The organism is Rhodococcus sp. SGAir0479 (genome assembly GCF_005484805.1).
Lineage (GTDB): Bacteria > Actinomycetota > Actinomycetes > Mycobacteriales > Mycobacteriaceae > Prescottella.
Genome location: NZ_CP039432.1, coordinates 2975823 through 3033493, shown reverse-complemented (window position 1 = coordinate 3033493; position 57671 = coordinate 2975823). Strand labels below are relative to the sequence as shown.

The window sequence follows — 57671 nt, the reverse complement described above, 5'->3', positions numbered from 1 at the left end:
CGACTTCACGGTGGAAGTCGAGCGCTCCCTCCGTGTTCTCGACGGTGCCGTCGCCGTCTTCGACGGCAAGGAGGGCGTCGAGCCCCAGTCCGAGCAGGTCTGGCGCCAGGCTGCCAAGTACGACGTTCCGCGCATCTGCTTCGTCAACAAGATGGACAAGATGGGCGCGGACTTCTACTTCACCGTGCAGACCATCATCGACCGCCTCGGCGCGAAGCCGCTGGTCCTGCAGCTGCCGATCGGCGCCGAGGATGCCTTCGACGGCGTCGTCGACCTGGTCGAGATGAAGGCCATCACCTGGCGCGGGGTCGTCCCCACCGGTGCCGAGCCGACCATCGAGGAGATCCCCGCGGATCTGGCCGACAAGGCCGCCGAGTACCGCGAGAAGCTGCTCGAGACCGTTGCCGAGTCCGACGAAGCTCTCATGGAGAAGTACTTCGGCGGCGAGGAGCTCACGGTCGAGGAGATCAAGGGCGCCATCCGCAAGATGACGGTCGCCTCCGAGCTGTACCCGGTGCTGTGTGGCTCCGCGTTCAAGAACAAGGGCGTTCAGCCCATGCTCGACGCGGTCATCGACTACCTGCCGAACCCGCTGGACATCGGCGAGGTCCACGGCCACGCCGTGAACAACGAGGAAGAGGAGCTGGTCCGCAAGCCCAGCAAGGAAGAGCCCTTCTCGGCTCTGGCCTTCAAGATTGCGGCGCACCCCTTCTTCGGCAAGCTCACCTTCGTGCGCGTCTACTCGGGTCGTGTCGAGCCGGGTGCCCAGGTGCTCAACGCCACCAAGGGCAAGAAGGAGCGCATCGGCAAGCTCTTCCAGATGCACGCCAACAAGGAGAACCCGGTCGACGAGGCCGTCGCCGGCCACATCTACGCGATGATCGGCCTGAAGGACACCACGACCGGTGACACCCTGTGCGATCAGGCGAACCCGATCGTCCTCGAGTCGATGACGTTCCCGGACCCGGTCATCCAGGTCTCGATCGAGCCCAAGACCAAGTCCGACCAGGAGAAGCTGGGCACCGCGATCCAGAAGCTGGCCGAAGAGGACCCGACCTTCTCGGTCGAGCTGGACGAGGAGACCGGCCAGACCGTCATCGGCGGCATGGGCGAGCTCCACCTCGACATCCTCGTCGACCGTATGCGTCGCGAGTTCAAGGTCGAGGCCAACGTCGGCAAGCCGCAGGTCGCGTACCGCGAGACCATCACCCGGCCGGTCGAGAAGCACGAGTTCACCCACAAGAAGCAGACGGGTGGCTCGGGCCAGTTCGCGAAGGTCATCATCGCCCTCGAGCCGTTCGTCGGCGAGGACGGCGCCAGCTACGAGTTCGAGAACAAGGTCTCCGGTGGCCGTGTTCCGCGCGAGTACATCCCGTCGGTCGACGCCGGTGCGCAGGACGCCATGCAGTACGGTGTTCTCGCCGGTTACCCGCTCGTGAACCTGAAGCTGACCCTGCTCGACGGCGCATACCACGACGTCGACTCCTCGGAAATGGCGTTCAAGGTCGCGGGTTCGCAGGCGCTCAAGGAAGCCGCCCGCAAGGCCGGCCCGGTCATTCTCGAGCCCCTCATGGCTGTCGAGGTCACCACGCCCGAGGACTACATGGGTGAAGTGATCGGCGACCTCAACTCCCGCCGTGGCCAGATCCAGGCCATGGAGGAACGCAGTGGTGCCCGTGTCGTGAAGGCGCTGGTTCCGCTCTCGGAGATGTTCGGTTACATCGGTGACCTGCGGTCGAAGACCCAGGGCCGAGCGAACTTCTCCATGGTGTTCGATTCCTACGCAGAGGTTCCCTCGAACGTCTCGAAGGAAATCATCGCCAAGGCGACCGGCGAGTAACCTCGGTTTCGTCGGCCGAAGCACGACCAACGTAATAACCAACCGCACTGCTGCATACCGCAAGCACAATCAGTCCAGGAGGACATCCAGTGGCGAAGGCGAAGTTCGAGCGGACCAAGCCGCACGTGAACATCGGCACCATCGGTCACGTCGACCACGGCAAGACCACCACCACGGCTGCTATCACCAAGGTGCTGGCCGACAAGTACCCGGATCTGAACGAGAGCTTCGCTTTCGACCAGATCGACAAGGCGCCGGAGGAGAAGGCTCGTGGTATCACGATCAACATCTCCCACGTCGAGTACCAGACGGAGAAGCGCCACTACGCGCACGTCGACGCTCCGGGTCACGCGGACTACATCAAGAACATGATCACCGGTGCCGCCCAGATGGACGGCGCGATCCTGGTCGTGGCCGCCACCGACGGCCCGATGCCGCAGACCCGTGAGCACGTGCTGCTCGCCCGCCAGGTCGGCGTGCCCTACATCCTCGTCGCGCTGAACAAGGCCGACATGGTCGACGACGAGGAAATCCTCGAGCTCGTCGAGATGGAGGTCCGCGAACTGCTGGCCGGCCAGGAGTTCGACGAGAACGCTCCGGTCATCCCGATCTCGGCGCTCAAGGCGCTCGAGGGTGACGAGAAGTGGGTTCAGTCGATCGTCGACCTCATGCAGGCCGTCGACGACTCCATCCCGGACCCGGTCCGTGAGACCGACAAGCCGTTCCTGATGCCCGTCGAGGACGTCTTCACGATCACCGGTCGTGGCACCGTCGTCACCGGTCGTATCGAGCGTGGCGTGATCAACGTCAACGAAGAGGTCGAGATCGTCGGCATCCGCCCGACGTCGACCAAGACCACGGTCACCGGCATCGAGATGTTCCGCAAGCTGCTCGACCAGGGCCAGGCCGGCGACAACGTCGGTCTGCTGGTTCGTGGCATCAAGCGCGAAGATGTCGAGCGCGGCCAGGTTGTCGTCAAGCCGGGCACCACGACTCCCCACACGGAGTTCGAGGGCCAGGCGTACATCCTGTCGAAGGACGAGGGCGGCCGCCACACCCCGTTCTTCAACAACTACCGTCCGCAGTTCTACTTCCGTACGACTGACGTGACGGGCGTTGTGACCCTGCCCGAGGGCACCGAGATGGTCATGCCCGGTGACAACACCGAGATGTCCGTCGTGCTGATCCAGCCGGTCGCCATGGACGAGGGCCTGCGCTTCGCGATCCGTGAGGGTGGCCGCACCGTCGGTGCCGGTCGCGTCACGAAGATCATCAAGTGAGCTAGTTCTCGCTGACGGCTGAAGCCCGTTCGGATGGCGCCCACTCTTCGGAGTGGGCGCCATTCGGCGTTTCCGGGGTAGCCCGCGTCAGTACGTCGACGGCCCGAACGCGCGACTCGCGTGCCCGAGCAGCTCGCGCAGCGCCGGGGACGGCGCCTGCTTCCAGACGAGCGCGAGCACCGCGGGGACGTCGGCGTCCTCGATGGCGACGCCCACCAGTCCCGGGTAAGCCGCCGCCATGGACTCGCTCAGGATCGCCACCCCCAGGCCACGCTGCGCGAGATCGGCGACCGCGTCCGGGGCCGAGGCCTGCATCGCGACGGCGCCGCTGACGGATGCCGCGGCGCAGTTGCGATCGAACGCTGTGCGGATACCGGTGCCCGTCGGCAGGCAGACGAGCGGATTGCGGACGACATCCGCCAGGCGCACCCGCGTGAGCGCCGTCAGCGGGTGCCCCGCCGGGACTGCGGCGACCACTCGTTCGGACACGATCGTCATGGAGTCGAGGTCGCTCGGGGGATGCGTGGCCACGCCGACGAGTGCCAGGTCGAGTGTGCCGGCGCGGACTCGCTCCACCAGCCGGTCGGAGGTGTCCTCGAAGAGGTCCACCGCGATTCCGGGATGCGCGCGCCGGCAGTCGGCCAGCGCGTCGAACAGCGGAGTCACGGTGCACGCGGTGACCATCCCGACGGCGAGCTGCCCGCGCACCAGCTGGTTCACGTCGTCGACGGCGCCGCGCACGGCGTCGGCCGCCGCGAGGGCGGCGCGGGCGTGGGGAAGCGCGGCCTGCCCCGAGGCGGTCAGCGTGGCGGTCCGCGACGACCGGTCGAAGAGCGCCGTGCCCAGTTCGTTCTCCAGTTGCCGGATCTGGGCGCTGACACCGGATTGACTGATGTGCACGCGCCGGGCCGCGCGGGTGAAGTTGGCCTCCTCGGCCACCGCCACGAAGTACTCGAGCTGACGCAGTTCCACAACTTCAGATTCTAGTTGTCAGCACAACTATCTGTTGGACTTCTTCTTCGATGGACTCGATGCTGGTGATACCGAAGTTCGTTCCATGACGAGGAGAAGCCATGACGCAGATCGAGACCGAGAAGGCCATGACTCCGGAGGATCTCACCCGCCTGTTCGTCGAGCGGTCCAATGCCGGTGATGCGGACGGCGTGGCGGCCCTCTACGAGGAGGACGCCGTCATGGCGTACCCGCCCGGGTCGGTGACCGTCGGCCGCGCCGCGATTCGCGAGCTGTGGGCGCAGGTTCTCGCCCACGCGCCCCGCTTCGAGCCCGAGCCGCCGCTGCCCACCCTGGTCAGTGGCGACCTGGCGCTGACGTCGACGCCGCCGCGGGACGGGGCGGGCGCCCGCGCCCAGGTGGTGCGGCGTCAACCCGACGGCAGGTGGCTGCGGGTGCTCGATCAGCCGGAATTCGTGCAGCCCGGTCAGTAACCCGACACGCGGAGCCCGTGCGCCGCAGCGAAACTCACCGCCTGGGTCAGTTCGATGCCGGCGCCGGTGAGCGTCGCGGACGTCCACAGCGAGGGATCGACGCGGGCGCCGTCGAGGACGGCGTCGTCGAGGCGCAGCCCCGCGGTGCGGGCCCCGGTGAGGTCGGCGTCCCGCAGAATCGCCTTTCGCAGGTCCGCGTTCACGAGATTGGCCTCGCGGAGGCGGCAACCCGAGAGATCGACGCCGCGGAGGTCGATTTCGCCCAGCGACGCGAGCGTGAAGTCCACCTCCTCGAGTGTGAGCGGGCGGATACGGGATTCGCGGACGGTCGACCCCAGAAAGCTCGAGTGCCGGAACGCGCTGTCCCACATGCGCGTGTACTCGAAACGGCAGTTGCGGAAGGCGGTCCCGTGGTGCCGGCTGCCGGTGAGGTCGGTGCCCGTGAAGTCGCAGTCGGTGAACGTGACGGATTCGGTCGTCAGGCCGGACAGATCGGCGTCGCGAAAGTGGCATCCGGTGTACGCGCGGCGGTGCCACGTCTCGTCCGCGAAGCGCGCGTCCGAGAAGTCCTCGTTCTCGAACTCGGTGTCGTCGGCGGACAGGTCGGGCCGGGTCTCGCTCACTCGGTCGATCTCCTTGCTTCGGGGGGCTCGGGATTGTCGGGCGCCGGGGTCGGTGGTAGCTGCGCTCGGTCGAGATGGAGCAGCACACGGACCGCCACGTCGGCGACCGCCGCGCCGCCGAGCGCCGCCGTCGTCGTCGCCGCCACGTGCTCCGCCTCGCGCACCAGTGCGGCGATGTCGCCGTGCGGGTCCGCGTCGAGGGTGACCTGGATCGTCGCGAGTCCCCGGTCCGAGATCGCCCGGCCCCGCGCGCGCCGGACGCCGCGCAGGCGCTCGAGTTCGGCGGCCACCCCGCCGGCGACCGGGCGCAGGTCGACCGCGACGGCGGTGTCGGTGGCCGTCTCGAGCATCGTGCTGGGCGCCGCCCGCCGCCGTACGAGGTCGACGACGAGCACCACCAGCCCCAGCAGCACGCACACCGCGATCGTGGCGCCCAGCGCCCAGTGCCACCAACTCTCGTCGGGGATGGTGGCGATGCGGTCGCGGTCGATGTGCCGGACGGCGTCGCGAACCGCCTGCACGTCACGCTCCCAGGCGAGGGCCGCCGCCCCGAGCGCGGCCGCGGCCAGTCCGACGACGAGCACGAGCAGACGGTTGAGTGCTGCGGCACCGCGTTTCACGTCTGCTCCTTCCCGCCGCGAATCTTCACCCGCAGCTTGAACTTCCGATCCAACAGTGCCAACGCCTCGTCGACGGCGGCCGTGACGGCGGTGCGGATGTCGTCGCCGGACGCGCCGGGTCTCGCGGTCACGTGCACGGTGGCGCGCCGACGGTCGACCGTGGTGTGGACGTCCGCCACGCCGGCGACGGCACTGGCCCGCGCGCTGCACATGCGTGCGATGTCGACCGGACGCAGCCACACCGACGGGGTGCCGGAGCCGGCGCGCGCGGCGACGTGCGTGCGGGTTCGGGGAGCGAGCGCCAGGAGGACGAACAGAATGCCCACCACGAGCGACGTCACGGCGACGGGCACCAGCCACTGGTCCCAGTGCAGCCGGGCCACCCACTCGAAGGCGTTGCGCACCCAGGGGGCGCTGACGATCTTGTCGTGCGCCACGAGGAGCTCGCGGGCCGCGACGACCGCGGTCGCGAGCAGCCCGACGGCGATCACGATCGCGGCCGGCACGGCGGCGGGCGACGCGGTGGGCGGGTGGGCGACGGTGAGCTCGGCGGCGGGCCGCGGCCCCGGGAGCGGTCCGTCGGCGGCGTCGTCGGTGTCCGTGCCGGCGACCAGTACTCCGAGTTGGTGCAGGGGCATGCCGGTGAGGTTCTCCACCTCGTCGCCCACCTCGCGGTGCACGCGCCGGGTCAGTTCGGCGACATCGCACGGCCAGTGCACGCCGAGGTAGAGGTTGAGTGCCACGGAGTGGGCACCGGTCGAGACGTCCGCCCGCGGCAGGTCCCGCCCGGTGAACCGGGTGAAGCCGCCGCCCTGGCGGACCACGCCGGGCACCCGCAACGCCGCGGTGGTCGCAATCTTCTCGAAGACCCGGTCCTTGATGATCAGGTCGCCCCGCGTCCCGGGGTCGTCGTCCACGTCCGGGACGGGGGTGCGTAGTTCGACGTCAGCCACGGCCGCGGGACCGGAGCAGCGCTCCGAGATCGAGGTGACCGTCGCGGTGGGCGCCTATCGCCAGGCCGACGGCACCCAACAGCACGGCGAAGACGAATCCGCTGAAGCCGCCGAGGATTCCGGCGAGTGCCAGGAGAAGTCCGGCGATCAGTCCGATACCAGTGCTGGTCATTGCTGCGGTCCTGTCCGGTCGGCTGTGAGGTCTTCGATCGTCACGTCCACGGGGGTGTCCACGATTGCGCGGACGGCGGTGCGGACGGCGTCGGCGACGGCGAACAGATCCGCCGGGTACCGCACAGTCACGTGGACCGAGCACCCGGAGTCGTCGATCCGGACGCCGGTTACGCGCCGTCCCGGCAGGTAGGTCGCGACGGTGCCGAACTCGCCGCCGTGCAGACCGGCGACGCCCGGCACGGACAGTGCTGCCGCGGCGGCCCGTTCGGCCGTCGAAAGGCTCTGCGCCGCAGCCTCGGTCACTGCACCCTCGGTTTGGCGTCCGGGTCCGTTCCCGGATCTGTCTCGTCGAGGAGGATGACGTCGTGGACGGTGATGTCGACCTCGGTGACCTCGAGGCCGGTCATGTTCTCGACCGCCGCGATCACGTTGCGCCGGATGCCCGCCGCGAGCTCGTGGAGCGCAACTCCGTACTCGGCGACGATGCCGATGTCGATCGCCGCCTGTTTCTCACCGACCTCGGCCGAGACGCCCTGGGCGTGGTCGACCCCCGCTCCGGGGATGCGGTCGCGCAGGGCGCCGACGACGCGGGCGGTGCCGCCCCCGAGGTCGTACACGCCGTTGATCTGACGCGTCGCGATGCCGGCGATCTTCGCGACCACCGCGTCCGCGATGATCGTCTTACCGTGCGAATCGCTCAGCTCGCGCGACGCGCTCGCCCCGAATCGAATTCGGTCGCCCCCGATGGTCGATGCACCGGCGGTCGGGTCTGTCGTCATACGTCGCTCCTCTTCCGGGACCGTTCCCGCGCCGGTCACCGGTTCGGGGTCAACTCTAATGACTCCCGGGCGAGGCTGCGGGGTTCCGCCCCGGCGTCGGCGTGGGTATCCGACTTCCGGCGAATTTGGTAGAACATGTTCCAATCGTGGCGAGCTCGGGCGAGCGGTGCACAGGCTCGTGTGACGAGGCGTGTGGGGTGACGGAGAGGTAGTAGGGATGTCCAGTGACGACAGTGCTGTCGGGGCCGTCGGGCCGATCGTGATCGTCGGCGGCGGGCTCGCCGCGGTGCGCACGGTGGAGGAGTTGCGGCAGGCGGGGTACGACGGCGACCTCGTCATCGTGGGCGACGAACCCCATCTGCCCTACGACCGCCCGCCGCTGTCGAAGGAGGTGGTCCGCGGGGAGAACGACGACACCACGCTGCGGCCGCGGGAGTTCTACGACGAGCAGCGCGTCGAGCTGCGCCTCGGAGTGGCCGCGAGCGGTCTCGATCGGGCCCGCCGGATGGTGCGCCTCGCCGACGGCGGCGAGGTCGCCTACGGCGAGGTGATCGTCGCGACCGGACTGGCGCCGCGCCGCATCCCCGGACTACCCGAGCTGGCCGGGGTCCACGTCCTGCGATCGGTGGACGACAGTCGTGCGCTGCGCACCGAGCTGCGCGAGGGCGCACGCGCGCTGGTCGTGGGGGCCGGCTTCATCGGGTGCGAGCTGGCCGCGAGCATGCGGGCGCTCGGGCTCGACGTGGTCCTCGTCGAGCCGCAGCCGGCGCCGCTGGCATCGGTGCTGGGGGCACGAGTGGGCGCCCTGGTGGGACGGCTGCACACCGCCGAGGGCGTCGACGTCCGGGCCGGGGTGGGGCTGACCGCCCTCACCGGCGACGGGCGGGTGCGCGGCGCGGTGCTGTCCGACGGCACGGAGCTCGAGGTGGACGTCGTCGCGATCGGCATCGGGTCGGTCCCGGTGACCGGCTGGCTCGAGGACGCGGGCGTCGCGCTGGACAACGGCGTGCTGTGCGACGAGGTCGGCCGTACCGACGACCCGCACGTGTGGGCCGTCGGGGACGTCGCGTCGTGGCGGCACGATTCCTGCGGGCACAAGCGCGTGGAGCACTGGAGCAACGCGGGGGACCAGGCGAAGATCCTCGCGGGGGCGCTCACCGGTACCGGGGACCCGAACGCGCCGGCGCAGGTTCCGTACTTCTGGAGCGACCAGTACGGCCTCAAGGTCCAGGCGCTGGGCACCGTGTCGGCCGACGACGACGTCCACGTGATCAAGGACGACGGCCGCAAGTTCGTCGTCTACTACTCGAACGGCGGGGCGTTGACGGCGGTCGTCGGCCTGGGTTCGGCGGGTGCGGTGATGAAGATGCGCGCGAAGATCGCGGCGGGGACGCCGATCGCGGACCTGCTGGAGTCGGCGCCCGCCTGAGCGCCCCGGCCACCGCGCGCGTCCCCCCGGACCCGGCAGGGCTAGATTTGTCGGGTGATCGTTGCGCTCATCGACTCGGGTCTGGGACTGCTCCCGACGTCTGCGTGGTTGCGCCGATTGCGTCCGGACCTGGACCTGATGCTCTCGCTCGACCCCGAGGGCGCCCCGTGGGGTCCGCGGGACGAGCAGTGGGTGATCGACCGGGTCGTGGGCACGGCGCGGCGCGCGGTCGATCGCGGCGCCGAGGTGGTGGTGCTGCCGTGCAACACCGCCAGCGTCACAGCGCTCGAGCACGTGCGGGCCGACCTGGGCCCCGAGATTCCCGTGATCGGCACGGTGCCGGCGATCAAACCGGCCGCGGCGATGTGTGACTCGGTGGCGATCTGGGCGACGGCGGCCACGACGGCCAGCGCCTACCAGGCGCGGCTGGTCGAGCAGTTCGCGAACGGCAGTTCGGTGGTGGGCGTGGCCTGCCACGGTCTCGCCGACGCCATCGACCGCGGCGACCTGGACGCGGTCGGGGACGCGATCACGTCGGCGGCCGCCCGTACTCCCGACGACGTCACCGGTGTGGTGCTGGGATGCACTCACTACCCGCTGGTGGCGGACGAGATCGCCGCCCGGCTGCCGGCCGGCGTCGTGCTGTTCGACAGTGCCGAGGCGGTCGCGGCCCAGACGTTGCGGCGCATCGACGCGTTGGGGCGCGAGTCCACCGGCGGCGGCACGGTCGAGGTCCTACTGAGTGGGACTCCGGGGGAGCTGCCGGTCAGCGCCGCGACCTTCGACGCCGGACGGCTGCTCCTGGCCGCACCGTCGCGGCGGTGACGCCGCCCCCGCGCGGCTAACCCAGCTGCACCATTCCGGCGGCCACCACCTGCGCGACCGTGCCGAGTTCGTCCCGGCGCAGCCGGGCGATGTCGTCGAGGTCGCGGAGCCGGTCGGTGCCCGCGGCCGAGAACATCGCGGCCACCCACGCGTTCGCGCACGCGCGCAGCGTGCCGGGCCGCACGGGGGAGACCGCGCTGGCCTGCAGGATCCGCACGGTCGCGTCGTGCAGGTGGGAGCGGAACCGGCGCAGGTAGCCGCGCGCGTTGGGGTGGGTTTCGGCCTCGCGCCAGATGATCGCCCGCATCAGTCGGTGCTCGCGCAGGTTCAGGGCCTCGTCCAGGTTCACCAGGCTCGTCGCCGGATCACCGGGCGCGACCAACGGCGCCAGGTCGGCCAGCGGCGCGGTCGGCAGGCGCTCGTCGAGCAGCGCGGTGAGGATGTCGGTCTTGGTGGGGAAGTAATAGAAGATCAGACCCTTGGGGACGCCCGCGGCCGCGGCGACCGCAGCGGTGGAGGTGGCGTCGAAGCCGCGTTCACCGATCAGCGTCTCGGCGGCATCGAGAATCGCCGCCCGGGCCTGGCCGTCCGTCCTGGCGGTGCGCCGACGATGCGGCATGCGGTCCTCCGCTCGGCGTCGGTGGGGCGGAGCCCCCGGGCCCCGTCCCACCTGTTCGGTGTCGTGTTCTCAGTGCGCAGCCAGGCCCCCGTGACCGTGCATGCGCTCGCTCATGGCGGGCATGCCGACCACCGAGACCGCCACGGTGAGCACGCCGACCACCCACGCCGTCCACGCCGCCGAGGTCATGGTGTGGAAGTTCATGACCCACGGGGAGATGAACAGCAGGACGCCGAGCACACCGATCGCGTAGTCCGCCGCGGCCATCCCGGGCCGCGTCATGTGGGCCAGACCGGCGAGGGCGATGAGCACGCCGAGCACGATCAACGACCACCGGGCGCCGGAGTTCGTCGACAGCCAGAGCGGCGACAGGGCCGCGAAAGCGCCGATGATGACGGCGGCGTAGTCCTGCCAACGAGTTGATGCCTTCATGACCTGCCTCCTCGAGGAAAGGATTGTGTCCTCGAGTCGAGTGTCACGCTGACTGACCGGTCGATCAATACTGTCCGGATTGCACTCCGATCACGGGTTCGTGCAGTTCGCGCCACGTTTCAGTGACCGAATGTCACATGCCCCCGGCGAAAAGCCGAGGGCCCGACCCGCCGGACGGCGGATCGGGCCCTCGCTACGAACGGGTGCCGAGCGTCAGAACTCGATCTTCAGGTGATCGCTCACCGGCTTGGCCTGGCAGCCCAGGATGTAGCCGTTGTCGATGTCCTCCTGATCCAGGACGCCGGCGTGCTCCATGGAGACCTCGCCCTCGAGGACGGTGCAGGCGCACGAGCCGCACTCGCCTTCCTGGCAGGAGTAGGGCACGTCCAGGCCCTTCGACAGCATCACGTCGACGAGCGTCTGCTTGCGCGGCCAGCTGAGGTTGTGCTTCTCGCCGTCCAGCTCGATCTCGACGGTCGCGGCCTCGGCGGCCTCCTCCTCCGTGACCTCCTCGAGTTCGACGTCCGCGAACGGGTCACCGCTCAGGGAGTTGAACACCTCGGCGTGGACCTGCGAGCGGGGCATCCCGGCCTGGGCCAGAGCCTCGTGAATGGTGTCCATGAACGGACCGGGGCCGCACATGAACGCCTCGTACGAGGTGTACGGAGCCAGCAGCGTGGCGAGCTGGGTCACGCTGGGCAACCCCTGGACCGTCTCGATCCAGTGGATGATCGACAGGCGGTCGGGGTACTTGGCCGCCAGCTCGCGCAGCTCGGCAGCGAAGATGACCGACTCGACATCGCGGTTGCCGTACAGGAGGACAACCTTGCCGCTGCCCTGGGTGAGCGCCGACTTGAGGATCGACATGACCGGCGTGATGCCGCTGCCGCCGCCGAACAGCAGGAAGTCGTGGTCGAGCGACTTCGGGGTGAAGACGCCGGCCGGGGGCAGCACCTCGAGCTGGTCGCCCACCTTCAGGTTGTCGCACAGCCAGTTCGAGCCGTAGCCGTCCGAGGTGCGCTTGACGGTGACCTTGGGGGCGTCGTCGGTGAACGGCGAGCTCGCCAGCGAGTAGCAACGGGCGACCGAGCCGGTCTGGTCGCTCGGAATGCGCAGGGTCAGGAACTGACCGGGCTTGTACTCGAACTTGCTCTTCATGTCCGCGGGGACGTCGAAGACCAACGACCGCGAATCGGGGGTCTCCTCGATCACCCCGGACACGGTGAGCACCGCGGATCGAGAGCTGTGCGGCACATCGATAGTGGTCATGCGAACTCTGGTCCTCTCGTGGATCAGTCCTAGAACCCTAGAACGTGTTCTAGTTTCAGCGTAGCAGCGTAGCGACGCTACCGGGGAGAGCGTAATTCTCCGCTTCCGGCTCCCGCTGATCGGGAGCATCTCGAGGGTCGGCCCCGGGCCTCGAGGGCGCCGGTCTCGAGTGCGCGTGCTCCGTGAGTTGCGGGGCTCAGGCGTCGACGACGAGCCAGCCGCCGTGGTGGTCGAAGACCTCGAACGGACGGCCGGTGGAAACGCCCAGGTCGTGCAGAGCGTCGGCATCGAACGTTCGCACGTGCCCGTGGCACGCGGTCGCGACGTCCTCGTACGGCACCGCGACGACGACCCGCTCACGGGCGATACGCAGGGCCTCGGCCAGTACCGCCGCGCCGGTGGCCGGGTCGACGTGCTCGAGAAGGTGGACGGCCGTGACGGTGTCGGCGCTGCCGTCGGGCACCGGCACGTTCGCGGCGTCGCACACGAGGGTGCCGAGCTCGAGGCCCAGGGTCGGCGCGACGGCCGCGAGCAGGGTCATCGTGCCCGGCAGGATATCGGTGGCGGTCACCTCGACCCCGGCCCGCGCGAGCCGCAGCGGCAGGAAGCCGAAACACGACCCGAGGTCGAGGACGCTGCCGCGCACGAGTTCGGCCGCCTTGTCGTGGATGGGCGCGAAGTCCGCGGTGCCGTCCAGCAGTTCGGCGAGCGAGTTGCGGTAGTACACGCGCCAGGACTCGAGGGCGTCCGGAACGGTCGAGCGCACCAGCCCGACCATCGTCAGCTCGAATTCCGTCTGACCGAAGTCGGCGTCGCCGATCGAGGCGGTCACCTCGGCCACCAGGCGTTCGCTGAGCGCCTCGGGGTGCAGGGAATGCCGGACGTGCAGTCCGGTGCCGGTGCGGGTGAGCGTGATCGGGCCGCTCGGGACGCGCTCGACGGTGACGTGGTCGTGCGTCCACCGGCCGGGGGCGCACGGGGCGAGCGAGTCAAGCGTCATGGGGAGCCCCGTTCAGGATCGGTGCGTCGATGTCGGACAGGCTGGTGTAGAGCAGACGGCTGCCCTGGCCGAGCAGGTCGAGAAGGTCGGACTCGTCGTCGGCCAGCCACGTCTCGTAGGCCGCCAGCGCGACGCCGAGCAGCAGGTAACCCACCGTCTTGGGGAGCTGGTCGGTGGGTCCGACGTGCAGCCGGCGGGCGACGTACTCGGCGATGACCCGGCGCCATCCGTCGTACATCACCACCGAGTACGCCTGCAAGGCCGGCACCTCGAAGATCAGCCGCATGCGTCGGCGGTGCCCGGCGGCCACCTCCGGGGGGAACGTGTTGAACGCCAACAGGGCCGAGGTCAGCCCGTCGAGCACGGGGATGTCGCCTGGAAGTTCGCTGAGCATCGTGCGCATCTCCGACAGGTGCGCGTCGAAGTCGCCCCACGGCACGGCGTTCTTGGACGGGAAGTACCGGAAGAACGTGCGGCGCGCGATCCCGGCGGCCTCGGCGATGTCGTCGACGCTGGTGTCGTCGAAGCCGCGCGTGGCGAACAGGTCGATACCCACCGCGGCGATCCGGTCGCGCGTGGTCGTCGGCCGACGACCGATGCGGGACGACGGGTTCCTACGGCTGCGCACTTCTGTGACCTCCTTCACTAGTCATTGTGCACCCAATGCCATTAGAGTGGTGAACCGAGTCACAGTGAACAGGTCACTCTGACCGCACGCTCCGTCGCCGGAGTCCGATATGGAGGAGGAATCGATGTCCGATCGCGAGACCGTCACCGAAAGCCAGCTGGTCGAGGAGTCCCTCGTCGAAGAGGTGTCCATCGACGGCATGTGCGGCGTGTACTGATCGTGTCCGAACAAGCCGTCGGCGGAGCCTCGCCGGCCGGCACGATCGATCTCGACGCGGCATGGAAGCTTCACCCGCAGGTGGCGCTGCGCCCCGAACCCTTCGGGGCGCTGCTCTACCACTTCGGAACACGCAAGCTCTCGTTCCTGAAGAACCGGACCATCGTCGCGATCGTCGAATCCCTGCCCCAGCACCCCAGCGTGCGGGCAGCGCTCCAGGCCAACGGTGTCGAGGAGGATGCGGCCCGGCCGTATCTGCGTGCCCTCGACACCCTGGCCGACTCGCACATGATCGTGCCGTCCTGACACCTGCCGCTCCTTCACGCTCTGTACCCAACCAGACGCCCTCGAATTCCAGGCAATTTCTGCCCGAGGATGCAGCCTGCTTCGAGTGTTTCCGTCAGATTCGAGGATTCCGCCATGACCTCAGTTCTCGAGCCGCCCACCACCGTCTCGCCCCCCGCGGCCCCCTCCACTCCCGCCGTCGGCCGGCTGGTCGACCAGTTCGAGCTCGGCCTGGACGCGCCGATCTGCCTGACGTGGGAACTCACCTACGCGTGCAACCTCTCGTGCGTCCACTGCCTGTCGTCCTCGGGGCGCCGGGACCCGCGTGAGCTGTCGACCGAGCAGTGCAAGGCGATCATCGACGAGCTGCAGCGCATGCAGGTCTTCTACGTCAACATCGGCGGCGGTGAGCCCACCGTGCGCTCGGACTTCTGGGAACTGGTCGACTACGCGACCGAACACCAGGTGGGCGTGAAGTTCTCCACCAACGGCGTCAAGATCGACAAGAAGGTGGCCGCGCGGCTGGCAGCCAGCGACTACGTCGACGTCCAGATCTCCCTCGACGGCGCGACCGCCGAGGTCAACGACGCCGTCCGCGGCCCGGGTTCGTTCGCGATGGCCGTGCGTGCGCTCGAGAACCTCGCGGAGGCCGGGTTCAGAGATGCCAAGATCTCCGTCGTCGTCACTCGCGAGAACGTCAGCCAGCTGGACGAGTTCAAGGCGCTCGCCGACCGGTTCGGTGCGACGCTGCGCATCACGCGTCTGCGCCCGTCGGGTCGCGGTGCCGACGTGTGGGACGAACTGCACCCCACGCAGCAGCAGCAGCGGGAGCTGTACGACTGGCTGGTCGCCAACGGCGAGGGCGTGCTGACGGGCGACTCGTTCTTCCACCTCTCCGCCTACGGCGATGCGCTGCCGGGACTGAACCTGTGCGGCGCCGGGCGCGTGGTGTGCCTGATCGACCCCATCGGCGACGTCTACGCGTGCCCGTTCGCGATCCACGACCAGTTCCTCGCGGGAAACATCGTGTCGGACGGCGGTTTCCAGCAGGTGTGGCAACACTCCGAGCTGTTCCAGGATCTGCGCTCGCCGCAGACGGGCGGCGCGTGCAGCAAGTGCAACCACTTCGACGCCTGCCGCGGCGGGTGCATGGCCGCGAAGTTCTTCACCGGCCTGCCGATGGACGGCCCCGACCCGGAATGCGTCCAGGGCTACGGCACGTCGGCGCTCGAGGGGGAGCGGACGGTGCCGAAGTCGAGCCAGGACCACTCCCGCACCGGCAAGCGTGCCGAGCGTCGCCGGCCGCAGGCGCCGGTTCCGCTGACCCTGTTGACCCGTCCGCCGGCCAAGATCTGCGACGAGAATCCGCTTGCCGGACTGGAACAGTAGTAACCCACCAGCAGTACGAGAGGTTGAGTGATGGCCAAGAACGCGTGGTTCGAGACGGTTGCCGAGGCGCAACGTCGCGCGAAGAAGCGCCTGCCCAAGTCGGTGTACGCCGCGCTGGTCGCGGGGTCCGAGAAGGGGCTGACCGTCGACGACAACATCGCGGCCTTCTCCGAGCTCGGGTTCGCACCGCACGTGGCCGGCCTGTCCGGCGAGCGTGATCTGTCGACCACCGTGATGGGGCAGCCCATCTCGATGCCGGTGATGATCTCGCCGACCGGTGTGCAGGCCGTGCATCCCGACGGTGAGGTCGCGGTCGCGCGTGCGGCGGCGGCGCGGGGGACCGCGATGGGGCTCAGCTCCTTCGCGAGCAAGTCCATCGAGGAGGTGACCGCGGCCAACCCGCAGACCTTCTTCCAGATGTACTGGGTGGGTGACCGCGACACGCTGCTGCAGCGCATGGAACGCGCCCGCAAGGCCGGTGCCACGGGTCTGATCATCACGCTCGACTGGTCGTTCTCCAACGGCCGCGACTGGGGCAGCCCGGCGATCCCCGAGAAGATGGACCTCAAGGCGATGTTCCAGTTCGCTCCCGAGGGCATCACGCGACCGAAGTGGTTGTGGGAGTTCGCCAAGACCGGCAAGGTGCCGGACCTGACCACCCCCAACCTCGCCGCACCCGGCCAGGACGCACCCACGTTCTTCGGGGCGTACGGCCAGTGGATGGGCACCCCGCTGCCCACGTGGGAGGACGTCGCGTGGCTGCGTGAGCAGTGGGGCGGACCGTTCATGCTCAAGGGCGTCATGCGCGTCGACGACGCCAAGCGCGCCGTGGACGCGGGCGTCTCCGCGATCTCGGTGTCGAACCACGGCGGCAACAACCTCGACGGCACGCCCGCACCGATCCGTGCGCTCCCGGCGATCGCCGAGGCCGTCGGCGACCAGATCGAGGTGGTGCTCGACGGCGGCATCCGCCGCGGCAGCGACGTGGTCAAGGCTCTCGCGCTGGGTGCGAGAGCCGTCATGATCGGCCGTGCCTACCTGTGGGGTCTTTCGGCCAACGGCCAGGCCGGTGTCGAGAACGTCCTCGACATCCTGCGCGGCGGCATCGACTCGGCGGTGCTCGGATTGGGCCACAAGTCGATTCACGACCTGAGCCCGAATGACCTCGTGGTTCCCGAGGGCTTCCGCCGCGATCTCGGCGTCGGCTAGATCACCGCGCGCAGAATGCGCGGCAGCCTCACCGAGCAGTTCACCCTGGCCGGGCGCATCGCCCCGGCCAGGGTGCTGTTCGGTCCGCACGAGACCAACCTCGGCGACGGCCGCGCCCTCTCGGCGCGGCACGTCGCGTACTACGAACGTCGGGCCCGCGGCGGCGCCGGCCTGATCGTCACCGAGACCGCATCGATCCATCCGGACGACTGGCCGTACGAGCGGGCCCCACTGGCGGCCGACTGCGCGGCGGGTTGGCGTGCGGTGGTGGACGCGTGCCGGCCGCACCGAACTCTCGTGCTGGCCGGCCTCGGGCACACCGGACTGCAGGGCTCGAGCGCATGGTCGCAGTCGGCGCTGTGGGCGCCGTCCCGATTTGCCGACCCGGTCTCGCGCGAACTCCCGATGGAGATGGAGCGCGCCGAGATCGCCGCGGTGATCGACGGCTTCCGCATCGCCGCGGCGGCCGCGGTCACTGCCGACGTCGACGGCGTCGAACTCGACGCCGGAGCGTTCTCCCTGCTGCGCCAGTTCCACTCCGGGCTCACCAACCGGCGCGCGGACGGCTACGGCGACGACCGTCTACGCCTCACCCGGGAGGTGATCGCCGCGGTCCGTCACGAGATCGGCCACGACCGGATCCTGGCGCTGCGGCTCAGCTGCGACGAGCAGGCGCCGTGGGCGGGGGTGACTCCGGACGAGGCCGCCGCACAGGTGGCCGCGTTGTCGGAGGCGCTGGACCTGCTCGTGGTGGTGCGGGGCGGACCGTACTCGACCGCGGCCTACCGGCCCGACGGCCACACCGAGCCCGGATTCAACGCCGCGCTGTGCCGCGACATGCGCGGAGCGGCGGCCGGTCGGGTGCCCGTGGTGGTGCAGGGCAGCGTCGTCGACGCCGCGCAGGCGCAGCGAATGCTGGACGACGGCGTCGCCGACGCCGTCGAGATGACCCGCGCGCAGATCGCCGACCCGGACCTGGTGACCCGGGTCCGGGCGGGCAGGACGCCTCGGCCGTGCGTGTTGTGCAATCAGACGTGCCTGGTGCGCGATCCCCGGAACCCGGTGGTGACGTGCATCGGCAACCCGTCGGCCGGCTTCGAGACGGTCGACGGCGACGTCGACGGTGATGCACCGCGGGGCGCCGGCGATCGCGGCCCGGCGGCGGTGGTCGGCGGCGGGCCGGGCGGACTCGAGGCGGCGCGGGTGCTGGCCCGGCAGGGCTTCCGGGTGACGCTGGCGGAGAGGACCGGGCGGCTGGGCGGGATGCTCCGCACGGCCGCCGCCGGCGCCGGACGATCCCGCCTCGCGCATCTGGCCGATTGGCTCGAGGACGAGTGCCGGCGCCTCGGTGTCGACGTACAACTCGGTGTCGACGTACAACTCGGTGTCGACGTGCGCCTCGGCCACGCCGTGCAGTTCGGTGACGACTGCGGTTCGAGCGAGGGCGCGCCTCGCGGGGGACCTGTCGTGGTCGCGACCGGCAGCCGTCCGCGTCCCGCGCCGTGCCCGGTCGATGCTGGCGTGCAGGCGGTTTCCGCGGCCGACGTCCTCTACGGGTCGGCGCTCGCGCCGGGACCGGTGGTGGTGTTCGACCCGGTGGGCGGCCCCGTCGCGGTGTCCGTGGCATCGTCGCTCGCCGTCCGGGGCCGCGACGTGGCCGTCGCGACACCGGACCAGACAGTCGGGTCGCGGCTCGGCCCGACGGGCGACCTGGTGGGCGCGAACGCGCGGCTGCGGCGCGCCGGTGTCGCGTCGCACCTCGCCGTCCGGCTGCTGTCGGCGGGCGCGGGAGAAGTGTTGCTGCAGAACCGCTTCACGGGTGTCCGTTTCGGAGTACCGTGCTCGGTGCTGGTGGACTGTTCGCACCCGTTGCCCAACGAACAGTTGACCTCCGTAGTGAGCGCGGCGAGGATCGGCGACTGTGTCGCGCCCCGGACCGTACTCGAAGCCGTCCGCGAGGGTCGCCTCGCGGCAATGTCCATGTCGCAGTACGAGGGTGTCAGCAGATAGGAGATCACGGTGGGTCAGTTCGACGGCAAGGTCGCCTTCATCACGGGCGCGGCGCGCGGCCAGGGTCGCACGCACGCGGTGCGGTTGGCGCGAGAGGGCGCGGCCATCATCGCGGTGGACGTCTGCAAGAGCGTCAGTAGTGACAACACGTACGACGCCGCGACGGCGGACGATCTCGCGGAGACCGTGCGTCTCGTCGAGGCGGAGGGTGCGAAGATCTACGCCCGCGAGGCCGACGTCCGCGACAGCGCGGCGCTGAAGGCTGTCGTCGACGGCGGCGTCGAGCAGTTCGGCCGCCTCGACATCGTCATCGCGAACGCCGGCATCTGTAACTGGAACCGCTTCTGGGAGATGTCCGACGAGCAGTGGGAGACGCTGATCGACATCAACCTCACCGGCGCCTTCAAGACGCTCAAGGCGGCGGTGCCGACGATGATCGAGGCCGGCCGCGGCGGGTCCGTCATCATCGTCAGCTCGGTCGCGGGATTGAAGGCACTGCCGGGCCAGGCGCATTACGGCGCCTCCAAGTTCGGACTGGTGGGGCTCACGCAGGCCGCCGCGAAGGAGCTGGGGGAGTACAACATCCGCGTCAACTCGATCCATCCGTACGGTGTGAACACGCACATGGGTACCGATCAGGGCAGCCTGGTCATCCTGCAGCGTCACCCGCAGTACGGCCCCAACTTCGCGCCCATCCTCACCGAGAAGCCCATCGCGGACACCGACGACATCTCCGACGCGGTGCTGTGGCTGGCGGGTGACGGCTCCAAGACCGTGACCGCGAGCCAGATCGCACTCGATCAGGGCAACACGAAGGTCTGACGTCCGTCTCCCATGCGTCACCCACGGCTGTTCTCCCCGCTCCGTCTCGGTCCACAGATGCTGCACAACCGGGTGGTGTTCACCGCGCACCTGACCAACAGCGCCCGCGACGGTCTGCCCACTGCCCAGCACACCGCGTACTACGCGGCGCGGGCCGCGGGCGGGGTGGGGATGATCATCACCGAGGAGCAGTGCGTCCATCCCTCGGACTGGCCGTACGAGAGGGTGATTCACGGGTATCGCCCCGAGGTCGTGGCGGGCTATCGCGAGATCACTCGCGCCGTTCACCGGCACGGGACGGTGATTCTGGCTCAGCTCAATCACAATGGTGGGCAGGGATCCGGCATGTACTCGCGTCGTCCCCTGTGGGCGCCGAGCCCGGTGCCGGACCCACTGTTCCGGGAGGTTCCCAAGGCGCTCGACGTCGCCGAGATCGCGGAACTGGTGGCCGGGTACGCCACCGTCGCGCGCCACTGCCGCGCCGGCGGATTCGACGGTGTCGAACTGCAGTGTTCGCAGTCGTCGTTGATCCGCGGATTCCTCGCGTCCGGAACCAATCTCCGCACCGACGGGTACGGCGGGCCGCTGGAGAATCGCGCCCGATTCCTGCTGCAGGTGATCGCGGCGGTCCGGGAAGCACTCGGTCCGGACCCGATCCTGGGCGTCCGGCTCGCGGGTGACGAACAGGTGGCCGGCGGCATCGTGCTGGACGAGGCGGTCGAAGTCGCTCGGATGGTCGAGGCGACGGGGAGCGTCGACTACGTCAACACCACGATGGGGATGGCCACCGAGACGCTGCATCTGGTGGAGCCGTCGATGGCGATGCCGCGTGGTTATGCGCTGCACGTCTCCGAGGCCATTCGCTCCGCGGTGCGGTTGCCCGTCGTCGGAGTGGGGCGGCTCAAGGAACCGGCCGAGGCCGAACGGGCGCTCGCGGACGGCCGCTGCGATCTGGTCGGTGTGGTGCGCGGGCAGATCGCGGACCCCGAGTTCGTGGCCAAGGCCGAGCGCGGCGCCGACGACGAGATCCGCACGTGCCTGTCCTGCAACCAGGAGTGCGTCGGACGCATGGGTCTGGGACGTTGGCTCGGTTGCGTCGAGAATCCGCGTGCGGGAAGGGAATCGATGCCGCTGCCGATGCCACGTGTGCGGGGCAGACGGGTAGTTGTCGTCGGGGGCGGGCCGGCAGGCCTCTCGGCCGCGGCGTCCGCGGCCGAACGCGGTCACGACGTGACCGTCTACGAGCGCGCGGATGTGCTGGGCGGCCAGATTCGGGTGGCGTCGACGGCTGCCGGCCGGGCTGAACTGGGCGAGCTGGTGCACAACCTCGAACGCGAGTGTGGCCGCCGGGGAGTGCGGATCGTCACGGGTGTCGAGGCCACGGTCGAATCGTTGCGAGTCGAGTCGCCCGACGTCGTGGTGGTGGCGACGGGGGCCCGCCCGGCGCTGCCCTGGTGGGCGGCGGAGTGCACGCGTGCCGTGCATGCGCGTGCGGTCCTCGAGGGGGCGCCCCCGGTTGCGGGGCGGGTTTTGGTGGTGGACGAGTTGGGATTCCAGCAGGGCCCGTCGGCAGCCGAGACGTTGGCAGGCCGTGGGTGTGCGGTCACGATCTGCACGCCCGCGATGATCGTCGGTCAGGATCTCGGGATCACCTTGGACATGGAGGGCTGGCAGCAGCGGGCGCACGTCGCCGGCATCGAGCAGTGGACCGATGTCGCGGTGAGTGCCGCCGCCGAGGACGGTGGCGGCGTGCGGGTCACGTTGGCGAACCACCTGACCGGCGGCGAGCACGTTGCGACGTTCGATTGGGTGGTGTGCGCGACCCACCAGGAGCCCGAGGACTCGCTGTGGAAGTCGCTGTCAGGCAACGATGCCCTTCCTTTCGAGGTCTACCGGGTCGGTGATGCGGTGACGCCGCGGCGCTCGCACGCCGCGGTCCTCGAAGGCCATCGCGTCGCGGTGTCGCTGTAGGTGCCTACGCCTACGCCTACGCCGCCTGCGGTCCCGCGCGGTTGTTCGAGGCCATGGGTTTCTTGTACGGGTCCACCAGCGATGGTGGGGTGAACCAGGGGTGCCGGTCGGTGCCGATGTTCACTTTCCAGTGGGAGTGGTGGAGCAGTCGGTGGTGGTAGCGGCACAGGAGGACCAGGTTGTCGAGGTCGGCGGTCCGCCGTCGGCCCAGTGGTGGATGTGGTGTCCTTCGCAGTGCGCGGGCGGGGCTCCGCAGCCGGGGAACGCGCAGCCGTGGTCGCGGGCGATCAGCGCCCGGCGTTGCTTCTTCGAGACGGTTCGGGTGGTGCGTCCGAGGTTGAGCGGGATTCCGTCGTCCATGAGGACCGGGGTGAGGTGGCAGTCGCACGCGAGCCGGCGGGCGGTGGCGATCGTCAGCGGCCCGAGGTGCGGGAGGCGGGCAACGTCCTTGTCGGCCGTCACACGGTGCCCGGTCCGGGACTCGCCAACCGGGCTCTCGCGGCCCGCGTTGTCGTCGGCAAGGTTTTCTCGAACCGAGTCGCCGTGAATGTCGTTGCCGTCGAACAGCTTCGACTGCCAATTCGGCCGCGCTGCTGCATGGTCGGCCTGGGCGCGGGCGAGGTCGCGGGCGTGCACGTGCAACGACAGGTGCGGCCGTTCCCCGCCCTCGATGGGTGCCTCTCCGGAGTCGAGGTAGCGGCGCAGGATTTCGGCGAATGCCTCCGCCCGCCGCTGCCCCGGCGTGCGCGTCGCGGCGGGGTCGTCGTTCGGGTTCCGCGGTTTCGTCAACGCGGACAGCGCCGTCAGCAACATCTCCCCGGTGACAGCATCCAAGTCACCCTTCACCGCGACCCGTCCGTTCAACGTCTTCGAGGCGTGAAACTCGTTGCGGTCCATGTCTTCACTGGGCGGCAACTCGTCGGATTCGAAGATCCGCTCGAGCCGCGAGATGCAGGTGCGCACACTCATCGTGGTCGCCGCCGGATTCGCCGCGCAATCCAGGAGCACCTGCCGGCACGACGGAAGGGCCTCAAAGGGCATCCCGCGCGGCGGCTGTTCGCAGAACTTGGTGATCAGGGCAGCATGCTCGCCGGAGATGGCCCCTGCGTTGAAAGCGTCAGCAACATCCGGTTCGCGCCGCAACGCCTTCCCCAACGCCAGAATCCGCGCCGCGGCAGGAACTTCCAGCAGCGTACTGGCCGCGAGCCACTGCTTCACGCTACGAAACCCCAACGTGTCGAACGAGACTGCGCGCTCGTCGATTTCGGCCACCGCCGTCACCCGCAGGGCTTCGAGCTGCTCGATCAGACGCGAGAGATCCACCGTCGTACGCACCAGGTCCAACTCGGCCAGCCCGCGCACGTCATCGTGACTGAGCGCCACGAGTGCAGCAGCTGTGGTGTTGAGTCCCCCCGGATTCATGACGCCACTCTAGTTCGAACTGGTGTTCGAGTCAAGTGATCGGTCCGGAGTCGGGGGGCGGGGCGAGCGGGCTGTCGAGGGACCTAGAGTGCTGGTTTTCCAGCGGTGCCGCCGATCCCGATCGAGCACGACAGCTGCCGGTGTGGTGACGGCGGTACCGATCACGATGGCCGGCCGGTCCGGTGATCCCAAAGACACCACCTACGATCGACCGATGCGCCTCGCCCACATGTCCTGGCCCGATGTGCCTCGGGACCAGCTCACGGTCGCGGTTCCGGTGGGATCGGTGGAGCAGCACGGTCCGCATCTGCCGCTCGACACCGACACCCGTATCGCGTCGGCCGTCGCCCGCGCCCTCTCCGGAGTGGTCTGCGCACCCGCGATCGAGTACGGCGCGAGCGGTGAGCACGAGGGTTTCGCGGGCACGATCTCGCTGGGAAGCGGCGCGCTCGAAATGCTGCTCGTGGAGTACGGCCGCTCGGCGTGCCGGTGGGCCCGCCGGGTGGTGTTCGTGAACGGGCACGGGGGTAACGGTCCGGCGCTGGTGAAGGCCGTCGAGCTGTTGCGTTACGAGGGCCGGGACGTGGCGTGGTTCCCGTGCGCGGTGCCGGGCGCGGATGCGCACGCCGGTCATACGGAAACATCCTTGCTGCTGCACCTTTCACCAGAGGTCGTCGCCATGGATCGCGCGCGGACCGGCAACACCGAGCCCGTCGCCGATCTGATGCCGCGCCTGCGGGCGGGCGGCATGCTCGCGGCCACCGCCAACGGGGTCCTCGGTGACCCGGTCGGGGCGAGCGCCGAGGAGGGTCGGAGACTGTTCGACGGGCTCGTCGAGCGCGCCCGGGCCGCGGTGTCCGCCTGGGCCCCGCGTGGCGACGGGAGACTCCTGTGACGGATGTGACATCGGCGTCAGGGTTTTCGCAACAAGTTCTGCCCGCCCTCCCGGCCACCTTTACCATCGTGTGATGCACGACGCTCGACTGCCCGACGGGTTCGGAATCCGCCTCGATCCCAAGGTGCGCGCCTACTCCGGCGGCCGGGTCCTGATCGGTGGATCGCCCATGCGGATGCTCAAACTCGCGCCCGCGGCCGCCGGCATGATCGGTGACGGCTATCTCGAGGTCGTCGATTCGCAGACTGCGGTCGTCGCCCGGCGGTTGCTCGACTCGGGGGTGGCGAACCCGCGGCCGATGAGCACGCCGTCCCCGAGCGACGTCACGGTGGTGGTCCCGATCCGCGACAACGTCGCCGGCATCGCCCGTCTCGTCCCGGCACTGCGTGGCCTCGAGGTCGTCGTGGTGGACGACGGCTCGGCGGTCCCGCTCGAGCTACCGGACCTGACGGGTTGCAGCGCCCGCGTCACGCTCCTGCGGCACGATCGGTCGCGCGGCCCCGCCGCGGCGCGCAACACCGGCCTGAGGCACGCGACCACCCCGTTCGTGGCCTTCCTGGACTCGGACGTCCTGCCGCAGACGGGCTGGCTGGAACGGATGCTCGGGCATTTCAGCGACCCCGCCGTCGCACTCGTGGCGCCCCGCATCGTCGCGCTCGAACCGGAGGGCTCCGCGCTCGCGCGGTACGAGCATGCGCGCTCGTCGCTCGACCTCGGCCGTAAGGAATCGGCGGTGCGCTCGGGCAGTCCGGTGTCGTACGTGCCGAGCGCCGCGATGCTGGCACGTCGGGACGTACTCACCGACATGGGCGGGTTCGACGAGGCGATGCACGTCGCCGAGGACGTCGACCTGTGCTGGCGGTTGCAGGAGACCGGGTGGCGGCTGCGCTACGAACCTGTCGCGCGCGTCGCCCACGACCATCGCGTCTCGTTCGGGAAGTGGTTCACCCGCAAGATGTTCTACGGCACCGGCGCCGCCCCGCTCGCGGCGCGGCACGAGGGCATGGTGCCGCCACTCGCGATGTCGAGGTGGACGTTGCTGTCGGTCCTGGCGGCCGCGTCGTGCACCCGGCTGGGCGCGCTGTCGAGTCTCGCGACGTTCCTGGTCACCGTGCTGCGCCTGCGGCGCACGTTCGCCGATCTGGATCAGCCGAACCGCATCGCCGTCGCCCTCGCCGCGCGCGGATTCGGGAACGGTGCCCGACAGGTCGCGTCGGCGATGTGCCGGTCGTACTGGCCGGTGACGCTCGTGGCCGGCGTCTTCTCGCGGCGGGTCCGGCGGTTGGTGGTGGTGGTCGCCGCCGTCGAGGGCGTGACGGACTGGGCGACCCATCGCGAACCCGGCGGCCTCGGACCGCTGCGCCACAGCGTCTTCAAGCGGCTCGACGACGTCGCGTACGGAACGGGCCTGTGGCGGGGCGCGATCCGGGCCCGGGACCCGCGGGCGCTCGCACCGCGCATCGGAAAGTGACGGTGGCAGCGGAGCCGGGCTTCCCCGAGGCGGCGGACGTCGTCGTCGTGGGCGGCGGCTCGTGCGGCAGTGTGGTGGCCGGGCGGTTGAGCGAGGATCCGGATCGGCAGGTCGTGCTGGTCGAATCGGGCCCGGGGCACGAGATCCCGGCCGAGTTCCCGCCGGAACTGGTCGACGCAGGGGTGCTGCCGGTCGGCCCGGACAGCCGTTGGATCTGGCCGTACCCGGTGGAGTTGACGAGCGCGCGCGGCGGCTGGATCGCGCGCGGACGGGTGCTCGGCGGCTCGGGGGCGGTCAACGGCGGCTACTTCGTCCGGGCGCGGGTCGAGGATTTCGACCGCTGGCCCGACTCGTGGTCCTACGACCGGGTGCTGCCCTACTTCAAGGCGATCGAGACCGACCTGGACTTCGACGGGCCGTGGCACGGAACGAGCGGCCCGATCCCGGTCCGCCGGGAACCGGTGGAGGCGTGGCATCCGATCAGTTCGGCGTTCGCGGAGGCCGCACGGGCCGCGGGGCACGCGGAGGATCCGGACAAGAACGCGCCCGGGTCGCACGGCGTGGGTCCGGTGCCGCTGAACATCCGCGACGGCGTGCGGGTGGGGCCGGCGTCCGCGTACCTGCTGCCCAACCTCGGTCGGCGCAACCTCGTCGTCCGGTCGGACACGACCGTCACTCGGATCCTGTTCTCGGGGACCCGGGTGACGGGCCTCGAAGTGTCGACCGACTCGCAGGTGCGGACCATCCGCACCTCGACCGTGGTCCTGACTGCCGGAGCCGTCGCGACCCCGCATCTGCTGATGCTCTCCGGCGTCGGCGACGCCGGGCACCTGTCCGGGCTGGGTATTCCGGTGGTGGCGGACCTGCCGGAAGTGGGCTCGCAGTTCAGTGACCATCCCGAAGTGGTGCTGCCGTATCGGTACCGTCGGCCGGTCCCGCGCACCAGCCGCACCCCGGCACTGCAAGTGACACTCAACACGGACGGCATCGAAATCCGTCCGTACACAGCCGCGTTCGGTGACCTCATCCCGGGCTCGGGGATCGGCAAGCCGTGCCTCGGAGTGGTCCTCATGCAGCCACTGAGCCGCGGCGAGATCCGCCTGGTGTCGGCCGACCCCGGGACCCCGCCGCGGGTGGCGTACCGCTATCTCGAGTCCGCGCAGGACCGGCAGTCGTTGCGGGAGGCGGTCTCCCACGCCGCCGACCTCGTACGTTCCGCCCCGCTGAGCAGGCTCGTCGAACCGGAGCCGATCGAGTTGTCCGACGGCTGGCTGGCCGACCGGCTGGGCACGTCGCTGCATCTGTCGGGCAGCTGCCGCATGGGCGTGGACGCCACCGATTCGGTGGTCGACGACCGCTGTCGCGTGCACGGGGTCGACGGATTGTTCGTCGTCGACACCTCGATTCTGCCGTCCGTGCCCAGTCGTGGACCGCACGCCACCGCGGTCATGGTGGCCGAACGTGCCAGTACCTACCTCTGAAGGCGCTACAGTTTGCGGGGCAGGCGGGTTGGTGCGAGACGGAGGCGCCGATGGCACAGCGTGAACCCGGACCGCGCAATCCGTGGATTGCAGTGCGGCCGGGCGACGATGTCGGCGTGCTCGCAGAACGCACGTCCTGGGCGCATCAGCGGTTCGTCGAGTCCGCGCAGGCGGACACCGAGACCGTCCGCGACGTCGTACGAGACTCGTGGCTGCGCAGCCGCGGCAACGGTGTCAGCCCCGACCTCGTCGACGACCAGGTGGTGCTCGACGGCTCCGCGCTCGAGGAACACCGCATCGCCCATCCGCTCGCGGGAATCCGTCCCGTGGTGCGCAAGTTGCTCGTCGAGGACACCGCCGGCACCGGTCTGCTGGTCGCGATGAGTGACGCGAACGGTCGTTTGTTGTGGATCGAGGGCGACTCGGCCGCGAAGGACCGCGCCCTCGACATCAACTTCGTCGAGGGGTCCGACTGGAGCGAGGAACGGGTGGGCACCAACGCGCCCGGCACGGCCCTCGCGCTCGACCACAGTGTGCAGATCTTCGCCGCGGAGCACTTCAACCGGGCGATGCACTCGTGGAGTTGTTCGGCTGCCCCGGTCCACGATCCGGCCACCGGCCGCATCCTGGGGGCGCTGGACATCACGGGCGGCCCCCGGGTGGCGGTGCCCGAGGCGCTGGCGCTCGTCCGCGCCACGGCGGCTGCGGCGGAGGGTGAGCTGCGGCTCCTCGAACTCGCGTCCCCGCGGCCGCTGTCCACCGCGGTGCCCCGCCTCGAGGTCCTCGGTGGCGGCCGTCCCGCACTGGTGGTGGAGGGGGAGCGGCACGAGTTGTCCCGCAGGCACGCCGAGATCCTGCTGCTGCTGTCCGAGCATCCCGAGGGGCTCGGCGCCGACCACCTCGCGGTCCTGCTCGACGAGTACGACCTGGACACCGTGACGGTGCGCGCGGAGATGTCGCGGCTGCGCAAGGTGTTCGGCGCGCACCGGCTCGGTTCACGGCCGTACCGGCTGCTGACCGAGCTCGACTCCGACGTCGCCCAAGTGCGTTCACTTCTCGACCGGGGCGAAGTCGCGGCAGCGCTGCAGCTCTACGACGGGCCGGTGCTGGCGGGATCGGATGCGCCCGGTGTGGTGGAGGTGCGTGAGGAGCTCTCGGCTCGGATCCGGGCGACGGTCCTGCGGGCCGGGGATGCGCGAGTGCTCGCGAAGTGGACCAATTCCGTCCACGGTCGCCAGGACGTGTCGGCGTGGATCGCCTACCTGTCGACCCTCGACCGCAACTCGCCGCTGCACGCGCAGGTCGAAGCGCACGTGCGGCTGCTGGATCGCCGGTTGGGTCCGGCGGCCCGGCACTGACGCCGCCCCCGGCCGCGGTCGACGGCCGGATGGTGCGGGCGCTCGCGTAGGTTCTCGGACGACACGATTTCGAGAACACGAGGAGTACACGATGGCCTTCGCGGGCAACGTCGACGAGCTGGCACTGTTGCAGACGATCCGCCTCAAGGGACGGGTGACGGCCGACGTCCTCGCCGCGCAGCTGGGAGTCGCCGTGGCCTCGGCGGAGGCGGCGCGCGACGCGCTGCTCGCGCAGGGCAAGGCCGAGGCGGCCGGGGACGGCACGTTCGCGCTGACGGCCGCCGGCCTGACCGAGCTCGGCGACCAGCTCGACGCCGAGCGGGTCTCGGTCGACGAGGACTCGATCGCCGAGATCCACGAGCGCTTCCTGGAACTCGACGGACCGCTGCGTGAGGCCACGGCTGCGGCGGACGTCACCGCCCTGGGCGTGCTGGACAAGCAGGCCCAGGACGTGTTGGACGACGTTTCGGCGTTCGTTCCTCGGCTGTCGCGCTACCAGGACCTGTTCGCCGAGGCGCTGCGGAAGGCGCAGGCGGGCGAGACGGTGTGGATCGCGGCGCCGGAGATCGCCTCCTACGCGACGGTGTGGCACGAGATCACCCGGGAACTGCGCGGCGCGTGCGGCCTCGACGAGGACGACACCGCCGCCTGACCCGCAGGTGGAGACGACCCGCTCGGCCCTGCCGAGCGGGTCGTCCGTCGGCGGTGCCCTCTCGTCGCGACGGCGCCCGCCGATTCCACCCCTTTCGGGGGTGGAGGTGGAGTGACGCGCATCACTATCCTTCGTGCAACACCATCCCGTGTGTCCGGACTCTGAACAGTTGTCGGCACTCCGGGTCGGTGAGTATGTCCTGGATCACAGTCGTGCGAGTACGTTGGGGATGCCGGCCCCGCCGGTTTCTCCCGTGGGCGCCGGTCGGCGCCCGGAGAGGAAACGCGATGACCACCACCGCTTCGCTGCACCGGTCGCTGCCGAGCTACGCCTCGGGGACGTGGGACGCACCCATGTTGGGCGACACCATCGGCGACAACTTCGATCGGACGGTCGCCGCACACGGCGATCGGGACGCGCTGATCGATCGAGGGACGGGACGGCGCTGGACCTACGGTGAGCTGGCGTCGGACGTCGATGCGATCGCCGCCGGCCTGCTCGAGGTGGGAATCGGCAAGGGGGACCGGGTCGGCATCTGGGCCCCCAACTGCGCGGAGTGGGCGATGGTCCAGTACGCGACGGCGAAGATCGGCGCGATCCTCGTCAACATCAACCCGGCGTATCGCACCCACGAACTGCAGTACGTACTGAACCAGGCCGGGGTCCGAATGCTGATCGCGGCGCCGTCGTTCAAGACTTCCGACTATGCGGCGATGATCGACGAGGTGCGCCCGGAGTGCACAGCGCTCGAGCATGTCCTGCTGCTCGGTTCGTCGTCGTGGCAGGCGCTGCTCACCGGCGGCGCGACAGCACTGGCCGCCGACCGCGTGCCGTTGGTCCGCGCCCAGGCGGCGCTGTCCGCCGACGACCCCATCAACATCCAGTACACCTCCGGGACAACAGGATTCCCCAAGGGGGCGACGCTCAGCCACCACAACATCCTCAACAACGGGTACTTCGTCGGAGAGTTGTGCGGGTACACCGAGCTCGACCGCGTGTGCATCCCGGTGCCCTTCTACCATTGCTTCGGAATGGTGATGGGCAATCTCGCGTGCACCAGCCACGGTGCCGCGATGGTGATTCCCGGTCCGGCGTTCGATCCCGGTGCCGCGTTGGCGGCGGTGCAGGCCGAGCAGTGCACGTCGCTGTACGGCGTGCCCACGATGTTCATCGCCGAACTGGCGGACCCGGACTTCGAGTCCTACGACCTGTCGAGCCTGCGCACCGGGATCATGGCCGGCTCGCCGTGCCCGGTCGAGGTGATGAAGCAGGTCATCGAACGGATGGGGATGGCGGAGGTGTCGATCTGCTACGGCATGACCGAGACGTCGCCGGTGTCGCTGCAGACCCGCCGCGACGACTCCATCGACCGACGCGTATCGACCGTCGGTCGGGTGGGCCCGCATCTGGAGGTGAAGATCGTCGACCCGGCGACCGGATCGACGGTGCCGCGCGGGGAGGCCGGAGAACTCTGCACCCGCGGCTATTCGGTGATGCTCGGCTACTGGAACAACCCCGACAAGACCGCCGAGGTGATCGATGCCGCCCGGTGGATGCACACCGGGGACATCGGCGTGATGGACGCCGACGGCTACGTCGCCGTCACGGGGCGCATCAAGGACATGGTGATCCGCGGCGGCGAGAACATCTACCCACGCGAGATCGAGGAATTCCTCTACACGCACCCGGACATCCTCGACGCCCAGGTGATCGGCGTCCCCGACGCGAAGTACGGGGAGGAGCTGATGGTGTGGATCCGGATGCGTGAGGGTGCGGAGCCGCTCGACGCCGACGGGATCCGCGAGTTCTGCACCGGCCGGCTCGCGCACTACAAGATCCCCCGGTACGTGCATCTGGTGGACGAGTTCCCGATGACGGTCACCGGCAAGATCCGCAAGGTCGAGATGCGGGAGATCTCGCTCGAACTCATCGATCGGGCCTGACCGGAAGGAGCGACGGTGCACGCGTTACGCCCGGAGATCGAACTGTCCTGGAAGCGTTCGCAGCTCAGCGGTATCGACCCGGCGCGTGTGCCCGAACCGACGTTGCTCGACCCGTCGGACGCGGCCGGGCGGCTGTTGCGGGCCGCACGGCCGGTGCTCGACGAACTGCGGGTCCAGCTGACGGGCACCGGCTGCGGGATTCTCCTGGTCGACCGCGACTGCTGCGTGGTGTCGCGGGTGTTCGACTCCGACGTCATGAAGGCGGCGATGGAGGGTGTCGGCGTCTTACCCGGAGTCGCGCTCTCCGAGGAGACGTACGGGACGAACGCGCTGGGGACTCCGCTCGAGGTGCGGCAGGGCCTCGTCATCCACGGTGACGAACACTTCCTCGAATCGTTCCGGCAGTTCAGTTGCTACGGGCACCCGATCGTGCATCCGGTCACGCGCAGGATCGAGGGCATCCTCGACATCACCGCGACCGAGAAGACGGCCAACCCGCTGTTCGTGCCGTTCCTGGCGCGCGCCGTCCGCGACATCGAGGCGCGTCTGCTGGAGGGTGCGCGAGAATCGGACCGGCGGGTGGTGGACGCGTTCCAGATCGCGGCCCGCCAGCGCGGCGTCGCGGTGGCCGCGATGGGGCAGGACATCATGCTCACCAACAAGGCCGCCGTCGAACTGCTCGAACCCGGCGACCACGTGGCGTTGCGCGCCCTCGCCGGTGACGTGCCCGCCGGCGAGTCGCGGACGGTGGAGTTCGCGTTGTCCGGCGGCGGGCGTACCGGACTGCGCATCGATCGGGTGGCCGGCGCCGAGAGCGGTGCCCTCTTCCTGCTCGACGTCGACGAGGCCCGACCGCCGGTGCGACGACGGGCGACACCACAGGACGCGACCTCCCGTCTGCGCGCCCGTCTGCACGAATTGCGCTCGAGTACAGGCGCACTGGCGATCGTCGGCGAGCCGGGCAGTGGACGCAGCTGGGCCGCGCGGGAGTTCGCGGACGGGCCCGTCGTGACGGTCGACGCCGCCCACGTCGTCGCGGAGGGTGAGCGCGACTGGTGTGCGCGCCTGCTCGGGCACGTCGAGGCCGGGCTCGAACACCTCCTGATCGAGCATGTCCACCTGGCACCCGACGCCGTCCTCGCCCTGCTGGCGTCGCTGGCCGCCCGTACCGACGGGCCGCGGCCGGTGTTCACCTCCGATCCGCTCGACACCGTGCGGCCCGCGGTGCGGGACCTGCTCGCCCGGTGCGGCGCGCAGGTGACGGTGCCGGCGCTGCGTCAACGAATTCGCGAGCTGGCCGCGCTCGTCTCCGCGTTGGCCGCCGAGGTCGGCCGTGCGGGTGTGCGGGTGGGCCCCAGCGCGCTGTCGGCGTTGTCCGAGCACACGTGGCCGGGCAATCTGGTCGAGTTGCGGGCCGTCGTCGCGGGTCTGCCCGCTCGCGGTGGGGCGGCGATTCGCGTCGAGGACCTGCCCGAGGAGTACCGCGCGCCCGGCCGGGTCGCGCGACTCGGCGGCCGTGAACGGGCCGAGCGTGACGCGATCATCGAGGCCCTCGAGGAGAGCCACGGCAACAAGGTGCACGCCGCGGCACGGCTCGGGATCAGCCGAACCACGCTCTACAGCCGGATCCGGGCGCTCGACATCACCGTTCGACCGATCGGTCCGGGCGCGGTGTCCAAAGCTTGAACAGTTCCGCCGCGCCACCCCGAAGCACGATGGATGTGTTCCGCATCACACACATCGTCTTCAGGAGGCTGTGGCATGACTGTCGTTGCCGAGCAGTCCGTTTCACCGCGAGTGCGCGAGTTCCTCGCCGGCACCAAGCAGCTGTACATCGGCGGTGAGTTCGTCGACGCCGCGTCCGGTCGCACGTTCGTCACGCACGATCCGGCCACCGGCGAGCGGCTCGCCGACGTCGCGCACGGGGAGGCCGCCGATGTCGACCGCGCCGTGCGGGCCGCCCGCCGCGCGTTCGACGAGGGGCCGTGGGCGTCGATGAAGCCCAACGAGCGCGAGCGGCTCATCTGGCGGGTCGGCGATCTGCTGAGCGAGCGCGCGGCCGAGTTCGGTCAGCTCGAGGCGCTCGACAACGGCAAGTCCGCCGCGATCGCCTCGGCTGTCGACACGGCGTGGGCCGCCGACGTCTTCCGCTACTACGCGGGCTGGGCCACGAAGATCGAGGGCAGCACCGTCAACGTGTCGATGCCATTCGTGCCGGGCGGTGAGTTCCACGCCTACACCCTTCGCGAACCGGTGGGAGTGTGTGGGCTGATCGTGCCGTGGAACTTCCCGCTGTTGATGGCGTCGTGGAAGCTCGCCCCCGCGTTGGCGGCCGGCAACACGGTGATCCTCAAGCCGGCCGAGCAGACGCCGCTCACCGCACTGATGCTCGCCGAGGTGTTCGAGGAGGCCGGCTTCCCGCCCGGTGTCGTCAACGTCGTGCCGGGCTTCGGCGACGCCGGCGCCGCCCTCTCGGCGCACGACGACGTCGACAAGATCGCCTTCACCGGGTCCACCGAGGTGGGCAAGAAGATCGTCGACGCGGCCAAGGGCAACCTCAAGAAGGTCACGCTCGAGCTCGGCGGCAAGAGCCCCAACATCGTGTTCGCGGACGCCGATTTCGATGCGGCGGTGCTGGGTTCGCTCAACGCCTGGCTGTTCAACCACGGGCAGTGCTGCGTCGCCGGCACGCGCCTGTACGTCGAGAACAGCATCTTCGAGCGGTTCACCGACGCCGTGGCGGAGGCCGCGAGCAACGTCAAGATCGGCCCGGGGCTCGACCCCGCGACGGAGCTCGGTCCCCTCGTGTCGCAGGAACAGCTCGACCGGGTGACCGGCTACCTGCGCGACGGGCTCGCCGACGGCGCGCGGGCACTCACGGGTGGCAAGCGCTGGGGCGAGACCGGCTATTTCGTCGAACCGACCGTCCTGGTGGACGTGCAGCCGGAGTTCAGCGTCGTCCGGGAGGAGATCTTCGGCCCGGTCGTCGCCGCGATGCCGTTCGACGCCGACGACGGCATCGTCACCGCCGCCAACGACTCGATCTACGGGCTCGCCGCAGGGATCTGGACCCGCGACATCTCGAAGGCGCACCGTACCGCCCGCCGGCTGAAAGCCGGTTCGGTGTGGATCAACCAGTACAACGGCTTCGACACCGCCATGCCGTTCGGTGGCTACAAGCAGTCGGGCTGGGGCCGCGAACTCGGTGCCTCCGCCATCGACCTCTACACCCAGACCAAGGCCGTCAACGTCGCGCTCTGACCTCGCGCATCCCACCCCCATCTCGAAGGAGAAGATCGATGAAGACCAAGGCCGCCGTGCTGCTCGAGGCCGGAAGACCGTTCGAGATCATGGAACTCGACCTCGACGGGCCCGGCCCGGGCGAGGTGCTCATCAAGTACACCGCTGCGGGACTGTGCCATTCGGACCTGCACCTCACCGACGGCGACCTGCCGCCCCGCTATCCCATCGTGGGCGGGCACGAGGGCTCGGGGATCATCGAGGAGGTCGGCCCTGGCGTCACCAAGGTCAAGCCCGGGGACCACGTGGTGTGCAGCTTCATCCCCAATTGCGGAACGTGCCGGTACTGCGCCACCGGGCGGCAGAACCTGTGCGACATGGGCGCGACGATCCTGGAGGGATCGATGCCCGACGGCAGCTTCCGGTTCCGCGGCGACGGCAAGGAGTTCGGCGCCATGTGCATGCTCGGCACGTTCTCCGAGCGGGCGACCATCTCGCAGCACTCGGTCGTCAAGGTGGACGACTGGCTGCCGCTCGAGACCGCGGTCCTCGTCGGCTGCGGCGTCCCGTCGGGGTGGGGGACCGCGGTGTATTCCGGCGGCGTCCGCGCCGGTGACATCGTCGTCATCTACGGCATCGGTGGTCTCGGGATCAACGCCGTACAGGGTGCGGTGCAGGCCGGTGCCAGGTACGTCGTCGTGGTCGACCCCCTCGCGTTCAAGCGTGAGACGGCTCTCAAGTTCGGGGCCACCCACGCCTTCGCGACAGCGGAGGAGGCCGCAGAGAAGGTGAACGAGCTCAGCTGGGGGCAGGGCGCCGACCAGGCTCTGATCCTGGTCGGCACGGTCGACGAGGAGGTGGTCGCGGCGGCGACGGCCGTCATCGGTAAGGGCGGTACCGTCGTCATCACCGGCCTCGCCGATCCGACGAAGCTGACCGTGCACGTCTCGGGCGCCGATCTGACGCTCAACGAGAAGACGATCAAGGGGACGCTGTTCGGCTCGGCCAACCCGCAGTACGACATCGTCCGCCTGCTGCGTATGTACGACCAGGGTGAGTTGAAGCTCGACGAACTGGTCACGACCCGGTATTCGCTCGAGGACGTCAACCAGGGGTACGAGGACTTGCGCAACGGCAAGAACATCCGCGGAGTCATCGTCCACGGGCGGTGACGGACTCACTCGTGCAACGATCTCGGTGATCGTCCGCCCTGGCCCGTCGGGGAACGTACCGTCGAGCCAGGGCGGGAGCGCGTTCCACCGCGTGGCGGGGGCGTAGGGAAGGAGCCCGTCATGGGCGAGATCATCGGCACGATCATCTTCGGCGCCGTCATCGGCGTGCTGGCGCGCCTGGTGGTACCCGGCAAGCAGGCGATGGGCTGGATCATCACCGTCGTCATCGGCATCGTCGGCGCCCTGATCGGCTACTGGATATGGGGTCTGATCAGCGACAAGGGCGACACGCCCGGGATCGACTGGTGGCGGTGGATCATCAGCATCGTGGTGGCCGCGGTGCTGACGCTGGCCTACACGTCGCTCACCGGTCGCCGAACCTGACCCGACGGTATCGGGTCACCCGATCGTGCCCGGCGGCAGCGCGGCCAGAGCCATCCGTCGCAGCACCGCGCGGGTCGGATCCTCGTCCGCTCTCCCCTCGGCGGACGAGGATGCCGCGCTGTACGGAGTCGAGTTGATGAGGCCGAACGTCGCGTGCGCGGCGATCCGGGCGCGGGACGCGTCCAGTCCGGGATCCATCCGGCAGAGCACGCCCACCCACAGTTCCACGTAGCGGCGCTGCATCTGCCGGACACGGTGTCGGGCGTCGTCGGGCAGCGAATGCAGATCGCGGTCCTGCACGCGGATGAGGTCCGGTTCGCCCAACGCGAAGTCCAGGTGGAACTCGACCAGCGCCTCGAGGGCCGCGGCGGGATCGGGGATCCGCCGCACCACGTCCTCGCCGCCGGCGAGCAGTCGCTCGCTGATGTCGGTGAGCAGTTCCACCAGCAGGGCGTCCTTGTTGGGAAAGTGCCGGTAGACCGCGGGACCGCTGATTCCGACCGCGGCCCCGAGGTCCTCGAGCCGCACTCCGGGGAACCCGCGCTCGGCGATGAGACGCGCGGCTGCGCGCAGCAGTTCCCGCCGGCGGTCGGCCTTCGCTCGGCTCCGGCGGTTCTCGGGGCGGGTGTCGACTCGCTGTTCGCCCTGTCGGGCATCGACATCGGTCATGGGTCACGTTCCCTGTGCAATGTGATCTGGACAACTCAGTTAATCACGGATAACCTACGTTCAGTTAGTCGGGATTAACTCACATCAGCGTATCGGGAACCTCCGGAAGGACGGTGCCGTGACCACCACCAGCACCCTCTCGTCCACACCGCCGCGATCCGTGCACCGGGATCAGCACCTCGCGCTCGTGGCCGAATTGCAGGAACGGCTCGCCACCGCGGCACGTGGCGGTAGTGAACGCTCGCGCGAGCGCCACGTCGCGCGGGGCAAGCTCCTGCCCCGCGAGCGCGTCGACGCGCTGCTCGACCCGGGGAGCCCGTTCCTCGAACTCGCGCCGCTCGCCGCGAACGGCATGTACGACGACCAGTGCCCGGGCGCCGGCGTGATCGGCGGCATCGGCCGGGTGTCGGGGCGGGAGTGCGTGATCGTCGCGAACGATGCCACCGTCAAGGGCGGCACGTACTACCCGATGACCGTCAAGAAGCACCTGCGGGCGCAGGAGATCGCGCTCCAGAACCACCTGCCGTGCCTCTACCTCGTGGACTCGGGCGGGGCCTTCCTGCCGATGCAGGACGAGGTGTTCCCGGACCGCGAGCACTTCGGCCGCATCTTCTACAACCAGGCGACCATGAGCGCCGCGGGCATTCCGCAGATCGCCGCGGTCCTGGGCTCGTGTACTGCGGGCGGCGCGTACGTGCCGGCGATGAGTGACGAGGCCGTGATCGTCCGCAACCAGGGCACCATCTTCCTCGGCGGGCCGCCGCTCGTGAAGGCCGCGACCGGCGAGGTCGTCACGGCCGAGGAACTCGGTGGCGGCGACCTGCACTCGAAGGTCTCCGGCGTCACCGACCATCTCGCGGAGGACGACCGCGACGCGCTGCGCATCGTCCGGAACATCGTGTCCACCTTCGGCCCGCGTGCCCCGCGGCCGTGGGACGTGGCCGAGACCGTCGAGCCCGTGGCGGACCAGCACGAGCTGTACGACGTCGTGCCGACCGACCCGCGCATCCCGTACGACGTGCGCGGGGTCATCACCCGCATGGTCGACGCGGGGCGCGTCGGCGGCGCCGACGGTTCGTCCTTCCAGGAGTTCAAGGCCGAGTACGGCAAGACCCTGGTCACCGGCTTCGCCCGCATCCACGGCCACCCGGTCGGCATCGTCGCCAACAACGGCGTCCTGTTCGCCGAGTCGGCGATGAAGGGCGCGCACTTCATCGAGCTGTGCGACAAGCGCAGCATCCCGTTGCTGTTCCTGCAGAACATCACCGGTTTCATGGTGGGCCGTGAGTACGAGGCCGGCGGCATCGCCAAGCACGGCGCCAAGATGGTCACCGCGGTCGCGTGCGCGCGGGTGCCCAAGCTCACCGTCGTCATCGGCGGCTCCTACGGCGCCGGCAACTACTCGATGTGCGGACGGGCGTACTCGCCCCGCTTCCTGTGGATGTGGCCCAACGCGCGGATCTCGGTGATGGGTGGTGAGCAGGCCGCGTCGGTTCTCGGGGCTGTCGGCTCCGGCAATGATTCGGGACGCGACCCCGACGCGATCCGGGCGCAGTACGAGGCGCAGGGAAATCCGTACTACTCGACCGCACGGCTGTGGGACGACGGAGTGATCGACCCGGCCGATACCAGAACGGTTGTGGGACTGGCGCTGTCGGCGTGTGCGAACGCGCCGCTCGAACCGGTCTCCTACGGCGTCTTCCGGATGTGAGGGCAGACATGACTACACAATTCGACACCGCCGGTACGTTCGACACCGTCCTCGTCGCCAATCGCGGCGAGATCGCGGTCCGCGTGATCCGCACCCTCCGTCGCATGGGGATCCGCTCGGTAGCGGTCTACAGCGAGGCGGACGCGGGGGCCCGGCACGTCCGCGAGGCCGACACGTCGGTCCTGATCGGGCCGGCCGCCGCGCGCGAGAGCTACCTCGACATCGACCGGGTGCTGGACGCCGCGAAGCGCACCGGTGCGCAAGCGATCCACCCCGGCTACGGGTTCCTCTCCGAGAACACCGCCTTCGCGGCGGCGTGCGAGGCCGCGGGGATCGTGTTCCTCGGCCCCTCGGCGCGGGCCATCGAGGTGATGGGCGACAAGATCACCGCCAAGAACGCGGTGGCGGCGTTCGACGTGCCGGTGGTGCCGGGCATCGCGAAGCCCGGTCTGTCGGACGCCGAGCTGGTCGCGGCCGCCGACGACATCGGCTACCCGGTGTTGGTCAAACCGTCGGCCGGCGGCGGCGGCAAGGGGATGCGTCTGGTCGAGGACGCCGCGGACCTGCCGGCCGCATTGGTCAGCGCGCGCCGGGAGGCGACTTCGGCGTTCGGCGACGACACGCTGTTCCTGGAGCGGTTCGTGTTGCGGCCCCGGCACATCGAGGTGCAGGTCGTTGCGGACCGCCACGGCAACGTCGTGCACCTCGGCGAGCGTGAGTGCAGCCTGCAGCGGCGGCACCAGAAGGTGATCGAGGAGGCGCCGTCGCCGTTGCTCGACGCCGAGACCCGTGCCCGGATAGGTGCCGCCGCGTGCGACACCGCCCGCAGCGTCGACTACACCGGCGCCGGGACGGTGGAGTTCATCGTGTCCGCCGACCGGCCCGACGAGTTCTTCTTCATGGAGATGAACACCCGCCTGCAGGTGGAACACCCGGTGACGGAGATGGTCACCGGACTCGACCTCGTCGAGTGGCAGGTGCGCGTCGCGGCGGGGGAGCCGCTCGGTTTCACGCAGGACGACGTCGAGCTCACCGGCCATGCGATCGAGGCCCGCGTGTACGCCGAGGATCCGGCTCGCGGCTTCCTGCCCACCGGCGGCACGGTACTGGGACTGACCGAACCGACCGGGGTGGGGGTGCGGGTCGATTCCGGCCTCCACGACGGCACCGTCGTCGGCAGTGACTACGACCCCATGCTTGCCAAGGTGATCGCCCACGGGGACGACCGCGGCGAAGCGCTCCGCCGCCTCGATCGGGCGCTCGCCGAGACCGCGATACCCGGCGTCGTCACCAACGTCGACTTCCTGCGATTCCTGCTGGCCGACCCGGATGTCGTCGCCGGCGACCTCGACACCGGTCTGCTCGATCGCCGGCTTGGTGACTTCCGCCCGCCGGCCGCCGACGACGACGTGCTCGTCGCCGCGGCCGCGTACCACTGGCTCGCCCGGTGGGCGGCGGGGTCCGGGCCCGGCGCCGATCCGTGGGACGCACCCACCGGTTGGCGCGTCGGGGGCACGCGGCCGATCTCGTACCGGCTGCGTGCGGGTGACCGGACGGAGCACGTGCTGATCACCGGTCATCCGGCCGCCGCGACGGCGCAGATCGAGGGCGGTGAGAGCCGAACGCTCACAGCGCGTTCGGACGGTGACGAGCTGACGGTCGTGATCGACGGCTACGGTCTCGGCTACCGGGTCGCTGACGGCGGCGGGTCTCTGTGGCTCTCCGGTGGCCGCGGCGGCACGTGGACCGTCTCGCAGTTGCGCGAGGCGAGTGTGCGCGGCGCCGACGCGCACGCCGGCGAGGCCGAACTGACCAGCCCCATGCCCGGCACCGTCATCGCGGTGGCCGCGGCGTCCGGTGACACCGTCGCCGCCGGAACCGCCGTCGTGGTCGTCGAGGCCATGAAGATGGAACACACCCTGTCCGCGCCGATCGGCGGCATCGTCGAGGTTCTCGTCGCCGTCGGCGACCAGGTCAAGGTCGACCAACCGCTCGCGCGGGTCGACCCCGCCGCCGAATCGCAACGCTCACCCGAACCCGCAATGGAGGATGCCGCGTCATGACCGATTACCTGTCCACCGGATCGCTGCCCGACGAGTATCAGCAGCTCGCGAAGACCGTTCGGGACTTCGCGCAAAATGTCGTGGCCCCGGTGTCCGCGGAGCACGACGCGAACCACACGTTTCCGTACGCGGTGGTCGACGGCATGGCCGACATGGGCCTGTTCGGTCTGCCGTTCCCCGAGGAGTACGGCGGCATGGGCGGCGACTACTTCGCGTTGTGCCTGGCGCTCGAGGAACTCGGCAAGGTCGACCAGTCCGTCGCGATCACCCTCGAGGCCGGTGTCTCGCTCGGCGCGATGCCGGTCTACCGCTTCGGCAACGAGGAACAGAAGCAGGAGTGGCTGCCGCAGCTCACCAGCGGCAAGGCGCTGGCTGCGTTCGGTCTCACCGAGCCCGGCGCCGGCAGTGACGCGGGCGGCACCCGCACCACTGCGAAACTGGAGGGCGAGCAGTGGATCATCAACGGCAACAAGCAGTTCATCACCAACTCCGGCACCGACATCACCAAGCTCGTCACCGTCACCGCGGTCACCGGAACCAAGGAGAACGGCCGCACTGCGCGGGATGGTCGCTCCGCGGGCTCCGCTCCGGAGATCTCGACCATTCTGGTCCCGACCTCCACACCCGGCTTCACCGCCGAACCGGCGTACGACAAGGTCGGCTGGAACGCCTCCGACACCCATCCGCTGACGTTCCAGGACGTGCGCGTCCCCGAGGAGAACCTCCTCGGCGAGCGCGGCCGCGGTTACGCGAACTTCCTGCGCATCCTCGACGAGGGGCGCATCGCGATCGCGGCCCTGTCGGTCGGCGCCGCGCAGGGCTGCGTCGACGAGTCCGTCCGGTACGCGAAGGAGCGGGAGGCGTTCGGACGGCCGATCGGCGCCAACCAGGCCATCGAGTTCAAGATCGCCCGGATGGAGGCGCGGGCCCACACCGCGCGCACCGCGTACTACGACGCGGCCGCACTCATGTTGTCGGGCAAGCCGTTCAAGAAGCAGGCGTCCATCGCGAAACTCGTCGCGAGCGAGGCCGCGATGGACAATGCCCGCGATGCCACCCAGATCTTCGGCGGATACGGTTTCATGAACGAGTACCCGGTGGCGCGGCACTACCGCGACAGCAAGATCCTCGAGATCGGCGAGGGCACCACCGAGGTCCAGTTGATGCTCATCGCACGGGAACTGGGGGTCTGACCGGTGACAGCGCGCAAGATCGTCCAGCGGGGGCTGTGGTTCGAGGAGTTCGAGTCGGGCGTCGTGTACGCACACCGTCCCGGGCGGACCGTCACCGAGGCCGACAACGTCCTGTTCACGACGCTCACGATGAACACGCAGGCGCTGCACCTCGACGCCGCCTTCGCCGCCGAGACGCAGTTCGGGGAGCGTTTGGTCAACTCGATGTTCACGCTGTCGACGCTCGTCGGCCTGTCGGTCGCGCAGCTGACCCAGGGCACGATCGTCGCGAACCTGGGGTTCTCGGACGTCGCGTTCCCCAAGCCGCTCTTCCACGGCGACACGCTGTACGCCGAGACCGTCGTCACCGACCTGCGCGAGTCCCGTAGCCGGCCGGGGGAGGGCATCGTGACGTTCGAGCACACCGGCCGCAATCAGCACGGCGACGTCGTCGCCACCGCGACCCGCAAGACACTCGTCCGGAAGAAGCCGACATGAGCCGCCCGGCGTCCCCCGAGAACCTCTGGGCCGCAGGTGCTCCCGGACCGGCGTGGTTGTTCTGCCCGGCCGACCGGCCGGAGCGGTACGCCAAGGCCGCGGCCGTCGCCGACGTCGTGATCCTCGACCTCGAGGACGGCGTGGCACCCGCGGATCGGGAGGCCGCACGCCGCGCGCTGGTCGACGTCCCGCTGGACCCGGACCGCACGGTGGTCCGCGTCAACGCCCACGGCACCGACGACCATGCCCTGGACTGTGCCGCACTCGACCGCACCCCGTACACGGCCGTGATGCTCCCCAAGTGCGAATCCGTCGACCAGGTCCTCGATCTCGCGCCGCTGTCGGTGATCGCGCTCGTCGAATCCCCGCTCGGCGCGCTGGCCGTCGGTCAGGTGGCCACGGCCGAGAACACGGTCGGCGTGATGTGGGGCGCCGAGGACCTGGTGGCCGCGCTCGGCGGCGCGTCGAGTCGCCGCGCGGACGGCGGCTACCGCGACGTCGCCCGGCACGTGCGGTCCACCGCGCTGCTGGCCGCCAAGGCGCACGGCAGGTTCGCACTCGACTCGGTGTTCCTGGACATCGCCGACCTCGACGGGCTCGGTGCGGAGTGCGAGGACGCCGTGGCCGTCGGGTTCGACGCCAAGGTCGCGATCCACCCGAGCCAGATCGACGTGATCCGGCGGGCCTACGCGCCCACCGCGGAACAGGCCGGGTGGGCCGAGCGGGTACTCGCGGCGGCGGAGCGGGAACGGGGGGTCTTCGCGTTCGAGGGACGCATGGTGGACGCGCCCGTCCTGCGGCACGCGGAGGAGATCGTGCGACGCGCCGGCCTCGCCCGGCCGGAAGGGAGGTGAACGCGTGAAGAGCGAACAGCAGACCGGGATCCGGCCGCAGTGGGAGCCCACCGCGGCGGACGTCGAGCAGGCCCGGATCACCGACTTCGCCCGCTGGGTCGAGCGGCGCACCGGACGCGCACTCCCGGACTACCCCGCGTTGTGGCAGTGGTCGATCGACGATCTCGACGGCTTCTGGCGGTCGATCCGGGACTACTTCGACGTGCCGTCCACCGAACCGTCGGCACCGGCGCTCGCCACCGAGACCATGCCGGGAGCGGTGTGGTTCCCGGGGGTACGCCTCAACTACGTCGACCAGATCGCCCGCAGCGCCCGCGCCGATCGCCCCGCGATCGTGTACGAGAGCGAGGGCGGCGACCGCGAGTCGATCGAATGGGCCGACCTGCTCCGGCAGGTCGGGGCGTTCGCGTCCACGCTGCGCTCGCTCGGGGTACGGCAGGGCGATCGCGTCGTCGGTTACCTGCCGAACGTCCCGGAGGCGATCGTCGCGTTCCTCGGCACCGCGAGCGTCGGCGCGGTGTGGGCGGCATGCGGCCAGGACTACTCCGCGCCGGCCGCGCTCGACCGACTGGGACAACTCGAGCCCACCGTCCTGGTGGCGGCCGACGGGTACCGCTTCGCGGGCCGCGAGCACCGCCGCGACGCCGAGATCGCGCACCTGCGCGCCGGCATGCCGTCCCTCGCGGCCACCGTGGTGGTCCCGCGCCTGGGAACCTCGTCCGTGGACGACGCGGTGCTGTGGCCGGACGCGACCGCAGTCGAGGCCCCGCTCGAACCGGTGCCCGTGCCGTTCGATCACCCGCTGTGGGTGGTGTTCTCGTCCGGCACCACCGGGTTGCCCAAGGGCATCGTGCACGGACACGGCGGCGTCGTCCTCGAACACCTCAAAGCCGTTGCCCTGCACATGGACCTGGGTTCGGACGACACCTTCTTCTGGTACACGAGCCCGAGCTGGATGATGTGGAACTTCCAGGTCGCCGGTCTGCTGGTGGGGGCGACCGTCGTCTGTTGCGACGGCAGTCCCGCGCACCCCGCTCAGGATCGGCTGTGGGAGATGGCGGCCCGGCTGGGGGTCACGGTGCTGGGCACCAGCCCCGGATACGTCATGGCGTGCGAGAAGGCGGGTGCCGTCCCCGCCGCCGACCACGATCTGCGCGCGCTACGCACCGTGGGCGTCACGGGTTCGACGTTGCCCGCGTCGCTGTCCTGGTGGTTGGCGGACAACGTCGGCCGCCACGTCGCCGTGGCGTCGATCAGCGGCGGCACCGACGTGGTCTCGGCATTCGTGGGCGGCAGCCGGACGGTGCCGGTGTGGGCAGGTGAGCTGTCCGCGCCGTACCTGGGTGTCGCGCTCGAGGCGTTCGACGAGTCCGGCCGGCCGGTCCGCGGCGAGGTGGGCGAGCTGGTGATCACCCGACCGATGCCGTCGATGCCGGTCCGGTTCTGGAACGACCCGGACGGTGCCCGCTACCGGGACGCCTACTTCGACACCTACCCCGGGGTGTGGCGGCACGGTGACTGGATCACGATCACCGAACGCGGCGGCGTCGTCATGCACGGACGATCGGATTCCACGCTCAACCGGAACGGCATCCGCATGGGCAGCGCCGACGTCTACCAGGCCGTCGAGCGACTGCCGGAGATCGCCGAGGCGTTGATCGTCGGTGTCGACCGGCCGGACGGCGGGTACTGGATGCCACTGTTCGTCGTCCTCGCCGACGCCGCCCGGCTCGACGACGCGCTGCGCGACCGGATCCGGGACGCGATCCGCACGCACGCGTCCCCGCGGCACGTGCCCGACGACATCGTGGCAGCGCCCGCGATCCCGCACACCCGGACCGGCAAGAAGCTCGAGGTGCCGATCAAACGCCTGTTCCAGGGCGGGGACGCCGCCCGGATCGTCGATCGCAGCGCCGTGGACGACCCGCGGCTGCTCGACTGGTTCGCGAAGTTCGGTCCGGTCTGACGCCTGCTCACTGCCGGTCGGTAGCCTCGGGTGCGCTCGTGGGTGACGGTTGCCACCGACGGATTGGTCCGTCGGAAGGGGAGGAAACAACTAAACCCTTGTACCCTTCTGGTGTCGAGTCCGGGCGTGGGTCGGGACCGGAGCCGAGGAGAAGTGCAACGTGGCGGTCGGGTCGAAGTCGACTGTGGTGCGGGTGCCCAAGGCGGGTGAGCTCGTGGCCGCGAATCTGCGCCGGCGGATCATCACCGGTGAACTCGGTGCGGGCGATCCGCTGCCCAACGAGTCCGTCCTGATGGAGCAGTTCGGGGTGTCGCGCCCCACGCTCCGGGAGGCGTTCCGGATCCTCGAGTCCGAATCGATCATCACGGTGCTGCGGGGCGCGCGCGGCGGAGCCCGCGTGATGGCTCCGGACGCATCCGTCGCGGCTCGCTACACGGGCCTGCTCCTGCAGTACAAGGGGACGCCGCTGGTCGACGTCTACCGTGCGCGCGCCGCGCTCGAGGTGTCCGCGGTCGGCGTCCTCGCCGGCGACGGGCACGGCGAGCAGTTGGACAAGCTGGCCGCGCTGATCGACGAGGGCGGCGAACTGGTGGACGACGCCGCCGCGTTCGCGCACCACGACGTGCAGTTGCACCAGAGCCTGGTGGACCTCGCGGGCAACGAGACGCTCGCGGTGCTGGCCGGCATGCTCGTCCACATCATCGAGGCGCACAACGCCCTGTTCATCGCCGCACACGGCAACGAACACGAACAGCCCGCCGCGCGGGCGGCGCATCGCGCCTACACCAAGCTCCTCGGCTACCTCCGCGACGGCGACGCCGTGGCGGCCCAGGACTTCTGGCGCAAGCACCTGGACGGGATCGAGAAGTACATGGTCGGCGACTCCGCGACGACATTGGTCGAAGTGCTCTCCTGACCTGCGCTGATCGGTGCCCGGCGAATCTCCGGCAAACCGCGTACTGTGCGGTTCGTGAGCATTCTGCGGGACAGTTTGCGTGACCCCGACGTCCGGGAGTTCCTCACCCGAGGCACCCGGACCGGAAAGCTCGGCTACCTCTCCGGTGACGGTCGGCCGCTGGTCGCCCCGATCTGGTTCGTGGTCGAGGGGGACGAGGTGGTGTTCAACACCGGCGCTTCGACGGCGAAGGGCCGATATCTCGCGCGCGATCGCCGCGTCGCGATGTGTGTCGATCTCGAGGAGCCTCCATATGGGTTCGTGCAGATTCAAGGCGAGGCCGTCCTGTCCACCGACCCCGACGAGCTGGTGCGGGTCGCTACCGAGGTCGGGCGGCGATACATGGGCGACGAGCGGGCCGAGGAGTTCGGTCGTCGCAACGGGGTGCCCGGCGAGCTCGTGGTGAGAGTTCGACCCAGCAAGATCATCGCGGCGCTCGACGTCACCGCGTGAGTCGATGGGTGCCGAGGAAAATGGGTTCTGACGGGCCGACCCTGTAGATTGTTGCGGGTGTTCAACCCAGGAATTCCGGTGATCGCCAGCCGCACATGACCCCCCTCGGGAACGACCGGGGCACGGCGGGTGCGTTCGATCACGGTTCGTGTGGTTGACCGTCTCTCCCTCGGCTCGGTGACCGGCGACGGCCGGGTTTCTTTGCTGTAACGAAATACGTCCTAACAGCAGATATACACCCGAGTGCGGGCCTGTCCGGCAGGCCTTCCGGTCCTGTGTAGGGCTCGGCTGGACAGTGAGTGCTCGGTGTCCGCCACGGTCGACCCGGTCGATTCGTGCGCGGGGGCGTGTGACGGTGGAAGAAAGGCTCAGGGTTTGGACTCGCTAGGCGTCGGTGGACCGGAGGGGGACAGCTCGGTCGGTGGTGACGCGCAGGCAGGTGGGGCGCAGCCGTTCCCGCTGTCCCGGGCCCAGCTCGGCATGTGGTTCGCGCAACACGTCGACCCCTCGGTGCCTGCCAACATCGCCCAGTACGTCGAGCTCCACGGCCGACTCGACCTCGAGACCCTCCACCGTGCGACCGCCGCCGCGGCCGCGGAGACCGGTTCCGGCTACGTGCGGCTGCTGGAGATCGACGCCGAACCTCATCAGGTGGTCGATCCCACACTCGACGACACCCCCGAGTACGTCGACCTGCGCGGCGAGACCGATCCGCGGGCGGCCGCCCTGGCCTGGATGCGCGCCGACTACAGCGCTCCGGTCGACCTGCTGCACGATCGACTGGTCGTCGCCGCCGTGCTGCACCTCGAGGACGAGGTCTACTACTGGTACAACCGGGCGCACCACGTCGTGCTGGACGGGTTCGGCGCGACGACGTTCGTCAACCGGGTCGCCGAGCTGTACACCGCCTACTCGGACGGAGTCGAGCCGTCGGCCGCGCTGTCGTCGCCGCTCGAGAAGGTCTACGACGCCGACCGCACCTACCGGGCCTCGACGCGCTTCGCGTCCGACCGCGACTTCTGGCTCGAGCGGCTCACCGGCGTCGAGGAATCGACGAGCCTGGCCGGCCGTGCCGCGCCGCCGGCCGCACTGAGCCGGATCGACAGCGCTGCGCTGTCCACGGGAACGGCGCACCGGATGGACGCCTTCCTCGCCCGTGAGGACACGACGGTCGCGACGGTCGTCATCGCCGCGTTCGCGGCCTACCTCGCGCAGATGACCGGCCGCGAGGACGTCGTGCTGAGCCTGCCCGTGACCGCGCGCACCACCGCCGTGCTGCGGCGCTCGGGCGGCATGACGTCGAACGTGGTGCCGCTGCGCCTGACGGTCACCGCGGACACGACGGTCGCGGAACTGCTCAGCCGCGTCACGACCGCGGTGTCCGGCGCGCTGCGCCATCAGCGCTACCGGCACGAGGACATCCGCCGCGACGTGACCGGCACGGCCGGACAGGCGTCGTTCTTCGGTCCGTGGGTGAACATCATGATGTTCCGGACCGAACTGAAGTTCGGCGCCATGGTCGGCGAACAGCACATCCTGTCGACCGGCCTGATCGAGGATCTGGGCGTCAACGTCTACCAGGGCGTCGCCGGGGAGAGCACCCACGTCGACTTCGAGTCCAACCCCAATCTGTACGGCGAGGACGAGGCGCGGCGCAACCATCGGCGGTTCGTGGAGTTCCTGGACCGGTACGTCGCCGCGGACTCCGGCCTGCCGGTGTGGGACATCCCGCTCGGCACCGACGAGGAGCGCTCGACGGCTCTCCTCGACTGGGTGCGGACCGACCACCGCTTCCGTCCCCGCACCCTCTCGCAGGCGTTCGAGGAGCAGGTGGCCCGGACGCCCGATGCGACCGCCGTCGTCTACGAGGGCGCCGCGCTCACCTACGCCGAGCTCGACGAGCGCGTCACCGGGCTGGCCCGTGTGCTGATCGACCGCGGTGTCGGTCCGGAATCGCTTGTCGGCCTGTCGATCCGGCGTTCGCTCGACCTGATCGTCGGGCTGTACGCGATCGTCCGGGCCGGCGGCGCCTGGGTGCCGATCGATCCGGATCATCCGGTCGACCGTACGTCGTACATCCTCGAGTCCGCGGCGCCCGCGTGCGTGCTCACCACCGCGCGGGACCGCGTGGACCTGCCGGCCGGAACCGTGACCATCGAGATCGACACGCTCGACTACGACGCGCTCGACTCGCGTCCGGTCACCGACGCGGACCGGCTGGCGCCGCTGCGGCCCGACAACACCGCCTACGTCATCTACACGTCGGGTTCGACCGGTCGTCCCAAGGGCGTGGCGGTGTCGCACGCCGCGATCGACAACCAGCTCGAGTGGATGCAGGGCGAGTACCCGATGTCCGGGACGGACGTCTATCTGCAGAAGACGGCCACCACGTTCGACGTCTCGCTCTGGGGCTTCTTCATGCCGCTGCGAGTCGGTGCAGCGATGGTCGTGGCCACGCCCGACGGTCACCGCGATCCCGTGTACGTCGCCGACCGCATCGCCGAGTACGCCGTTACGGTCACCGACTTCGTGCCGTCGATGTTGACGGTGTTCGTCGCGAATGCGCCTGCCGGATCGTGTGATTCGCTCCGGGACGTCTTCGTCATCGGCGAGGCGCTGCCGCCCGAGACCGCCGCCGACTTCCGGCGCCTGTGCGGCGCGGGCCTGCACAACCTCTACGGTCCCACCGAGGCCGCGGTGTCGGTCACGTACTACGAGTCGGGCCCGCAGGACGTCACCACCGTCCCGATCGGTGTGGCCGAGTGGAACACCCGGGCGTACGTGCTCGACCACCGGCTGCGCCCGGTCCCGATCGGCCGACCGGGAGAGCTCTACCTGGCGGGCGACCAGCTCGCCCGCGGCTACGTCGGCCGTCCCGACATCACGTCGGATCGCTTCGTCGCCAACCCGTTCGGTGGCGTCGACGGCGTCGGCGCGGCGGGTGAGCGGATGTACCGGACCGGCGACCTCGTCAGGTGGCGTGCGGACGGAGTCCTCGACTACATCGGACGCACCGACTTCCAGGTGAAGTTCCGCGGTCAGCGCATCGAACTCGGCGAGATCGAGACCGTACTGCTGGCTCACGACGACGTGTCGCAGACCGTGGTGCTCGTGGTCCCGACCGCGACCGGTGACCAGCTGGTGGCGTACGTCGTCCCCGCTCCCGGCCGCACCATCGTGCCCGCCGACCTGGCGGAGTTCGCCGGCCGGTCGTTGCCGGCCTACATGGTCCCGGCCTCGGTCACCGTCCTCGACGCCTTCCCCCTCAACACCAGCGGCAAGCTCGACCGCAAGGCGCTGCCGGAGCCGATGTTCCTGAGCAACAAGGAATTCCGTGCACCGCGCAGCGATGCCGAGAAGGCTGTGGCCGCGGTCTACGCCGAGGTGCTCGGGATCGAACGAGTGGGGCTCGACGACGACTTCTTCGAGCTCGGCGGCAACTCCCTCGTCGCGACGCAGGTCGTGACCCGCGTCGGTGCGGCGCTCGGTGTCCGGCTCGGTGTGCGCGAACTGTTCGAGGCCTCGACCGTCGCGGCGCTCGCCGCGCGTGCCGGTGCCACCACCCGGAGTGGAAGTGGCGCACCCGCGCTCGGTTCGGTGCCGCGCCCCGAACGGATTCCGCTGTCGTTGGCGCAGCAGCGGATGTGGTTCCTCAATCGGTTCGACTCCGACACCGGCGTGTACAACCTGCCGTTCGCGGTGCGGCTGTCCGGCGTGGTCGACCCGGCCGCGTTCGCGGCGGCCTTCGCCGACGTCGTCGAGCGGCACGAGGCGCTGCGCACGGTCTACCCCGAGGTCGCCGGTGAGGCGCAGCAGGTGATCCTGCCGACCACCGACGTGGTGCCGGCGCTCGACCCGGTCGCCGCGTCGGCCGACGACCTCGAGTCCGTGCTCCTCGAGCTCGCCGCTCGCGGCTTCGACGTCACGACCGAGCCGCCCTTCCGGATCCGGTTGCTGCAACTGTCCGACACCGAGTACGTGGTCGCGATGGTGCTGCACCACATCGCGGCCGACGGGTCGTCGTTCGGCCCGCTCGCGGGCGACCTCATGATCGCGTACGCCGCCCGCGCCGAGGGTGTCGCTCCGGCGTGGGAGCCGTTGCCCGTCCAGTACGCCGACTACTCCGTGTGGCAGCACGAGGTGCTCGGCTCGGAGGACGACCCCGACTCGGTTGCCGGACAGCAGATCGCGTACTGGAAGCGCGCACTGGCCGGGCTCCCGGAGCAGCTCGACCTCCCGTCCGACCGGCCGCGTCCGGCCGTCGCGTCGAACGCGGGCGCGAAGTTCCGGTTCGAGATTCCCGCGGACACGCACGCGCGCCTGCAGGCCGTGGCGCGCGAGCACGGTGTCACGCTGTTCATGGTGGTCCACGCCGCGTACGCGGTGCTGCTGTCGCGGCTGAGCGGCACGTCCGACATCGCCGTCGGCACCCCGATCGCCGGCCGCGGCGACCAGGCCCTCGACGGGCTGATCGGCATGTTCGTCAACACGCTGGTGCTGCGGACGCGGATCGACCCGGCGGCGTCGTTCGCGGATCTGCTGGCCGACGTCAAGGACGTCGATCTCGAGGCGTACGGCCACGCCGACGTGCCGTTCGAGTGGCTGGTCCAGGCGCTCGAGCCCACTCGCTCGCCCGCGCGCCACCCGCTGTTCCAGGCGATGCTCTCGGCCGAGGTGACCGGCGTCCGCGACCTCAGTTTCGCCGGGGTGCGGGCCAGTGCCGCCGAGCTCGACGTGCCGATCTCCAAGTTCGACCTGCAGCTGCAGATCTCCGAGTCGTTCGACGACGCGGGTGCCCCGGACACCGTCGGCGCGGTCTTCGAGTACGCCACCGATCTGTTCGACGCGTCGACGGTGGCGTCGTTCGCCCGCCGCTTCGTGCGGATCCTCGACGCCGTCGTCACCGATCCCGCGGCAACCGTCGGGGACATCGAGATCCTCGGCGCCGGTGAGTTCGACGAGCTCACGGCCGTCCACGGCGGACCCGTCGAGCATGAGCGTCTCCTGGTGGACCTCCTCACCGAGGGCGTCGCCACCGACCCCGAGGCCGCGGCGGTCCGGTCCGGGCAGACCGTGCTGAGCTACCGCGACCTCGACGAACGCTCCAACCGCCTGGCCCGGCATCTGACCGGGTCGGGCATCGGACCCGAGTCCGTTGTCGCACTTGCCTTCCCGCGATCGTGGGAAATGGTGCTGGCGGTGTGGGCGGTGGCCAAGACCGGTGCGGCGTACGTGCCGGTGGATCCGACCTATCCGACCGACCGGATCACGCACATGCTGTCGGACTCCGGCGCAGCACTGGGCATCACGTCCGCCGCGGACGTGGCGGACCTTCCGCAGGAGACGCAGTGGCACGGGCTGGACGCGCTCGAGGCGGCGGCGCGTGATCTCGGCGCCGGCCCCGTGCGCGACGACGAACGCACCACCGCGCTGCGTCTCGACCACGTCGCGTACGTGATCTACACGTCCGGTTCGACCGGCCGGCCCAAGGGCGTCGCGGTCACCCATCGCGGTCTCGCCGGACTGGTCGACGAGACCCGGCGGCTGTACCGCGTCGGCCCCGGCGACCGGGTGCTGCACGTGTGCTCCCCGAGCTTCGACCCCTCGGTGCTCGAATGGACGCTGACGTTCTCCGCCGGTGCCGAACTGGTGGTGGTTCCGCCGACGATCATCGGTGGCACCGAACTGCATTCGCTGCTCGCCGAGCAGCGCGTGACGCACACCATCATCACGCCGGCCGTTCTGGGCTCGGTCAACCCGCACGACCTCGACGACCTGCGGGTGGTCTCGGTCGGTGGTGACGCGTCCTCCGCCGAGTTCGTCGCCCGCTGGGCGCCGGGCCGGCAGTTCTTCAACGCGTACGGCCCCACCGAGACGACGATCGTCTCCACGCGGGCCGAACTGTTCGCGGGTGCACCGGTCACGATCGGCGGCCCGGTGCCGGGCGTCCGGGCACTGATCCTCGACGCGCGGCTGCGGCCCGTCCCGGTCGGCGTGGCGGGCGAGCTGTACCTGGCCGGACCCGCCCTCGCCCGCGGGTACGTCGACCGTCCGGGCCTGACCGCGGACCGCTTCGTCGCCGACCCGTTCGGCGCCGCCGGCGAGCGGATGTACCGCACCGGTGACGTGGTCCGTTGGACCGCGACGGCGGGTGATGCCGCGGGCCTGGCCATCGAGTACATCGGACGCTCCGACTTCCAGGTCAAGGTGCGCGGTTTCCGCATCGAACTCGGCGAGATCGACGCGGCCCTCGTCGACCACGCCGATGTGTCGTTCGCGGCGACGATCGGTCATCGCCTGCCGTCGGGACAGACCGCGCTCGTGTCGTACATCACGGGTCGTGCCGGGGTCGACGTGGACGCGGTGGCCGACCACGTGGCGACACTGCTGCCCTCGTACATGGTGCCCGCGTCGATCGTCGTGCTCGACGAGGTGCCGCTCACCCCGGTGGGCAAGCTCGACCGCGCCGCGCTGCCGGCGCCCGTCTTCGGCGCCCGCGAGTTCCGGGCCCCGACCACACCGATCGAGGAGATCGTCGCCGACGTGTTCGCCGACGTCCTCGGGGTGGATCGCGTGGGACTCGACGACGACTTCTTCGCGCTCGGCGGCAACTCGCTGATCGCGACACAGGTGATGTCGCGCCTCGGCGCCGCCCTCGATACCCGGGTCCCCGTCCGGGTGCTCTTCGAGGTCTCCACGGTCGCGGGGCTCGCGGCCCGCGTCGAGCAGCACGCCGGTGCCGGTGCCCGCAAGGAGTTGGTCGCCGGTCCCCGACCGGACCGGATCCCGCTCTCGCTGGCGCAGCAGCGGATGTGGTTCCTCAACCGCCTCGACCCCGAATCACCCACGTACAACCTCGCTTTCGCACTGCGGCTGTCGGGTGCGCTCGACGTCAGCGGCCTGCAGGTCGCGATCATGGACGTGCTCGACCGGCACGAGTCGCTGCGTACCGTCTTCCCGGACTCGCCGGAGGGCCCGCACCAGGTGGTCCTCGACGCGGTGCAGAGCGTGCCGAACCTGACGCCGCGCGACGTCTCCCGCGAGGGCCTGCGCCACGCGACGCTGGCGCTCGCCGGCCGCGGGTTCGACGTGACCACGGAGACGCCGGTGCGCGCCGAGCTGTTCCGGCTCGACCCCACCGAGCACGTGCTGGCGATCGTGGTGCACCACATCAGCGCGGACGGCTGGTCGATGGGCCCCATGGCGCGGGACATCATGGCCGCCTACGCCGCCCGCACCCAGTGGGACCAGCCGGCCTGGGTGCCGCTGGCCGTGCAGTACGCGGACTACGCGCTGTGGCAGCGTGAGATCCTCGGCTCCGAGGACGACCCGGACTCGGTGATCTCGAACCAGGCCCGGTACTGGACCGAGCACCTCGACGGCCTCGCCGACCAGTTGGACCTGCCCACGGATCGCCCCCGTCCCGCCCAGCAGTCGTTCCGCGGCGCCCACGTCGAGTTCGACGTCTCCCCGCACGTTCACCGTGCACTCATCGAGCTGGCGCACGCCCACAACGCGTCGCTGTTCATGGTGGTCCATGCCGCGCTGTCGGTGCTGTTGTCGCGAATCGCCGGGACGCGTGACATCGCGATCGGCACCCCGGTCGCCGGTCGCGGCGAGCAGGCGCTCGACGACCTCGTGGGCATGTTCGTCAACACCCTGGTGTTGCGCACCGACGTCGACCAGGACGCTCGCTTCACCGACGTCCTGTCGCACGCGCGCGACGTCGCCCTGGGGGCGTTCGCACACTCCGACATCCCGTTCGAGCGGTTGGTCGAGATCCTCAACCCGGCACGTTCGACGGCGCGGCACCCGCTGGTGCAGGTGATGCTCTCGTTCGAGAATCTCGGCACGACGCACCTGGACCTGCACGGGCTCACGATCGACAAGGTCGATCTGGACGCCGCGGCCGCGAAGTTCGACCTGCAGTTCACGTTCCGCGAGAACATCGCCGAGGACGGTCTCGCCGAGGGCATGGCAGGCGAATTCACCTATGCGAGCGACCTGTTCGACGAGGCGACGGTCCGCGCGTTCAGCGTCCGCTTCCTCCGCGTGCTCGACGCGGTCATCGGCTCCGCGGACGTCGTGGTCGGTGACATCGACCTGCTCGGCGCCGACGAGGCCGCCGAGCTGACCGGGCCGGGCCGCTCGGCGGCGCCGGAGCCGACGCTGCTGGTCGATCTGCTGACGTCCGCGGTGGACGCCGATCCGGACGCCGTCGCGCTCGTCGCCGGCACCACGGAGATCACGTACCGCGAACTCGACGAGCGCTCCACCCGACTCGCCCGCTTGTTGGCGTCGCGGGGTGCGGGCCCGGAGGACGTGGTGGCGGTCGCGCTGACCCGCTCGATCGAATCGGTCACGGCGGTGTGGGCGGTCGCCAAGTCCGGCGCAGCGTTCGTGCCGGTCGATCCCACCTACCCCGGTGACCGCGTCGCGCAGATGGTCTCGGATTCCGGGGCGCTCCTGGGCGTGACGACCGCCGAACACGCCGCTGCGCTGCCGGACGGCATCCCGTGGCTGGTCCTCGACGATGCCGCCGTGGCCACTGCGCTGGCCGCACACTCCACGGCGCGAGTCTCGGACACCGATCGGGTGCGGCCGTTGCGGTTGGCGGACCCGGCGTACGTGATCTACACGTCGGGTTCGACGGGTGTGCCGAAGGGCGTGGTGGTCACGCACACCGGTCTGGCGGCGTTCGCGGCGGAGCAGGTGGAGCGGTACGGCATCGAGACTTCCTCGCGGACTTTGCATTTCGCGTCGCCGAGTTTCGATGCGTCAGTGCTGGAGTTGCTGATGGCGTTCGCGTCGGCGGCGACGATGGTGGTGGCGCCGACGTCGATCTACGGTGGCCGGGAGCTGGGCGACCTGTTGCGTACGGCGCGGGTGACGCATGCGTTCGTGACGCCGGCGGCGTTGGCGTCGGTGGATCCGGCGGGTCTGGACGCGCTGGAGACGGTGATCGTCGGTGGTGAGGCGTGTTCGGCGGATCTGGTCGCCCGATGGGCGACCGATGGCCGGCGGATGTTCAACGCGTACGGGCCGACCGAGGCGACGGTGGCGTCGAACATCTCGGATCCGTTGGTGCCGGGGGAGTCGGTGACGATCGGTCGCGCGATCCGCGGGGCCAACACGTATGTGCTCGATGCGCGGCTGCGTCCGGTCCCGGCCGGCGTCGTGGGCGAGCTCTATCTCGAGGGTCCGGGCCTGGCCCGCGGCTACCACGACCGCGCGGGCCTGACCGCCCAGCGGTTCGTCGCGAATCCGTACGGGGCGCCGGGATCGCGGCTGTACCGCACCGGCGACGTCGTGCGGACGAGTGCCGACCGGGTGATCGAGTACGTCGGCCGCGCCGACGACCAGGTGAAGCTGCGCGGCTTCCGCATCGAACTCGGCGAAATCGAGGCCGTACTGCACCGGCTCGATGCCGTGGCCCAGGCCGTGGTCGTCGTCAAGCGGGACCAGTTGGTCGCGTATCTGGTTGCCGCGGCGGGCGAGACGATCGACGCCGCAGCGGTCAAGGACGCCGTCGGCCGCGCGCTGCCGTCGTACATGGTGCCGGCGGCTGTCGTGGTGCTCGCCGAACTGCCGATCAGCGGCAGCGGCAAGCTCGACCGGCAGGCGCTGCCCGAGCCCGCGCTGGAGGCGCGGGAGTTCCAGGCTCCGCAGACGCGCGTCGAGACGATGGTCGCCGAGGTGTTCGCCGACCTGCTCGGTGTCGATCGCGTCGGCCGCGACGACGACTTCTTCGACCTCGGCGGCAACTCGCTGATCGCGACGCGCGCCGTGGCCCGACTCGGCGAGGCGCTGGACGCGTCCGTCCCCGTCCGGGCGTTGTTCGAGGCGTCGTCGGTGCGGGCGCTCGCGGAGTGGATCGAACGGGTCGTCGGCACGGGCGTGCGCCCGCGGCTGGTGGCCCGCAAGCGCCCCGACGTCGTTCCGCTGTCGTACGCGCAGCAGCGCATGTGGTTCCTGGGCCGCTTCGACCCCGAGTCGGCCGGCAACAACATCCCCGTCGCGGTTCGGCTGTCGGGTCTGCTCGACCGCACCGCGATGCGGGCGGCCATGGCCGACGTGGTCGCCCGCCACGAGTCGCTGCGCACCGTCTACCCCGAGATCGACGGCGTGGGTAGCCAGCTGATCCGCCCGGCATCGCAGGTGCCGATCGCACTCGACCCCGTCCCGGTCACGACGGACGAGCTGATCGACGCCCTGGGCGATCTCGCCCGCACGACGTTCGACGTGACCCGCGACGTGCCGCTGCGGGCGGCGCTCTACGAGCTGAGCCCCACCGAGCACGTGCTGGCGCTGGTGGTGCACCACATCGCCGCCGACGGCTTCTCGATGGGACCGCTCACCCGTGACATCATGGTCGCGTACACCGCGCGCAGTGAGGGCACCGCCCCGGTGTGGGCGCCGCTGCCCGTCCAGTACGCGGACTACGCGTTGTGGCAGCGCGAGCTTCTCGGCTCCGAGGACGACCCGGAATCGCTGATCGCCCAGCAGGTCTCGTACTGGGCGGATCGGCTCGCCGGGCTGCCGGAACAACTCGACCTGCCGGCCGATCGTCCGCGTCCGGTGGTGGCATCGGGACGTGGTGCGACGCATCGGTTCACCATCGACGCCCAGACGCACCGCGCCGTCGCGGAGCTTGCGCAGCGCGCCAACGCAACCCCTTTCATGGTGGTGCATGCGGCGTTGTCGGTGGTGTTGGCGCGGCTCAGTGGCACGTCGGACATTGCCGTGGGCACGCCGATCGCCGGTCGGGGCGAGCAGGTGCTCGACGACGTGATCGGCATGTTCGTGGGTACGCTGGTACTGCGGGCGGAGGTCGACGGCGCGGCGTCGTTCGAGGAGTTGCTGGCGCAGGTCCGGGAGACGGATCTGGCGGCGTTCGCGCACGCGGACGTGCCGTTCGAGCGGCTCGTCGAGATCCTCGATCCGCCGCGGTCGCAGGCACGCCACCCGCTGTTCCAGGTGATGCTCACGTTCCAGAACCTCGGCCCGATCGCCCTGGAACTGCAGGGACTCTCGGTGTCCGCGGTGGACGTCGACGCCGCCGTGGCAAAGTTCGACCTGCAGGTCACCGTCGCCGAGTCGGTGGACGAGACCGGCGCGCCGGCAGGCTTTTCCGTCGAACTGACGTATGCGACCGATCTGTTCAACGAGTCCACGATGCGGACGTTCGGACAGCGCTTCACGCACGTACTCGAGTCGGTCACCGCGGATTCGGCGGTTCCCGTGGGCGACATGCCACTCATCGACGCTTCCGAGCGTGCGCAGCTGCAGCGGTGGAACGCGACAGAGCATCCGGTGGCGGATGCGACGTTGGTGGATCTGTTCGAGGCGCAGGTGGCGCGGACGCCGGATGCGGTTGCGATGGTGTTCGAGGGTGAGTCGCTGTCGTACGGGGAGTTCGCGGCGCGGGTGCATCGGACGGCGCGGTTCCTGATCGGTCAGGGTGTGGGTCCGGATTCGCTGGTCGGGTTGGGGA

At 70.0% G+C, this 57671-nt stretch carries 44 protein-coding genes and 1 pseudogene (2 of these 45 cut by a window edge); 31 read left to right on the top strand and 14 right to left on the bottom strand.

Annotation, left to right across the window (positions count from 1 at the left end):
• Nucleotides 1–1840, top strand: the 3' portion of a protein-coding gene (gene fusA, locus E7742_RS14080; RefSeq protein ID WP_137799507.1) for an elongation factor G. Its footprint begins 263 nt before the window's first position; the window shows 1840 of its 2103 coding nt (coding positions 264–2103); its start codon lies off the left edge, out of view; the stop codon is at nucleotides 1838–1840.
• An 89-nt stretch (nucleotides 1841–1929) separates the two neighbouring features.
• On the top strand, nucleotides 1930–3120 hold the full coding sequence (tuf, locus tag E7742_RS14075; protein WP_137799506.1) for an elongation factor Tu: 1191 nt from the start codon (nucleotides 1930–1932) through the stop codon (nucleotides 3118–3120).
• 87 nt (nucleotides 3121–3207) lie between these two features.
• Here tuf and E7742_RS14070 read toward each other — a convergent pair whose 3' ends face one another.
• Nucleotides 3208–4092 carry a LysR family transcriptional regulator gene (locus E7742_RS14070; protein ID WP_137799505.1) on the bottom strand — a complete coding sequence of 295 codons (885 nt, stop codon included), beginning with the start codon at nucleotides 4090–4092 and terminating at the stop codon, nucleotides 3208–3210.
• A 101-nt stretch (nucleotides 4093–4193) separates the two neighbouring features.
• Between E7742_RS14070 and E7742_RS14065 the strand changes: the two genes are divergently transcribed.
• Nucleotides 4194–4565 carry a YybH family protein gene (locus tag E7742_RS14065; protein WP_137799504.1) on the top strand — a complete coding sequence of 124 codons (372 nt, stop codon included), beginning with the start codon at nucleotides 4194–4196 and terminating at the stop codon, nucleotides 4563–4565.
• Here E7742_RS14065 and E7742_RS14060 read toward each other — a convergent pair.
• From E7742_RS14060 to E7742_RS14035, 6 genes are read right to left on the bottom strand one after another with little or no spacing between them, the layout of a single operon-like run.
• On the bottom strand, nucleotides 4559–5188 hold the full coding sequence (locus E7742_RS14060) for a pentapeptide repeat-containing protein (protein ID WP_137799503.1): 630 nt from the start codon (nucleotides 5186–5188) through the stop codon (nucleotides 4559–4561). The genes E7742_RS14065 and E7742_RS14060 overlap by 7 nt on opposite strands.
• Nucleotides 5185–5808 carry a hypothetical protein gene (locus tag E7742_RS14055; protein ID WP_137799502.1) on the bottom strand — a complete coding sequence of 208 codons (624 nt, stop codon included), beginning with the start codon at nucleotides 5806–5808 and terminating at the stop codon, nucleotides 5185–5187. Before E7742_RS14055 ends, E7742_RS14060 begins: the two co-directional genes overlap by 4 nt.
• On the bottom strand, nucleotides 5805–6761 hold the full coding sequence (locus E7742_RS14050; protein WP_254699008.1) for a DUF6286 domain-containing Asp23/Gls24 family envelope stress response protein: 957 nt from the start codon (nucleotides 6759–6761) through the stop codon (nucleotides 5805–5807). The genes E7742_RS14055 and E7742_RS14050 overlap by 4 nt, the downstream gene beginning before the upstream one ends.
• A complete protein-coding gene (locus E7742_RS14045) occupies nucleotides 6754–6933 on the bottom strand; it encodes a DUF2273 domain-containing protein (protein WP_137799501.1) in 180 nt (59 codons plus the stop codon). The genes E7742_RS14050 and E7742_RS14045 overlap by 8 nt, the downstream gene beginning before the upstream one ends.
• Entirely contained in the window at nucleotides 6930–7238 is a 309-nt protein-coding gene (locus E7742_RS14040; RefSeq protein WP_137799500.1) for an Asp23/Gls24 family envelope stress response protein, read from the bottom strand. Before E7742_RS14040 ends, E7742_RS14045 begins: the two co-directional genes overlap by 4 nt.
• Nucleotides 7235–7714 carry an Asp23/Gls24 family envelope stress response protein gene (locus E7742_RS14035; protein ID WP_137799499.1) on the bottom strand — a complete coding sequence of 160 codons (480 nt, stop codon included), beginning with the start codon at nucleotides 7712–7714 and terminating at the stop codon, nucleotides 7235–7237. Before E7742_RS14035 ends, E7742_RS14040 begins: the two co-directional genes overlap by 4 nt.
• A 217-nt stretch (nucleotides 7715–7931) precedes the next feature.
• On the opposite strand from E7742_RS14035, the gene E7742_RS14030 reads away from it, so the two are divergent.
• On the top strand, nucleotides 7932–9143 hold the full coding sequence (locus E7742_RS14030; RefSeq protein ID WP_175420488.1) for an NAD(P)/FAD-dependent oxidoreductase: 1212 nt from the start codon (nucleotides 7932–7934) through the stop codon (nucleotides 9141–9143).
• 54 nt (nucleotides 9144–9197) lie between these two features.
• Nucleotides 9198–9968: a glutamate racemase gene (locus tag E7742_RS14025; RefSeq protein WP_137799498.1), complete on the top strand. Its 771-nt coding sequence runs from the start codon at nucleotides 9198–9200 to the stop codon at nucleotides 9966–9968.
• Between the two features lie 16 nt (nucleotides 9969–9984).
• Here E7742_RS14025 and E7742_RS14020 read toward each other — a convergent pair whose 3' ends face one another.
• The 5 genes from E7742_RS14020 to mftR all read right to left on the bottom strand — a co-directional run bounded on the left by E7742_RS14020 (nucleotide 9985) and on the right by mftR (nucleotide 13916).
• Entirely contained in the window at nucleotides 9985–10587 is a 603-nt protein-coding gene (locus E7742_RS14020) for a TetR/AcrR family transcriptional regulator (protein ID WP_137799497.1), read from the bottom strand.
• Between the two features lie 69 nt (nucleotides 10588–10656).
• A complete protein-coding gene (locus E7742_RS14015; RefSeq protein WP_137799496.1) occupies nucleotides 10657–11019 on the bottom strand; it encodes an SPW repeat protein in 363 nt (120 codons plus the stop codon).
• A 213-nt stretch (nucleotides 11020–11232) separates the two neighbouring features.
• Nucleotides 11233–12288, bottom strand: coding sequence for a ferredoxin--NADP reductase (locus tag E7742_RS14010; protein WP_137799495.1), 1056 nt, complete (start codon nucleotides 12286–12288; stop codon nucleotides 11233–11235).
• Nucleotides 12289–12484: 196 nt separating this feature from the next.
• Nucleotides 12485–13288 carry a mycofactocin oligosaccharide methyltransferase MftM gene (gene mftM, locus E7742_RS14005; protein ID WP_137799494.1) on the bottom strand — a complete coding sequence of 268 codons (804 nt, stop codon included), beginning with the start codon at nucleotides 13286–13288 and terminating at the stop codon, nucleotides 12485–12487.
• Nucleotides 13278–13916, bottom strand: a complete 639-nt coding sequence (mftR, locus tag E7742_RS14000; protein ID WP_137799493.1) for a mycofactocin system transcriptional regulator — start codon at nucleotides 13914–13916, stop codon at nucleotides 13278–13280. Before mftR ends, mftM begins: the two co-directional genes overlap by 11 nt.
• Nucleotides 13917–14040: 124 nt before the next feature.
• On the opposite strand from mftR, the gene mftA reads away from it, so the two are divergent.
• From mftA to E7742_RS13965, 7 genes are all read left to right on the top strand, one after another.
• Nucleotides 14041–14133 carry a mycofactocin precursor MftA gene (gene mftA / locus E7742_RS13995; RefSeq protein WP_137799492.1) on the top strand — a complete coding sequence of 31 codons (93 nt, stop codon included), beginning with the start codon at nucleotides 14041–14043 and terminating at the stop codon, nucleotides 14131–14133.
• Nucleotides 14118–14438, top strand: coding sequence for a mycofactocin biosynthesis chaperone MftB (gene mftB, locus E7742_RS13990; protein ID WP_441346855.1), 321 nt, complete (start codon nucleotides 14118–14120; stop codon nucleotides 14436–14438). The genes mftA and mftB overlap by 16 nt, the downstream gene beginning before the upstream one ends.
• A 114-nt stretch (nucleotides 14439–14552) precedes the next feature.
• Nucleotides 14553–15806, top strand: coding sequence for a mycofactocin radical SAM maturase (mftC, locus tag E7742_RS13985; RefSeq protein WP_137799490.1), 1254 nt, complete (start codon nucleotides 14553–14555; stop codon nucleotides 15804–15806).
• A 30-nt stretch (nucleotides 15807–15836) separates the two neighbouring features.
• A complete protein-coding gene (gene mftD / locus E7742_RS13980) occupies nucleotides 15837–17015 on the top strand; it encodes a pre-mycofactocin synthase MftD (RefSeq protein WP_137799489.1) in 1179 nt (392 codons plus the stop codon).
• Nucleotides 17016–17030: 15 nt separating this feature from the next.
• Nucleotides 17031–19025 carry a mycofactocin system FadH/OYE family oxidoreductase 1 gene (locus tag E7742_RS13975; RefSeq protein WP_137799488.1) on the top strand — a complete coding sequence of 665 codons (1995 nt, stop codon included), beginning with the start codon at nucleotides 17031–17033 and terminating at the stop codon, nucleotides 19023–19025.
• A 9-nt stretch (nucleotides 19026–19034) separates the two neighbouring features.
• Nucleotides 19035–19847 carry a mycofactocin-coupled SDR family oxidoreductase gene (locus tag E7742_RS13970; RefSeq protein WP_137799487.1) on the top strand — a complete coding sequence of 271 codons (813 nt, stop codon included), beginning with the start codon at nucleotides 19035–19037 and terminating at the stop codon, nucleotides 19845–19847.
• 12 nt (nucleotides 19848–19859) lie between these two features.
• A complete protein-coding gene (locus tag E7742_RS13965; RefSeq protein ID WP_137799486.1) occupies nucleotides 19860–21818 on the top strand; it encodes a mycofactocin system FadH/OYE family oxidoreductase 2 in 1959 nt (652 codons plus the stop codon).
• A gap of 16 nt (nucleotides 21819–21834) precedes the next feature.
• Here E7742_RS13965 and E7742_RS13960 read toward each other — a convergent pair.
• Nucleotides 21835–23240 (bottom strand): annotated as a pseudogene (locus tag E7742_RS13960) (DUF222 domain-containing protein).
• 214 nt (nucleotides 23241–23454) lie between these two features.
• Here E7742_RS13960 and mftE point away from each other — a divergent pair.
• From mftE to E7742_RS13910, 10 genes are all read left to right on the top strand, one after another.
• Nucleotides 23455–24135: a mycofactocin biosynthesis peptidyl-dipeptidase MftE gene (gene mftE / locus E7742_RS13955; protein WP_137799485.1), complete on the top strand. Its 681-nt coding sequence runs from the start codon at nucleotides 23455–23457 to the stop codon at nucleotides 24133–24135.
• Nucleotides 24136–24208: 73 nt separating this feature from the next.
• Nucleotides 24209–25606, top strand: a complete 1398-nt coding sequence (mftF, locus tag E7742_RS13950; protein ID WP_137799484.1) for a mycofactocin biosynthesis glycosyltransferase MftF — start codon at nucleotides 24209–24211, stop codon at nucleotides 25604–25606.
• Between the two features lie 2 nt (nucleotides 25607–25608).
• Complete coding sequence (mftG, locus tag E7742_RS13945; protein ID WP_137799483.1) at nucleotides 25609–27087, top strand: mycofactocin dehydrogenase MftG; 1479 nt, start codon at nucleotides 25609–25611, stop codon at nucleotides 27085–27087.
• A gap of 50 nt (nucleotides 27088–27137) precedes the next feature.
• Nucleotides 27138–28445, top strand: coding sequence for a helix-turn-helix domain-containing protein (locus tag E7742_RS13940; RefSeq protein ID WP_137799482.1), 1308 nt, complete (start codon nucleotides 27138–27140; stop codon nucleotides 28443–28445).
• Nucleotides 28446–28536: 91 nt separating this feature from the next.
• A complete protein-coding gene (locus E7742_RS13935; protein WP_137799481.1) occupies nucleotides 28537–29097 on the top strand; it encodes a hypothetical protein in 561 nt (186 codons plus the stop codon).
• Nucleotides 29098–29450: 353 nt separating this feature from the next.
• A complete protein-coding gene (locus E7742_RS13930; RefSeq protein ID WP_137801213.1) occupies nucleotides 29451–31040 on the top strand; it encodes an AMP-binding protein in 1590 nt (529 codons plus the stop codon).
• Nucleotides 31041–31055: 15 nt separating this feature from the next.
• Entirely contained in the window at nucleotides 31056–32726 is a 1671-nt protein-coding gene (locus E7742_RS13925) for a sigma-54-dependent Fis family transcriptional regulator (protein WP_137799480.1), read from the top strand.
• 75 nt (nucleotides 32727–32801) lie between these two features.
• On the top strand, nucleotides 32802–34301 hold the full coding sequence (locus tag E7742_RS13920) for an aldehyde dehydrogenase family protein (protein WP_137799479.1): 1500 nt from the start codon (nucleotides 32802–32804) through the stop codon (nucleotides 34299–34301).
• A gap of 38 nt (nucleotides 34302–34339) precedes the next feature.
• Nucleotides 34340–35452 (top strand): NDMA-dependent alcohol dehydrogenase, encoded by a 1113-nt coding sequence (locus E7742_RS13915; protein ID WP_137799478.1) that lies wholly within the window; start codon nucleotides 34340–34342, stop codon nucleotides 35450–35452.
• Between the two features lie 120 nt (nucleotides 35453–35572).
• Nucleotides 35573–35836 (top strand): GlsB/YeaQ/YmgE family stress response membrane protein, encoded by a 264-nt coding sequence (locus tag E7742_RS13910; RefSeq protein WP_137799477.1) that lies wholly within the window; start codon nucleotides 35573–35575, stop codon nucleotides 35834–35836.
• Nucleotides 35837–35851: 15 nt separating this feature from the next.
• On the opposite strand, the gene E7742_RS13905 is transcribed toward E7742_RS13910, so the two are convergent.
• Complete coding sequence (locus tag E7742_RS13905) at nucleotides 35852–36505, bottom strand: SACE_7040 family transcriptional regulator (protein WP_137799476.1); 654 nt, start codon at nucleotides 36503–36505, stop codon at nucleotides 35852–35854.
• A gap of 160 nt (nucleotides 36506–36665) precedes the next feature.
• Between E7742_RS13905 and E7742_RS13900 the strand changes: the two genes are divergently transcribed.
• The 9 genes from E7742_RS13900 to E7742_RS13860 all read left to right on the top strand — a co-directional run.
• Nucleotides 36666–38216: a carboxyl transferase domain-containing protein gene (locus E7742_RS13900; protein ID WP_137801212.1), complete on the top strand. Its 1551-nt coding sequence runs from the start codon at nucleotides 36666–36668 to the stop codon at nucleotides 38214–38216.
• Nucleotides 38217–38224: 8 nt separating this feature from the next.
• Nucleotides 38225–40279: an acetyl/propionyl/methylcrotonyl-CoA carboxylase subunit alpha gene (locus tag E7742_RS13895; protein WP_137799475.1), complete on the top strand. Its 2055-nt coding sequence runs from the start codon at nucleotides 38225–38227 to the stop codon at nucleotides 40277–40279.
• Complete coding sequence (locus tag E7742_RS13890) at nucleotides 40276–41472, top strand: acyl-CoA dehydrogenase family protein (protein WP_137799474.1); 1197 nt, start codon at nucleotides 40276–40278, stop codon at nucleotides 41470–41472. The genes E7742_RS13895 and E7742_RS13890 overlap by 4 nt, the downstream gene beginning before the upstream one ends.
• Nucleotides 41473–41475: 3 nt before the next feature.
• Nucleotides 41476–41949, top strand: coding sequence for a MaoC family dehydratase (locus E7742_RS13885; protein ID WP_137799473.1), 474 nt, complete (start codon nucleotides 41476–41478; stop codon nucleotides 41947–41949).
• A complete protein-coding gene (locus E7742_RS13880; RefSeq protein WP_137799472.1) occupies nucleotides 41946–42803 on the top strand; it encodes an HpcH/HpaI aldolase/citrate lyase family protein in 858 nt (285 codons plus the stop codon). Before E7742_RS13885 ends, E7742_RS13880 begins: the two co-directional genes overlap by 4 nt.
• 4 nt (nucleotides 42804–42807) lie before the next feature.
• Entirely contained in the window at nucleotides 42808–44769 is a 1962-nt protein-coding gene (locus E7742_RS13875; protein WP_254699006.1) for an acetoacetate--CoA ligase, read from the top strand.
• Between the two features lie 160 nt (nucleotides 44770–44929).
• Complete coding sequence (locus tag E7742_RS13870) at nucleotides 44930–45685, top strand: FadR/GntR family transcriptional regulator (RefSeq protein WP_137799471.1); 756 nt, start codon at nucleotides 44930–44932, stop codon at nucleotides 45683–45685.
• A gap of 60 nt (nucleotides 45686–45745) precedes the next feature.
• On the top strand, nucleotides 45746–46177 hold the full coding sequence (locus tag E7742_RS13865; RefSeq protein WP_217497554.1) for a PPOX class F420-dependent oxidoreductase: 432 nt from the start codon (nucleotides 45746–45748) through the stop codon (nucleotides 46175–46177).
• A 375-nt stretch (nucleotides 46178–46552) separates the two neighbouring features.
• On the top strand, nucleotides 46553–57671 hold the 5' portion of the coding sequence (locus tag E7742_RS13860; protein ID WP_254699005.1) for a non-ribosomal peptide synthase/polyketide synthase. The gene runs 9659 nt beyond the window's last position; only the first 11119 of its 20778 coding nucleotides appear in the window; the start codon lies at nucleotides 46553–46555; its stop codon lies off the right edge, out of view.

Bases quoted from the DNA above. Each gene is read 5' to 3' on its own strand.
- E7742_RS13935 (WP_137799481.1), top strand. From the start codon at position 28,537: ATGGCCTTCGCGGGCAACGTCGACGAGCTGGCACTGTTGCAGACGATC.
- E7742_RS14010 (WP_137799495.1), bottom strand. From the start codon at position 12,288: ATGACCACTATCGATGTGCCGCACAGCTCTCGATCCGCGGTGCTCACC.
- mftF (WP_137799484.1), top strand. From the start codon at position 24,209: ATGCACGACGCTCGACTGCCCGACGGGTTCGGAATCCGCCTCGATCCC.
- E7742_RS13930 (WP_137801213.1), top strand. From the start codon at position 29,451: ATGTTGGGCGACACCATCGGCGACAACTTCGATCGGACGGTCGCCGCA.
- E7742_RS13905 (WP_137799476.1), bottom strand. From the start codon at position 36,505: ATGACCGATGTCGATGCCCGACAGGGCGAACAGCGAGTCGACACCCGC.
- E7742_RS13975 (WP_137799488.1), top strand. From the start codon at position 17,031: ATGCGCGGCAGCCTCACCGAGCAGTTCACCCTGGCCGGGCGCATCGCC.
- E7742_RS13915 (WP_137799478.1), top strand. From the start codon at position 34,340: ATGAAGACCAAGGCCGCCGTGCTGCTCGAGGCCGGAAGACCGTTCGAG.
- E7742_RS14020 (WP_137799497.1), bottom strand. From the start codon at position 10,587: ATGCCGCATCGTCGGCGCACCGCCAGGACGGACGGCCAGGCCCGGGCG.
- E7742_RS13895 (WP_137799475.1), top strand. From the start codon at position 38,225: ATGACTACACAATTCGACACCGCCGGTACGTTCGACACCGTCCTCGTC.
- E7742_RS13920 (WP_137799479.1), top strand. From the start codon at position 32,802: ATGACTGTCGTTGCCGAGCAGTCCGTTTCACCGCGAGTGCGCGAGTTC.
- E7742_RS14035 (WP_137799499.1), bottom strand. From the start codon at position 7,714: ATGACGACAGACCCGACCGCCGGTGCATCGACCATCGGGGGCGACCGA.
- mftE (WP_137799485.1), top strand. From the start codon at position 23,455: ATGCGCCTCGCCCACATGTCCTGGCCCGATGTGCCTCGGGACCAGCTC.
- E7742_RS13910 (WP_137799477.1), top strand. From the start codon at position 35,573: ATGGGCGAGATCATCGGCACGATCATCTTCGGCGCCGTCATCGGCGTG.
- mftA (WP_137799492.1), top strand. From the start codon at position 14,041: ATGTCCGATCGCGAGACCGTCACCGAAAGCCAGCTGGTCGAGGAGTCC.
- E7742_RS14015 (WP_137799496.1), bottom strand. From the start codon at position 11,019: ATGAAGGCATCAACTCGTTGGCAGGACTACGCCGCCGTCATCATCGGC.
- E7742_RS13940 (WP_137799482.1), top strand. From the start codon at position 27,138: ATGGCACAGCGTGAACCCGGACCGCGCAATCCGTGGATTGCAGTGCGG.
- E7742_RS14045 (WP_137799501.1), bottom strand. From the start codon at position 6,933: ATGACCAGCACTGGTATCGGACTGATCGCCGGACTTCTCCTGGCACTC.
- E7742_RS14030 (WP_175420488.1), top strand. From the start codon at position 7,932: ATGTCCAGTGACGACAGTGCTGTCGGGGCCGTCGGGCCGATCGTGATC.
- mftM (WP_137799494.1), bottom strand. From the start codon at position 13,288: ATGACGCTTGACTCGCTCGCCCCGTGCGCCCCCGGCCGGTGGACGCAC.
- E7742_RS14065 (WP_137799504.1), top strand. From the start codon at position 4,194: ATGACGCAGATCGAGACCGAGAAGGCCATGACTCCGGAGGATCTCACC.
- E7742_RS13890 (WP_137799474.1), top strand. From the start codon at position 40,276: ATGACCGATTACCTGTCCACCGGATCGCTGCCCGACGAGTATCAGCAG.
- E7742_RS13965 (WP_137799486.1), top strand. From the start codon at position 19,860: ATGCGTCACCCACGGCTGTTCTCCCCGCTCCGTCTCGGTCCACAGATG.
- mftC (WP_137799490.1), top strand. From the start codon at position 14,553: ATGACCTCAGTTCTCGAGCCGCCCACCACCGTCTCGCCCCCCGCGGCC.
- E7742_RS13880 (WP_137799472.1), top strand. From the start codon at position 41,946: ATGAGCCGCCCGGCGTCCCCCGAGAACCTCTGGGCCGCAGGTGCTCCC.
- mftD (WP_137799489.1), top strand. From the start codon at position 15,837: ATGGCCAAGAACGCGTGGTTCGAGACGGTTGCCGAGGCGCAACGTCGC.